The sequence below is a fragment of the Pseudomonas sp. LH1G9 genome, from assembly GCF_002949975.1.
Taxonomy (GTDB): domain Bacteria; phylum Pseudomonadota; class Gammaproteobacteria; order Pseudomonadales; family Pseudomonadaceae; genus Aquipseudomonas; species Aquipseudomonas veronii.
This window is the reverse complement of record NZ_CP026880.1, coordinates 3,201,800-3,257,353: the sequence shown is the minus strand read 5'-3', so window position 1 is coordinate 3,257,353 and position 55,554 is coordinate 3,201,800. Positions and strand designations below refer to the sequence as shown.

Below are 55,554 nucleotides of genomic sequence, written 5' to 3'. Positions count from 1 at the left end.
TGCGCTGGCGCGGTTGGGCGCGGAACTCAAGGGCATGGTGGGGCACTTCCGCCTTTGATCGCCGCCGCCGGGCCGCGATCAAAGGGCCGGGGCGCGATCAGGCGTGGTTGGCGAGGAAGGTCAGCAGCGCTTCATTGACGAAGTCCGGGTTCTCACGGCTGGAGATATGCCCGGCGTCGGGAATCAGGCTCAGGCCGCAGCCGATCAGGCTGGCCATCTGCTCGGACTCGGCGGGTGGGCGAGGCGTGTCCTGTTCGCCGCACAGCACCAGGGTGGTGTCGGCGTCCAGGCGTGACAACTGCTCCAGCACATCTGCGCGGCTGAAGATCAGCCGGCCCAGGGGCACGATGCTGTCCAGCAGGCGCGCCGTGGGGTAGCCCTGCAATACTTTGCGGAAATCCTGGTACAGCGCCGATGCGTGGTCGATGCCCGGGCGGAAAAAGATCGGCGCGACCACATCCAGCAGCGGCTCGGGGATGGCGCCGGCGTCTTCGATCATCTTGAACAGCGAAAAGTAGTGCTGGCGCGTGGCCTCGGGCTCGGCGCCGAGGTAGGTGTCCATCAGCACCAGGCTGTTGACCCGCTCGGGTGCCAGCAGGGCCAGGCGTGCGCCCCACATGCCGCCGACCGACAAACCCACCAGATTGACCTGGGCAATCTGCAACTGGTCGAGCAGTGCCAGGGCCTGGCGCGCCAGGTCGTCCAGGGAGCGCGTGTGCGCCTGCAGCGGCCCGGACTCGCCGTGGCCCCACAGTTCGGGGACGATCACGCGGTATTGCTGCGACAGCGCTTCGATCTGCGGTGCCCACATGGCGCGGTCCCACAGGTAACTCGAACCCAGCAGGACGACCGGGCCGCGGCCCTGGTCAACATAGTGCAGCGGTTGTCCATCAATCACGGCGACAGGCATAGCGGGCCTCTAACTTCACGGAGTGAGGGGGACTTTTGTACGCGAGTCGACGGCGAGGGGATAGATGCTAAATGATGGCATGTGGCGAGGAGCGCTCGCCACATGGGGTGGGGGAGGTCAGTCGTAGATGACTTTTTTCTTCCACTCGGCGTCGGTGTCGGCGACTTTCAGGCCTTCGGTCAGTTCGTTGACTTCATCTTCCGCCGGTTTGCTGTTGGTCAGCACCGTGGAGTTGGCGCGCGCCAATTGACTCTCCAGCAATTGCAGTTGCTCTCTGTAGATCGCCGGCTCAGGCTGTTTGCGCAGGTACTGCACGCCGCGCTCGAAGGCCAGGCGCGCCTGGCCCGGCTGGTCCTGTTGCAGGGCATGCTGGCCGAGGTTGTTAAAGAACTCGATGTGCAGCAGGACCAGGATGTGGCGAATCTCCCTGATCCAGTGCTTGGCTTCATTGGCCGGCAGAAAACCGTCCTGGGCCGCGCGGGTGACCTGGCCGTGCAGGGCTTCGAGCAGGAAGCGCACGTCCTTGGCCTTGGCTTCGGTTTGGATCGGGCCGGGCGGGTTGTTGACCGGGATCGATTCGCCCTGGGCCACCAGCGCATTCAGTTCGGCGATCCGCGCCTTGAGCGGTGCGCTGGACTTGTTGAGGTGCAGCAAGCGCTGGTTGACGTTGAGTTCCAGGCGGGTCAGCAGCAGCTTGAGTGCCGGAGTCATCAACTGGCCGGGGAAGGTCTCGGTGATTTCACCACAGCGACGCAGCCGGTCATTAAGCTCGATCACGGTGCGTTGCTTTTCCAGTTTGTTGTTTTCCACCACATGGTTCATATAGCCAATGGCGATCAGTATTACGATCCCGGCTATTACCAGCAGGGTGATCATGAGTGGTGTCACCGGTGCGACCTCTTTATAGGGTTTGCTGTGGAGTGTAGTGACTGAGACATCTGCCGGATAGGACTGTTCGACCAGTTGCCCAGGTAGTTTCTTCTATATACGTAAGCATTCCCTGCGTAGATGCACAATGCCATCAGTTGCTGAGCGAACTATAGCGTCTTGTCGGGCGCCAGAATATAGGCGTCAAGGCACGGACGCGCAGAATGCCCGCACGGGTCTGGAAACGGGGGCGAAGTCATTGATTTAAATAAATTTATCCTGGGGGGTTGACGACCTTTCAATCCATCCATAGAATGCGCGCCACTTGCAGCGTAAAGCACACAGCGAAACGCGGCAGGGAGTGAATGTTGTACGTGTGTCCCCTTCGTCTAGTGGCCTAGGACACCGCCCTTTCACGGCGGTAACAGGGGTTCGAGTCCCCTAGGGGACGCCAATGCGGGAATAGCTCAGTTGGTAGAGCACGACCTTGCCAAGGTCGGGGTCGCGAGTTCGAGTCTCGTTTCCCGCTCCATTTTTAAGCAGTGTGGCCTTCGGGCGGCATTGAGTGAAACCAGGACCAAGTCTTCGGACGAGGCCTCTGGGCACTGAAATACACACCATGTGTTTCAGTAGCGTGTCCCCTTCGTCTAGTGGCCTAGGACACCGCCCTTTCACGGCGGTAACAGGGGTTCGAGTCCCCTAGGGGACGCCATTTGCGGGAATAGCTCAGTTGGTAGAGCACGACCTTGCCAAGGTCGGGGTCGCGAGTTCGAGTCTCGTTTCCCGCTCCAATTTTTGATTCGCAGTGTCTATCGGACCTGGGAATCAGCGAAAAAAAGACGCTTCGGCGTCTTTTTTCGTTTCCGGTGATCTGTCGAAAACCACCGGTATCCGGACTTTTTTAGTCCAGAAATCACGAGATCCCGGTGGCCTTGGTCAGTAACCAGATGCCCACCACCAGCAAGATCGCACCGACTGCGACGGTCAACCCAAACTGGCCCCAGGTCGCGCGCCCGGTGTGGATCTCCGAATAGCGCGTGTAGGCGTGATAGCAGACCCCGATAAGCATTGAGGCCACCACCAACAGGGCGATCAGCAGGATGATGTCGTCGCTGTAGTTCTGCAGGGTTTGCAGAATGCCGCTGCCGACACCGCGGGACGGATCCTCCAGCGTGGGCAGACGGCCCTGCGCAACGGCCAATGCCGGAGCGCCCATCAGCAGCACCAGCATCCGGCTACGAAGACCATATGAAAAATGATGGTTCATCACGGCAGCTCCCTCGGATCAGGACAGAAGAAAAAACGTCAACACCAGGTACAGCGCGACAAAACGCATGACCACCCCGACAACCTGCCACGAGCCCAGACGCTGTTCGGCCCAACCGGTGTAGGCGGTACGAATTGCCCAGGCGCCCCACAGCAACAGCACGGCAAACACCCCCGACAGCAACAAGGTCGCCATCCGCGCGGGCGTAAATCCGCCGTGGGCCTGGAAGGCGGCCTGTTGGGCGGCAGTCATGGCGAGGGCTCCTGCTCGTCGCGGTAGTCACCGAGCATCGGCGTTGGGGCGCGTGGCTGGGCGCGCTGTGGAGTCAGGTAGTCCTGAACTCCAGCACGTACTCGCTGGAGGTCTTCACGTAGGCGTGGGTAGTCGAAGTGGTAGCGATCCCGAACTTGTGTGGGCTGAGCTGATAGGTCTTCGACATGGCGATTGATTTGGTCCAGTTGACGGGTCAGCAGGGCCAGTTGCTCGCGTTCAAAAGCGTGTTCAGATGCCATGACCGGAGCGGCACTGCTGCTGATGCCGATGATCAGGGCAACCATCCCGGAGCGTAGCAAGCTGAATGTGGGGGCTACCCTATCCATCGAATCAGACCTCGTGAGTACGAATGGCCTGATGGTGCGACGGCTGCTCAATGCTCGCCTCAATCAATGGGGATTGGCTCGTCACCGCTTTACGGCAGGGCATTGGGGAAACATCTGACGGAGTTATCCGAAATTGAGACGAAAGAAGATGTCTAGTTTGAATCTGGTGTATTTTTAATCTGCCCTTCAACCGATTCCCGAATACTTCGCCACTGCCGCTGCCCGTGATGGCACGTTCAAGCAACGTAACAGCGACGCCACATGAATACGCACTGTAAAGGGAGATATCTGTAATTCCGTTGCGATTTCTTTATTGGTCTTGCCTTTTGCGATCAGGTGCAATACTTCATGCTGGCGGGCTGTGAGAGCAGTGGTCTGCAACGGCAGCAGGCCCGATGGCGAAAACTTGACGAGAACATCGCCTTCTCTGATAGCCAGTAGTGCCTGTCCGATCTCGTCCGGGGCGATGTTTTTGCCGATAAATCCGTCGATACCTAACGCCATAATCTGTTCGATCAACGATGGATCATCGACCATTGACACCACGATTAACGTGGTGCGCCGCAACTGCTGTCTCAGCTCACTCAAGTGACTCATGCAGGTCAAGCCTGGAAAACGCAAGTCGAGAATCAGCGTGTCAACTTCCTCGCCTGTTTTGATCAGCGCCTTTACAGTCTCAAAGTCACCGGCTTGCTCCACCGTTGCCTCGGGAAGTAGTCGCTGGACAGTGCGCAACATGCCCTCGCGAAACATAGGATGATCGTCGGCAATAATGATTCTGCATGGCATATCGTGCTCTACCCTGAGTCAGTTTTCTTTTAGGGACCGCTGTAGCGCCGCGCCGGTTGATTGCGTGTAGCACCTATCATTTTTACATCGGTTATACCGTAAGGATGTTTCCCATGACGTTCGAGAAGAACACCGAACTTGACCAGGCCAATTTACGCGTCATTGTGTCTGCCTGCGCCATTGGATATATCAGTATGCTGGGCTTTTTGCCCGGGCATAGGGTGGATGCTTATTTGCCCATAATCCTTTATTACTTAGTGTTTCTGTTGGCTTCCATAGGCTTTCGCTTTGTCATTGCTCATTGGCCTGGGCACTACCCGGCACGGCGAATATTGGGGATGGTTCACGATTACACCGGGACCTCATTCGGTCTGGTAGTCGGCGCAGAAGCTGCGTTACCGCTTTATGCGGTGATGGTCTGGGTCAACCTGGGCAACGGTATGCGCTATGGTTCGCGCTACCTTGCAATTGCGACTGGGTTGGCGTTACTGGCATTGTTGATTGTTTACTGGTTGACTCCTTCGTGGCAGGCGCAGCCATTCATGGTGCTGATGCTGATGATCACCAGCACGGTGATACCGGTTTATGCCCACCTCTTGTTGGAACGTACTCGTAAAGCTTCGGAAGAAGCCGTTGCCGCTAACCTGGAGAAATCGCGGTTCCTGGCCCAGGCCAGCCATGACTTGCGCCAACCGATCCATTCTATTGGTCTATTCACCGCATGCCTGCGCGAAGCATGCTTGGGCGATGAAGAGCGACGTTTGGTGGACAGTATCGACCGCTCGCTACTCAATGTATCGCAACTCTTTCGCTCGATTCTCGATCTCTACACGTTGGACAATAGCCGTGTGCTACCCAAGTATCAGACCTTGCACCTGGGGGACTTCCTGGCCGATCTTGTGCGCCAGAATGTCGAGGCTGCGCGCTGGGCGGGTGTTGAGTTGCATCTGCGGCCTTCCTCCCATTGGGTCCGGGCAGACCCTGCACTTCTCACAACGATGGTTCAAAATATACTTTCCAATTGCTTCAAATACGGTGCCCAGCGGCCTGTACTGATCGGTGTGCGTAAGTGCGGTGATGGGCTTGCGATCGTGGTTCACGATCAGGGGCAGGGGATTGAAAAGGAACACCTGCCAAAAGTATTCGAAGAGTTTTATCGCGTCCGTCGTGAGCGAGACAAGGACGTTGAAGGTGTCGGACTGGGCCTTTCCATCGTCAGGCGTCTGGGGCAGTTGATGGCTCTTGACGTTGCTATCCGCTCGCGGTTGGGTCATGGGACATCAGTCTGCTTGTCTGGTTTCCCCCTCGCGACGCCGCCACGAAACCTCAGTCTTCAGGAAGACGTTCACCAGGCAGGGCTGTTGACAGGATTGAAAGTCTGTCTGGTGGAGGATGATCACAACGTGTTACTGGCCACTCAGGCGCTGCTGCAGCGTTGGGGGTGTACGGTACAAGCGGAATTGACTGGGCTGAACCTCTCCAGTGATTGTGATGTCATCATCGCTGACTATGACTTGGGCAACCACGCCACTGGCATCGAGTGCATAGACCATCTACGCCAACAGCGTGGTTGGGCGGTGCCGGCGTTGATTCTCAGCGGGCATGATATAGAGACGATCCAGCAGCAGTTGCGGGAACGTCAGATCGCCATCCTTTCCAAACCCGTCCGCCCAACTGAGTTGCGGGCTACATTGAGAGAGCTCGGTCAGAAACCACTGAATGCACGAACTACTGAACAGTAGGTCTCGCCAGTCGAGTTCTCTTCTTGTTGGGGGGAGGGGGGCGGCCAAGGAGGGATGTTTACGTAATTATTGTTTGGTGCACTGGGCGCCTAGCCCCATGCCCATGGAGCCGAGGGCAACCCCAGGGCCGCTCGGGAGTTCACATGCGTATTCCCCGGTGGCGGTTTTAGCTGTGAAGTAGGTGGTGTTGAAATCACTTCGTACGTTTGAGATGTTGGTAATTGGCTTGCCGATAGTATTTTGTGCTCGACTCTTAAGGTCGTTCTCTGTTGGCTTGATGACCTGGCAGCCGGTTAGACCGACAACCAAAGTGGCGAGTACAGTGAGGGCAGTAACTGTGTAAGACAACTTCATATGAACCTTCTTATATATATGTTGAGTGTTTCGAGGGTTTCCCGGCAGCGGCCGGTCCTTTATTTGCAGTATTGAAAGCCGCAGGGCAGTCCTGTAGGCCGACTTGCAAAGCGTTTCAATGTTGTTAAGCCGGGCCCACAACACGCGGTTGCTTCCGAGTCGGACCGGTTTGAATGCTGGAAAAGGTTAGTGTTAAGCGAAGGTGGTGGCAATTAGGGCGAATGGGCTAATGGCTATTTGCTATCCGAGTAAACTGCGGCAGCTCTAATTCACTCTGTTGTAGAAGCTCTTGGTTTAGATCTATCTCGCGGACCGCATGCAGCTGCTCTTGATGTCATTGGCGCTGATGCTATAGGATCAAAACAGGAGATGGCATTCCTCCTTTAACCGCCTTCGTGCTAATGATGCCTACGTGAACCCTGGACAGGGGACGTAGGTGCGTCTCCCTGTCCTCCAATCTAGGACAGGCTATGATCTTACCCTTCAAGTTTCCCTTTTCTTTCAGCGCGAGCCGCTTGCCATTTAGTCCACTCAGGTCTGATGAGGAGGACTCTCCATGCTGAAGTCATTAATCGTCATTGCCGTGGGTGCTTCACTTGGAGCCTGGTTGCGTTGGCTATTGGGGATGAAGCTGAATGCCCTATTCCCTACGATTCCTCCAGGCACTGTGGTCGCGAACATGGTTGGGGGTTACATCATCGGTTTGGCCATAGCCTTCTTGGCCGCATCTCCTACCCTTAGTCCAGAGTGGCGTCTTCTGATCATCACGGGTTTCTGTGGCGGGCTTACCACCTTTTCTACATTTTCAGCCGAAACGGTTGCCTTGATTCAGGAAGGCAGGCTGCTCTGGGCGCTCGGCTCAATTTCATTGCACGTCTTAGGTTCGTTGGCGATGACCGCTGCCGGGCTTCTGTCCTACCAAATGATTGGTACTCGCTGAGGAGATAGAAATGAAAGGCTATATGGTCGTTTTCTTCACCCAACAAAACCGTCGTTATCAGGGAAAAATGCTAGGCGAATGGATAGTCGACGTGGCTAAAGAAATGGGGTTACGCGGCGCCACGCTCTGCACTGGAATCGAAGGGTTTGGGCACACCGGGAAACTGCATTCATCACATTTTTTTGAGCTGGCGGATCAACCCACGGAGATTCGCTTGGCAATCACGGAAGATGAGGCCGAACGATTGTTCAAACGACTGGACTCTGAGGAAATATCGGTGTTTTTCACGAAGACGCCAATCGAGATGGGCACTCTTGGAAAAACGCCTTCCCGTTCAGCCCCTTCCACAACTTCGGAGCTATGAACATGAGCTACGCGGACATCCCAGCAGGGAACGCCATTCCCGATGACTTCTTCACCGTTATCGAGATTCCTGCAAACCACTTGCCGATCAAGTATGAGGTGGACAAGCCAAGCGGACAGATCTTCGTTGACCGCTTCCTGAGTACGCCGATGTTCTATCCTGCCAACTATGGGTTCATTCCAAATACGTTGAGCGATGACGGCGATCCTTTGGACGTTCTGGTGATTTGCCCTTACCCGGTATCGCCTGGTGTTGTCATTCGTAGTCGCCCGGTTGGTGTGATGTACATGACGGACGAGGCCGGAGCCGATGCCAAAGTGATCGCTGTGCCTCATGACAAACTGAGTTCTATGTACAGCGACGTGAAAGAGTGTTCAGACCTTCCCGCGCTACTACTCGCACAGATTCAGCATTTCTTCGAAAACTACAAAACATTGGAACCGGGTAAGTGGGTGAAGATGGGCCGTTGGGGAAGCGCAGATGAGGCGCGGGAAGAGATTCGCAAGTCGGTAGCTGCGTATACCCCCAAGTAGGTTTCACTCCAGATTGAATTCATCAGCCGGGAGTAGGAACTGAGGGGCAAGTGATTTGCCTCTCAGTCGTTCGGAACATCAAATGTCGAGGGAACCACACGCATGGAAAAGTGGATGGCTTATGTTGCGCATGACTCAACTCAATCAAAGCCTTTCCAGAGCATCGACCTTTGATCACCCACTTATGGGGTCGTGCTATCAAGCATTTGACGATCTCCTATTTGACTAAGGTGATTGGTATATCTGAGAGCTGAATCACCTTTGCCGCGACAGAGCCCAGAAAAATCCCTGCAAGAAAGCCATTGCCATGTGAGCCTAGGATGATGCTGTCACATCCTAAAGAGTGTGAGCACGCCACGATTTGGCTTGCTGCATCGCCTTGTAACGTATGAAGTGTAAATGCAATCCCTTCCTGCTTCAGAAGCCCCCCAGCTTTTTGTGAGTCCTCAGCACTTTTATCACCGTAGTAACGATCAACCTCATTCTCGCCCATGTCGTGGGCAATTCGAGTTGGTAAAAGTGGCTGCACATTCACCAGATGCACCTCAACACTACCGCCCAGTAATCCGCCATCTTGGATCAGCGCAATAAGGTAACGCACCGCGCGCTCTGAATGCTCGGAACCATCGACAGCTACAAGTATTTTATGCATTTTCTAAATCCTCTTTCAGTGGCATGAAGATGCTTGGCGTTAGGGGATTGCCAGCTTGCAATCAGTTTTACTCGGACAGGCGGATTCGAATCTGTTTTTCAATCTCGATGATCGCAAAGAGCGCAACACCAACGCCGATGATCAGGAGGCCATCAAGGAAGGGGATCGCTTCTGTGGCAAACACCTTTTGCAGAGGTGGCGCGTAGGTAATGGCGAACTGGGCCAAGGTCACCACTGCGACGATCATCCACACGACCTTGGTGCCACGAATGCCCTTCCAGGAAAGCGATGTGCTGTAGAGATTACGAATGAAGAACAGATGGAATATTTCCATCACGACTAGCGTATTCACCGCGATGGTTCGGGCCAACTCCACGGAGTAGCCACGGTCGAGCGCATACGAAAAAATGCCGTAAACACCACAGAGGAACAGAATAGAAACAAGCACCATATGCCAAACCAACGCACCGCTTATGAGTGGCTCCTTGCGCGAACGAGGTGGTCTGCGCATGGTGTTCTCTTCGGTGGGCTCGAATGCCAATGCGATGCCGAGCGTTACTGCGGTTATGAGATTAATCCATAGAATCTGTATCGCCGTGACCGGCAGTGTAAGACCGAGCAGCAGGGCCACAATGATAGTCATGGTCTCCCCCGCGTTGGTCGGCAGCGTCCAGCTCAGCACTTTCTTGATGTTGTCGTAGACTGTCCGCCCTTCGCGCACTGCCGCCACGATGGATGCGAAGTTGTCGTCGGCCAGCACCAGGTCTGCGGCTTCCTTGGCGGCTTCACTGCCTTTTCCTCCCATGGCGATACCCGCATCGGCACGCTTCAGCGCGGGTGCATCGTTCACGCCATCGCCGGTCATGGCCACTGTCATGCCATTGGATTGCAGCAGCATTACCAGCCTGAGCTTATGTTCAGGGCTGGTGCGCGCAAAAATATTGACGTGCTTTACCGCCTCCTTGAGAGCGGCATCGTTCATGGCGTCTAGGTCTACGCCGGTCAACACACTGTCGGGATTTTGCAGGCCAATCTGCCGACCGATAGCGGCTGCGGTACCGCCGTGATCGCCAGTGATCATTTTTACGACAATGCCTGCTGCTTGGCATTGTTGAACTGCTTTTATCGTCTCGGGTCTAGGCGGGTCAATCAGTCCGACCATGCCCAGCAGGGTTAACCTTCCTTGTACGTCGCCAAACTCCAACACGGTGTGCTCGGGAGGAACTGATCTAACTGCAAATGCCAATACACGTTGCCCCTTGGCAGCAATGGCGTTTGCCTGTTCGTGCCAGTAGTCCGCATTGAGCGGTTCAGTCCCGCCAGCGTTTACGAGCTGCTGTGTGCTCATGGCCAGTATTTGCTCTGGCGCGCCCTTCACATAGATAGAGGCATGTCGATCATGGTTGTGATGCAAGGTCGCCATGAAGCGATGTTTCGCGTCAAACGGAATGGCATCGGTGCGGGGCCAGGCCTGATGATCTTCATCGCTATCAATACCGGTCTTTCCGGAAAATGCCAGCAAGGCTCCCTCCATCGGGTCACCCTCTACCTTCCATAAATCGTCATGCAGGCGCAGCACCGCATCGTTGCACAGGCCAGCTGCTCGCCCCAGTTCTGCCAACGCAGGGTGAGTTGATATGTCGACTGGCTGATCTGAAAGACTGATGCTTCCCGCTGGCTGATAACCAGCGCCCTCGACCGTGAAGATGAGATCGCTCGTGACGACCGATGCCACCATCATTTCGTTGCGGGTGAGTGTCCCGGTCTTGTCAGTACAGATGACGGATACCGAGCCGAGCGTCTCGATGGCAGGCAGGCGACGCACGATGGCGTTGCGGCGAGCCATTGCCCGAACGCCGACAGCCAGCGTGATGGTAAGGACGGCGGGCAGCCCTTCAGGTATCGCCGCTACCGACATCCCCACCACGACCATGAAGATCTCGGTGAACTCGTAGTGCCCAACATAATGGCCAAACACGAGCAAAAGGCCGCCGACTAACAAGATCAATATCGTCAGCCAACGGGCAAACACGTTCATTTGCTGCACCAGCGGGGTGGTCAGCGTTTCTACACCTGCAAGTAGAGTGCTGATGCGTCCGATTTCAGCTGCTGCTGCGGTCGCAACGACAACCCCTGTTGCTTGCCCGCAAGTTACGAGGGTGCCGCTGAATGCCATGCATGTACGATCACCCAGGGCGGCTTCAAGCCCCACAGGTTCGGTATGTTTTTCTACTGGTATGGATTCACCGGTAAGAATGGCTTCTTGAATCTGTAGTCTGTTTGCGTGCAGCAGACGTAAATCAGCAGGGACTTTGTCTCCCGCCTCCAGCAATACGATATCGCCCGGTACCAGTTCCTCACCCACAACACTTAAGCGTTCGCCTGCGCGAATCACGGCGGCGTGCGGTGCCAGCATCTGCCGGATAGCATCCATGGCTTTTTCCGCTTTGCCTTCCTGGATGTAGCCAATGATTGCGTTTGCAATGACCACAGCCAGAATCACTACCGTATCCCACAGATGTTGCAGCATCGCGGTAATCGCAGCGGATCCTAGAAGCACATAAATCAGAATGTTGTGAAATTGCAGCATGAATCGCAGCCACGCGGGTCGCCGTGCTATTTCTGGCAAACGATTGAAACCAGTGCGGTCAAGCCGGGCTTGAACTTCGGCGGCCTCCAGCCCGACATGCTCATTAACCTCAAGCAGGTTCGTCACCTCCTTTGCAGGCAAGGAGTGCCAGGCCACAGAATGCGGGGAGATTGGTGTTTGCTCAGCTGCTGCATCGACCACCTGCGTCATCAATAATCATCTCCTGTGCACACAGCTCGACTGAAACGGGCTGAGGTGGTCATGAGCGAGCGTAATAGTTTTCCGCTCTTACATCCTATCTTCCATCTAACTGACAGGAACTATAGATGTAACGCAAACAACAGGTTGGCAATCATTGATATAAATCAAATTATTAGTGCCAAGTAGTGTATCAAAATGTTTTGCTGGAAAATTTAGATTTCCAGATTTTCATATAGTGGTGCAGACACCTAAACATAGCTCGTAGCAAAAACGGATAAATATAAATACTACTGCTGATTTTTGCAAAAACTCAGTTTATTCAGTATATGGCATGCAGCTTCTGCAATATTTATATTTTGCCTTGTTAAACCTCGCATATTGGTGCGCCCAATTTAAGTCCAGCCATCGGCTAGGACTATTTAGTCGCCACTAATGTCAGGCAAATGGCTCGGAGCTGGGACTGGGTGGTCGTTCGCGGAATCACCTCCGCCTTGGCCCTTGATACACCCCAAAAACAATTCCAGAATTGAGTCTTTTACTATTTAAGGGGGGAAATAGAACCCTTAAATTTCAATGGGTCGGACACCAGGTGCGAGTCTCGTTTCCCGCTCCAATTTTTGATTCGCAGTGTCCATCGGGCCTGGGAGTCAGCGAAAAAAAGACGCTTCGGCGTCTTTTTTCGTTTCTGCGATAAATCAAATATTGCATCTGCTGAGGGTGGCTTGAGCGCTTCGGGCTATCCGACACACCTCAACCGCGCCTGCACAAAAAACAATGCCCTCCATAGAGGAGGGCATCGGTTTGAGGTTGGCTGCATCAATCCCGTCAGCTAGCGTCCATGCCGTTCAATCGGACACGAGCGTGTGCGCGCAGCGTTCGGGCTTGATGGAAACGGCCTAGAGCTTTTTCGCCATGTCACGCAGCATGAACTTCTGGATCTTGCCTGTCGACGTCTTCGGCAGCTGTGTGAACACTACCGTGCGTGGCACCTTGAAGCCCGCCAGGTGTTCGCGACAGAAGCTGATGATGTCGGCTTCGCGGACGTTCTGGTGGTCGGCCTTGAGGGTGACGAAGGCGCACGGCGTTTCACCCCATTTTTCATCGGGGCGGGCGACGACCGCGGCTTCGAGGATTGCCGGGTGGCGGTACAGCACACCTTCGAGTTCGATGGTGGAGATGTTCTCGCCGCCGGAGATGATGATGTCCTTGAGCCGGTCGCGGATTTCGACGTAGCCGTCAGGATGGGTCACCGCCAGGTCGCCGGTGTGGAACCAGCCGCCTTCGAACGCTTCGGCGGTTGCCGTCGGGTTCTTCAGATAGCCTTTCATCACCGTGTTGCCCCGCATGAAAATCTCACCGATGGTGTGGCCATCATGGGGGGTGGGTTCGAGGGTTTTCGGGTCGGCGACCATCACGCCTTCCAGGGTCGGGTAGCGCACACCCTGGCGCGCCTTGATCTGGGCGCGTTCTTCCAGGGGCAACTCATCCCATTCCGAGTGCCAGGCGCACAGGGTCACCGGGCCGTACACTTCGGTCAGGCCGTAGACGTGGATTACCTTGATGCCCATTTCTTCCACAGCGCCGATGACCTTGGCGGGTGGCGCCGCGCCGGCGACCATCGCGTTCACCGGGTGGTCGATGGCAGCCTTGGCCGAGTCGGGCATGTTCACCAGGGCGTTGAGCACGATTGGCGCGCCACACAAGTGGGTGACCTGATGCTCGCGGATCAGGTTGAGGATTCTCTGTGGGTCGACGCGGCGCAGGAACACATGGACCCCGGCCAAGGCCGTGATGATCCATGGGTAGCACCAACCGTTGCAGTGGAACATCGGCAGCGTCCACAGGTACACCGGGTGGTTGCCGATCGCCCAGATCATTTGGTTGCCCAGGGAGTTCAGGTAGGCCCCGCGGTGGTGGTAGACCACGCCCTTGGGGTTGCCGGTCGTGCCCGAGGTGTAGTTCAGCGAGATGGCTTGCCATTCGTCTGCAGGCCACTGCCAGGCGAAATCCGGATCGCCTTCGGCGAGAAACGCCTCGTAGTCCAGGTCGCTGACCGGCTGGCCTTCGCCGTATTCCGGGTCGTCGACATCGATGACCAGCGGCGGATGGTCAAGCATGCCGATGGCCGCGTGCACCACATCGTGGAACTCACGGTCGGCGATCAGTACCTTGGCTTCGCCGTGCGCGAGCATGAAGGCGATGGCCTCGGCATCCAGGCGCACGTTGAGGGCATTGAGTACCGCGCCAATCATCGGCACGCCAAAATGCGCTTCGAGCATGGCCGGGATGTTGGGCAGCATGACGGCCACGGTGTCGTTTTTGCCGATCCCGCGACCGGCCAGGGCCGAGGCCAGGCGCCGGCAACGGCTGTAGGTTTGCGCCCAGGTGGCGCGTATTGATCCGTGGATCACGGCAGGGTAATCGGGATAAACGCTGGCAGTGCGTTCAATGAAGCTTAAAGGCGAAAGAGCAATGTGATTAACGCTGGTCGGCTCGAGGCCTTGGTCGAAAATGGACATGGTGCGGATACCCGGTGGCTGATTATTAGCTCTATTGTTCGAGACGCTGGTAACGGCAGTTAAGCTGACGGTGCCGGCCTTGAGGCTTTATCGTTGGCACGCCGGTCCCTGCGGGAAAAGCTCAATGACTTCTCCGGCGGCTTTTATATACTGTCCGCGCAGATATATGGAAGTACTACCTGTGTTGTATAGTATATGTACTATATCTTGATGAAACGCTTCCGCTAACCTCGACGTTCCCCTCCCTGTATAGGCTCTATGATGATCGGCAACTCCGTGCGCTTGACAGGCGGTTCGCCGCTGCTCAGGCATGACCCGCAGCCGAGTCTGCTGCTCGATGCCCAGGCTCGGCCGCTGGAGTTCAACGCCGCGCTGCTGGCGTTGCTTGAGCAGTTGTCCCCGGTCGATTGTATGAGCCTGTTGCCGATCAATTGCTTGCCGCTGGTGCAGGCGTGCCTGGGGCAGCAGCGGGCGATCGAAAACGTCGAGGCACAGTTCGCCGAGCGCATTCTGGTGTGGACGTTCATTCCCGACCCGGGTGAAAACCGTGTGCTGGCGCGCTGCCGGGAAGCCAGCGCGCAGATTGTCGCCGAGCGCGAATCCACCAAGGCGCGGCGCCTGTATCGGCTGATCATCGAAAACACCACCGACCTGATTTCCCGGCACACCCCGGATGGCGCTTTTCTCGACGCTTCACCGGCTTCCTGGGCCTTGTTGGGCTATTGGCCGGGGGAATTGCGCGGGACTCGGGCACAGCGCCTGTTCCATCGGCAGGGCTTGGCGGGGTTGGTGCGGCGCGCCCGGGAGGGCCTGGAGCAGGACGGTTATTACACCATGACCTATCGCATCCGCCATCGCCAGGGCCATTACCTGTGGTTCGAAACCGCCTGCCGGGCGATCCGCGAGACCTACACCGGCGCGGTGGTGGAGGTGGTCAGCGTGTCCCGCGACATCACTGCCAGGGTCCAGGCCGAGGAAACCACCCTGACCGAACGCGAGCTGCGCGAGGCCCAGCAACGCCATCATCAGGACGAACTGGCGCACACCGCGCGCGTGGTGACCCTGGGTGAACTGGCATCGGGTATCGCCCATGAAATGAATCAGCCGCTGGCGGCGGTGGTCAATTACGCCAACGCCAGCCAGCGTTATCTGGCCGCGATGGGCAGCGATTCGCCGGCGGCCGAACGGGTGGCTCAAGGTCTGGAACGGATCTCGGTGCATGCCAATCACGCCGCGCAAGTGATCAAGCGCTTGCGTGCGTTTCTGCGCAAGGGCCGTCGCCGCATGGAGGCGCTGAACCCCGGCGAGGTCGCCCGCGAAGCAGTGCGCCTGTGTGCCTGGGAGGCCAGCGATTGTCAGGTGACGATCGAGGATCGCCTGCCGGATAATCTGCCGCTGATTTACGCCGACCGGGTGTTGCTGGAACAGGTGCTGCTGAACCTGCTGCGCAATGCCATCGAGGCGAATCGCGAAGCCCATCCCGGCCAACCCTCGCTCATCGTCATGAGTGCCTTGGCGCAGCGTGACGGGTGGGTGCAGATCGACGTGAGCGATCAGGGCCCCGGTGTCTCGCCGGCGCAGTTGGAACAGATATTCACGCCGTTCTATACCAGCAAGGTCAATGGCCTGGGCCTGGGCTTGTCCATGAGCCGCAGCATTATCGAAGGCTTCGGTGGCGAGTTGCAGGCCGAACCGATGCCGGTCGGGCTGCAAATGTGCTGCCGCTTGCCCACGCTCGCGCAGAGCGGCGCTCCACAATAAGAAGAGGAATCAAGCGATGGTGAGCGTGACGGAACAGGTGGTGTATGTGGTGGATGACGACCAGGGGATGCTCGACTCGACCGTCTGGTTGCTGGAGTCGGTGGGCCTCAAGGCGCTGCCGTTTACCAGTGGCCGCGAGTTTCTCGACGCCTGCGACAGCCGCCTCAACGCCTGTGTGCTGCTGGATGTGCGCATGCCGGGCATGGGCGGCCTGAATGTTCAGGAGCACATGCGCAGCCGTGATTTGCACCTGCCGGTGATTTTCGTCAGCGGCCACGCCGATGTGCCGATTGTGGTCCGCGCGTTCAAGGCCGGGGCGCATGACTTTATCGAGAAGCCCTACAACGAACAGTTGCTGCTGGACAGTGTCCTGCAGGCCCTGAGCAAGGCCGATCATCGCCAGAGCCTCGGTGAAGGGCCGGCGCGGGTACAGGCGCGGCTGCAGCAACTCACGCCACGCGAGCGCGATGTATTGCTGCCGTTGGTGCAGGGTTATACCAACCGCGAAATCGCCGAGCAGTTGGGCGTCAGCGTCAAGACCATCGATCTGTATCGCGCGCGGGTCATGAAGCGCATGGCGGCCAGCCATTTGCCGGAGCTGGTGGGGATGGCGATTGCCGCCGGTCTGGTGGACCCCCTGCAATTGCGCTGATAGGCCTCAGGCCACGGCAATCTGCAGACTCGGCCGGTCGCTGGCCCTTGTTGCCAGCACGCGCTCGATGGCGCCGGTCAGCAGGTTTTCCAGTAACTCGGTGCGTTCGGCATCATCCAGCGCCTGCCCGGCCAGCCAGCTCGGCGCATTGTTCAGCAGCGTGGCGATCGCGTGGCCGGCCGCTTGCAGGGCGTGGACACTCAGCCGCCGCGGTCGCCCGAGCATTTGCAGCAGTCGGCGCTCGTATTGTTCGCGCAACTGCCGGACCCGCAGTTGCTGGTCTTCCGTGAGGCAGCCGCAATCACGCTCCACCAGGCGGAAGTGCCATGGCATCTCTCGATGCAAATTCAGGTGGGCGTGGATCAGCCGTTGCAGGTTGTCCTGGCGTGAGCGCGGCCGTTGCTCGACGCGCCCCAGGGTGGTCAGCAGTTCTTCGTAGAACTCTTCGATCCAATCCAGCAGCAGGTGCTGCTTGCTGGGGTAGTGGTGGTACAGCGAGCCCGGGGTCAACCCCAGGCTGCTGGCCAGCTCGCGCATGCCGACTTGACCGAAGCCTTTACTGGCGAGCAACTCCAGGGCCTTGTTGCGGTGTTCGCACAAGCGCGAGCGATACTCAGCCATAGGTATGGAAGCCGCGCCCGGTCTTGCGCCCCAGGTAACCGGCGGCCACCATTTCCTTGAGCAGCGGCGCGCTGCGGTATTTGCTGTCCTGGAAGCCCTCGTAGAACGCTTCGAGGATCGCCAGCAAGGTGTCCAGGCCGATCAGGTCGGCCAGGGCCAGCGGGCCGATCGGCTGGTTGCAGCCCAGGCACATGCCGGCGTCGATGTCTTCGGCGCTGGCCAGGCCTTCCTGGAACACCAGGATCGCTTCGTTGATCATCGGCACCAGAATCCGGTTGACCACGAAACCCGGGCGGTTGCCGGCGGTGATCGCAGTCTTGCCCAGGTGCTGCGCCAGCTCGATGGCCTGGGCGTGGGTCGTGTCGCTGGTCTGCAGGCCACGGATCACTTCGATCAGGCCCATCACCGGCACCGGGTTGAAAAAATGCAGGCCGATAAAGCGCTCGGGGGCGTTAACGCCGGCCGCCAGTTCGGTGATGGACAGCGAAGACGTATTGGAGGCAATCACGCATTGCTCATCGACGTGAGCGGCGATCTGTTGCAGCACGCGTCGCTTCAGTTCGAGGTTTTCCGTGGCGGCCTCGATGACCCATTGGGCATTCGCCAGGCTGGCGTAGTCGGTGCTGGTGCGGATCTTGCCCAGCGCCGTATGCTTCTGGGGTTCGCTGAGGATGCCCTTGCTGACTTGGCGATCGAGGTTCTTGCCCACGGTGGCCAGGGCTTTTTCCAGGGCGCCGGCGGAAATGTCCAGCAAGGTCACGTTGATGCCGGCCACGGCGCAGATCTGGGCGATGCCGTTACCCATGGTGCCCGCGCCGATCACGCCGATATTCTGCAGATTCATCGTCAGTCTCTCTTCAATTGTGCGCTGCCGTCGCACGGCAGACATGCCTTGCAATACGGTCCATTGGGCGAGAGTCTAGGGCCCGACAATGTGGCGGCCTATGCCGAAACCTGTCAGTTGTATTGGCGTTTCTTACCATGTGTCCGCTACAGGAACTCAGAATGATGCCCACCCGGGAAAAGGATTCGGTTGCCGTCTACTTCGTGCAGGTCATGATCCATGCACTGCGCGATCAGCCCGAGCGGCTCGCCGCGGTGCTGTGCGAAGCGGGCATCGCGCCAGCGTTGCTGACCCAGCCCGAGGCCCGGGTGCCGGCCAGCGCGTTTGCGGCGTTATGGCTGATTCAGATTCGGGAGTTGAACGACGAGTTCTTCCGCCTGGACTCCCACGGCATGCCGCCGGGCAGTTTCGCCCTGATCTGCCGTGGCCTGATCCAGGAGCCGAACCTGGGCAAGGCGCTCACCCAGTGCCTGGCCAGTTTCGCCCTGTTCCTGCGCGATTTTCGCGGCAGCCTCAGCGTGCATGGCAAGCGCGCGGTACTCAGCCTGGAAGTCGGCGGCGGTGATGAGGACACCCGGCGTTACGGTGAGGAAACCTTCCTGGTGCTGATGATCAGCCTGCTGTGCTGGCTGGGCGGACGCCGCGTGCCCATCGATCGCGCCGACTTTCGCCATGTGCGTGCGCCGCTCAGCGACGATCAATTGCTGTGGGGCTACAACCTGACGTTTGGCGCGGCCCGCACCGAAATCGAGTTCGCCAGCAGCTACCTGCGTCTGGCCGTGGTGCAGGACCTGGCGTCGCTCAAGGTGTTTCTGCGCAGCGCGCCGCAATGGCTGGTGATCCGCTTTCGCAACCAGGACGGCATGGCGACCCAGGTCTACCAACGCCTGCGTGGCAGCCACTACAGCCAGTGGCCGGCGCTGGAGGATCTGGCCGTGGATTTGCACATGAGCCCCAGCACCTTGCGCCGGCGATTGGAGCGCGAAGGTTGCTCGTTTCAGGAGATCAAGGACGAAGTGCGCCGCAGCCTGGCGCTGGAACTGCTCTGCCAGACGCGCGCCAGCATCGGTGAAATCGCCGCGCAATGCGGTTTTCAGGAACCCAGCGCATTCCATCGTGCGTTCAAGAAGTGGACCGGCGAAAGCCCGGGGCGTTACCGCGAGCGGGTCCAGGGCAAAGTGTCGCGGCCTGCGCGCCTGGGCGCCTGAGTCATTTTCGGTTGAGCGCCGCGTCGCGGTAAGTCCTGGGTAACTCGCCGGTCCATTGGCGAAAGGCCCGGGTGAACGCCGATGGGTCCGAGAACCCCAGCTGTTGCGAGGTCTGGTTGATCGACATCGACGTCTGGCTCAAGTAATGAATGGCCATGTCGCGGCGTACCCCGTCCTTGAGTTTCTGGAACTTGCTGCCTTCGGCCAGCAGCTTGCGCCGCAGTGTTCTTTCCGTCAGGTGCAGCTCACTGGCGGTGCTTTGGATGGTGGCCTTGGCGAGATCGCCGACGTTCTCCAGGTGGTCCAGCACCCGTCGCGTGTAAACCGGGTAATAGGCGGGGCGGGTGAACCAGTCCACCGGTGCGCGCTGCAGGTGGTAGGCCAGGGTTTCCGCGGTTTGTACCAGCGGCGCGGTGAGCATTCGGGCGTCGAACACCAGGCAGGTCTCGGGTTGGTCAAAATGCGTGGGGCACGGAAACATCAAGCGGTATTCCGCTGAATGGGCAGGCTCGGGATGGTCGAACGTCACCCGCTTGAGCGTGATCCGCTGGCCGATCAGCCAACTGGGGAAACGATGCCAGAGCAAGAGTAAAAAACCCCTCAACAGGTAACCGGGGTCCAGGCTCGGGTCGCTCAAGGTCATGGAAAACATGGCCTCATCACCGACGACTTTCAGTTCCAGGTGCAGGGAGTCGTTCATCACGTTGTAGAAATGGCTGAGCTTGTAATACACCGAATGCAGGTTGTGCGAGTGGATCACTTGCTTGGCCATTATCGCGAAGCAGCCCTTCGGGCAGCGCTGTGAACCTGCGCCGAAAAACTCATCATCACTCAAGCGCCACACGGCCTGCATCAAGCGACTGAACTGGTCGGGGGTGATGCGCAGGTGCAGGTTGTCCAGGCGCTTGCGGCTGATGCCGGCTTCCTTGAGCAGTACCTCTTCGTCCAGCGCGAGGCGGCGCGCAGCCGTCATCAGGATGTGGGCGAAGTACATGGAGATGGAATAACGCTCGATGCCCATCGTTCAGGAGTCCGGCAGCAGGGGAGGTTAGTTTAGCCAAAAGTGACTGTCCGTTTATGTCTGTTTTTCGACTGATTTGGTAATTGCCACGCGGGGCTGGATCGGAGGAAGCTGAATAGAGCTTTGCGCTGCTGGCTTCGTCCCTGCTTGCTACCGACCCGGGTTTTTAAGGTAATGGCCGTTTTGGTCAATTACTCGGCATGGGGTAGCGGGCGAAGGGTGTAGCGGCCTGTCTAACGAGTGAATGAGGAAAGTAACAATGAGTGGTTATGCCCATCCGTACCGCGACACCGAATTCGTGCTGGAGGAACTGGTCGGATTTGAGCAGTTGTGCGCGAGCGCCCAGCTTCAGGATGTCAACAGCGAGTTGGTCAGCGCCATCTTGAGCGAGGCAGGCCGCTTGGGCTCCGGCGTGCTGGCGCCGCTCAACCGGGTCGGTGATACCCAAGGTACGCACCTGGGGGAACAGGGTGTGCAAGAGGCACCGGGTTTTGCCGAGGCGTATCGGCAATTCCAGGAAGGCGGCTGGCCCTCGTTGACCGCTGCGGAGCAACACGGCGGGCAGAACCTGCCGAACGTGATCGGCACGGCCGTCAATGAGATCTGGCACTCAGCCAATATGGCGTTCGCCTTGTGCCCCATGTTGACCCAGGGCGCCATCGAAGCCATCGCCCATCACGGCTCGGCCGAACTGCAAGGCGCCTACCTGGAAAAACTGGTGAGCGGCGAGTGGACCGGGACGATGAACCTGACCGAGCCGGATGCCGGCTCCGATCTGGCGGCCATCAAGAGCCGCGCCGTGCCCGAGGGCGACCACTATCTGATCACCGGGCAGAAGATTTTCATCACCTGGGGCGATCACCAGATGACCGACAACGTCGTGCATTTGGTCCTGGCACGCTTGCCGGATGCGCCGGCGGGCGTCAAAGGCATTTCTCTGTTCGTGGTGCCCAAGTTCCTGCTCGATGCCCAGGGCCAGCCGGGTGTGCGCAACCGCGTGCAGTGCATCTCCCTGGAACACAAACTGGGCATTCATGGCAGCCCGACCTGCGTGATGAATTTCGGCGATCCCGAAGGGGCCGTCGGTTATCTGCTTGGCGAGCCGCACATGGGCCTGGCCTGCATGTTCACCATGATGAACCACGCCCGCCAGAGTGTCGGCCTGCAGGGGCTGTCGATTGCCGAGCGCGCTTACCAGCAGGCCCGTCAATACGCCAAGGACCGTCTGCAGGGCACGCGCAAGGATGGCAGCCGTTTCTCGATCATCCACTTTCCCGATGTGCGCCGGATGCTGTTGCAGATGAAAGCGTCCATCGAAGCGATGCGCGCGTTGTCGCTGGTGGCCGCCGCTGAAGTCGACCGTGCCGCGCATGCGCCCACGCCGGAACTGGCGCGCCATCACCAGGGGCGGGTCGATGTGTTTACCCCGATCGTCAAAGGCTGGCTGACCGAACTGGCCCAGGAAGTCACCTCCCTCGGCGTGCAAATCCACGGCGGCATGGGCTTCATCGAAGAGACCGGCGCGGCGCAGCATTATCGCGATGCGCGCATCCTGACCATTTATGAAGGCACCACCGGCATTCAGGCGCTCGACCTGGTGGGGCGCAAGACCCTGCTGAACCAAGGCGCGTTACTGAACAGCCTGCTCGAGGAAATGGATGAAACCGTCGAGCAACTGCGTCACATCGATGCCCTCGACTATCAGGCCGTGGCACTGGCCGCTGCGCTCGGCGCCGGGCGCGAGGCCTTGTCGCGGTTACTCGACAACGCCAAGCACGATGCGGATTGGGCCGGCAGTGTCAGCGTCAACTTCCTGATGCTCTTCGGCTACCTGTCGGGCGGCTGGCTCATGGCGCGTTCTGCCCTGCAGGCGCATGCGCAGTTGGAAGCCGGCACGGGCGATGCGGCCTTCCTCAAGGCCAAGGGCGTCAGCGCACGCTTCTACGCGGAGCAATTGTTGCCGCGGGTACACGCATTGTTGGCGGCGGTCAGCGCTGGGAGCGCGAGCATCATGGCGTTGGATGAAGAACAGTTCTGACAGCGCGTTGGTTTTTGTGCCTAACTTTTTTGAGGTTCACCCCATGCATCACCAGCGCATCCGCCTGGATTCCTTGCACGAAAAAATCATGAGCGCGGCGCAGGCCGCCGCGTTCATTCAAGACGGCATGACCGTGGGCATGAGTGGTTTCGGTGGCGCAGGGGACGCCAAGGCCGTGCCGCTGGCGCTCATCGAACGAGCGCGGCAGGATCCGCTCAAGATCAACCTGATCACCGGCGCGAGCCTCGGTCGTGGCCTGGATGGGCAGATGGCCGAGGCCGGGCTGCTGGCGCGGCGCATGCCGTTTCAAGGCGACCCGGTGCTGCGCAAGGCGATCAACGAAGGCCGTGTGGTGTTTATCGACCAGCACCTGAGCGAAGTGGTCGAACAACTGCGTGACGGCAGCCTGCCCAATCCGGATATTGCGGTGATTGAAGCGGTGGCGATCACTGAGCAGGGCCATATCGTGCCGACGTCTTCGGTCGGCAATTCGGCCAGTTTCGCCCAGACGGCACGGCAGGTCATCGTTGAGCTGAACCTGGCCAGCAGCCCCTATTTCGAAGGGATGCACGATATTTTCCTGCCCCACGGGCGCCCTGGCCGCGGGCCGATTCCGGTCATCCGCGCGGATGATCGCATCGGCACCCAGGCCATCGAAATTGACCCTGCCAAGATCGTCGCCATCGTGCTCTGCGACACGCCGGAATCTGCGATTCCGATGCTGCCGCCCGATCATGAAACCCAGGCGATTGCCGACCATCTGGTGGCTTTTTTCGAACAGGAAGTGGAGCACAAACGCTTGGGCAGAAGCCTGGCGCCGTTGCAGGTCGGCGTCGGCTCCATTGCCAACGCCGTCATGTGCGGGCTGATCGATGCGCCGTTCACCGACCTGGTGCAGTACTCGGAGGTGTTGCAGGATTCGACCTTCGAGTTGCTCGACGCGGGCAAGCTGAAGTTTGCCTCCGGCTGTTCGATTACCTTGTCCGGCCCCTGCGGCCAGCGGGTGTTCGGCAACCTGGGAAAATACGCCGACCGCCTGGTGTTGCGGCCCCAGGAAATCTCCAATCACCCGGAAGTGATTCGACGCTTAGGCGTGATTGCCATCAACACCGCGCTGGAGTTCGACCTGTACGGAAACGTCAATTCCACCCACGTTTGTGGCACGCAGATCATGAATGGCATCGGCGGTTCGGGAGACTTCGCCCGCAATGCGCTGCTGTCGATTTTCGTGACCAAGTCGATCGCCAAGGACGGTGCGATTTCCCGCGTGGTGCCGATGGTCAGCCATGTCGACCACACCGAGCACGACGTCGATATCCTGGTGACTGAGCAAGGGCTGGCCGACCTGCGCGGCCTGGCGCCGAAAGAACGGGCCGAGTTGATCATCAACCACTGCGTACACCCGGATTATCGCGAGGCGTTGCGCAGCTACTTCAAGGCCGCGTGCGCCAAAGGTGGGCATACGCCGCATGTGTTGAGCAAGGCCTTGAGCTGGCACATCAACCTGCAGGAAACCGGTTCGATGCAGGCGGCCGCCGTCAGCGTCTAGGGTGTCTGCGCCAACTGAAAAAAGCCCGCCATTGCGGCGGGCTCCTGCCGCATTCAGAGCTGCGGTAACTGACCGACCCGCGCCATCATTTCGGTGACGATCTGCAGGTCGAGGAGGAACTGTTCGACCGTCTTGAACTCATTGTCGGTGTGCCCGGTGTACTTCTCTTCCGGGCGTGCCAGGCCGAACTGCACGCCGTTGGGCAGTTCATGCACGGAGGTGGCGCCGGCCGAGGTGCCGAACGCGTGTTTCATGCCCAGGTTTTCCGTGGCCACCGCCAACAAGGCCTTGACCCACTCACCTTCCGGGTTGCGGTACATCGGTTCGGCGATCGAGTAGGTGAAGTTCACGTTGACCTTGGTTTTCTTGTCCCAGGCGCTGAGCTTGTCGGCAATTTGCGCTTTGAGTTTCTCCGGCGACTGACCCTTGGGCACGCGCAGGTTCACCGCCAGCTTGAAGCTCTTGTCATCGAGGTCGACAAACGTCAGCGAGGTGGTCAGCGGGCCCATGAAGTCATCGGCGAAGCCCACGCCCAATTTGCCGCCCAGGTAATCCAGGCCCCAATTGTCGGCGGCATAACGCGCCGCGTCGGTGATGTGGTTGTGCTTGAGGGCGATCTTGCCATCGACGCTGTGGATCAGCTCCAGCATGCGCGCGACCGGGTTCACCCCGGATTCCGGTTCGGACGAATGCGCCGAGACCCCGGTGACCGTCAACTGCACCTGTTTGCCGACCACCTTGGCGCTCACCTGGAAGTCACCGCCATTGCGCTCGGCGTATTGCGTACCGGCCTCTTGCAGGCTGGCCGCCAACTCGGCGGGTTTGTCGCTGAGCAACGTGGCGACCGACGCCGAGGGAATCTGGTTGGTGGCCTTGCCGCCGGTCATGGCGATGATCTCTGCGCCTTTGCCTTCGCCTGTGCGGCGTGGGAAGGTGGCCATGATCGTGCCGTAGCCTTTTTCGGCAATGACCACCGGGTAGCCGCCATCCAGCGCCAGGTTGTACGGCGGCGTCGGGTTGCGTTCGAAGTAATAGGGGATCGCGTCGCCGGAGGTTTCCTCGGTGGTGTCCACCAGCAGCTTGAACGTGCGCGCCAGCGGCAGCTTTTCTTCCTTGATCACCTTCATGGCGTACATCGCCACCACGATGCCATTTTTGTCGTCTTCAGTCCCGCGACCGTACATGCGGTCGCCAATCAGCGTGACCTTGAACGGATCGAGCCGGGTGCCATCTTTCAACACCCAGTTTTCCGGCGTCACCGGCACCACATCCGCATGCGCATGGATGCCCACCACTTCATCGCCGCTGCCTTCCAGGGAGATTTCGTACACGCGGTTATCGATGTTACGGAAGTTCAGGTTGAAGGATTTCGCCAGGCCCTGCAGCTTGTCGGCGATCTTGAGGAATTGCGGGTTTTTGTACTGCGGCACGCCGTCGACGTTGAACGTCGGAATTTCCACCAGCTCGCGCAGGGTCTCGGTGGCGGCCTTGGCGTATTTCAGCCGCGCATAAATGCCCAGCAGGCGATTGATTTTGTTCTGTTGCTCGGCGCTCAGGGGTTTGTGCTCGAGAAAGGCGCTGATCGCCGGCCCCGTATCGCTGGTTTTGCCCAGCTCGCCCTGGGCCAGGGTGCCGAGGAAACCGTTGAAGTCAGTGATCGAGGTTGCGCTGAAGTCCTTCAGAATCGCCGTGCTCTGCTGTGGGGTGATATTGGCGAAAGCCGGGCTGACGAGGGTCGAAAGGCTCGCGGCGAACACGCTGGCGACAGCCAATTGCTTGAGTGGAAAGTACATGGCGGGACGCATTCCTTTGCTGGTAGTGAGTGGGAGATTTCTGATCATTAAGTCAGAAATATTTCCACACACTACCACCACAGGGAATGAGAATGGCAGACCTTGGCGTAGGAAATTTCTCAGTCAAACGCCCCCGCGTCGGAGTGTACATCCCTGTGTGCGCGGGCGTTGAATCGTGTTCAGGTCAAGGTTGGCCAGGGTGCGGCGCAGGGTAATCGGCCGTTACGTCCAGTGCTTTGGCGTAGGGCCCATCCCACAACTGCTCGTGCAATTGGCCTATACGCTTGGCCATCGCTTCGCTGCGCATGACCACCTCCAGGTTGCGCGAATTATCCAGATAACCGCCCAGCCAATTGCTGGTGCCGACCCAGGCCACTTGCCCGTCGATCTCCAGGGTCTTGCTGTGGATCACCCGTGCGTAGGGGATAAACCCTTGCTTGGCCTGGGGCAGGGTGACGATCTTGATCTGCACGTTGGGCAGCACTGCGAGGCTTTTCAAATAGGGCAGTTCCAGCGCATCGGTGTTCCAGTTGGACACCATCAGCTTGATCGACACCCCGCGTGCGGCGGCGGCACGCACGGCGTTGTCGATCACCGCATAGTAGGGCCGGGTTTTATCCGGGCCGTAGGACAGCGGCGCGTAGTCCAGCAGTTGCACGCGCACTTCGTGCTTGGCTTCGCCGAGCAGGCGCGGCAGTTCGAGTTGGGAGTCGCCCACCCCGGGCGGGTTGTAGCGTTGCGGGCTGGCCACCAGGTAATTGCCGCTGCGCGCAGGCGCCTGGCCGGCCATCGGCAGCGGCACCGGGCTGTGTGCGCTCAGCGCCGCCTGGGCTTGCCAGTCCTGATCGAAAATCGCCTGGACCTGGCCGACCACCGTAGCGTCGGTGATGCGCAGCCCGGTTTCGTGGATATGTTCCAGGGACCGCCAGTCGAAATTCTGGCTGCCGACAAACGCCTGCTGCCCATCCACCACCATGTATTTGGCGTGGATGATGCCGCCACTCAGTTGCGCGTAGGGCAGCACGCGCAAGGTCAGGTTGGGAATCGCGCGCAGGCGTTCCAGGGTGGAGGCTTCTGATAGGCGAATGCCTTTTTCCTCCAGCAGGAAACGAATTTTCACGCCGCGTTTACCGGCGGCTTCCAGGCGCTCGATCACCCGCTCCAGCACCGAGCCTGGATGGTCGGCGGCATAAAACTGGCCGATGTCGATCGTGCTTTTGGCGCCGTCGAACAGCTCGATCCATACCGGGCCCGGCTGGCGTAGATCGGCGCTCGTCAGGTCGGTGTCCAGCGGCACGGTGTGTACCAGTTCAAACCCCGGAATTGAAAAGTCCGCCTGGGCCAGCGGACTGAGCAGCAAGCCGGCGAGGCCGGCGATACGGCATTTCATCGATAGGGACATAGGCATCTCGTCAGGGAAAAAGACAGGGCGGGCGCCTCACGCGCCCGCCCTGACAGTCATGCCGTGCGGCTTTGCAACGAGGCGGGCACCAGGTGCGGCACTTCGCCCTGCACGCGGGCCCCGGTGGCAGCGCGGATCAGCAGGATCTTCAACTGATCGTTGATGCGTTCCAGGCTGTCCTGGAAGAAGTTGTGGAACACCACGCAGAACAGCGCGATGGCGATCCCCAGGCCCGTCGCGAACAACGCGGTGCCGATACCGCCGGAAATCTGCCCAGGGTCGGACACCCCCGCGCTGGCCAACGCCTTGAAGGTGTCGATGATGCCGAGGATGGTGCCGAGCAAGCCCAGCAACGGCGCGGCGGTGGTGATGGTTTCGATGATCCACAGGCTGCGGGCCAGCGGGGCGCGGGTGGTCAGGTACTGGGTTTCGATCACATCGTCCAGGTCCTTGCGCGAACCCTGCGAGGCTTTCTGTGCCAGCACCGGCATCACCATGTTCAGCGGCAGGCTGTCGCGGCGGCTCAGGCTTTCCGGCAGGTCACGTTCGCTGTGTACGTGGGCGCCCAGCACCTCGGTCAAGGCACGGGCCTGGCGGCGCACATAGGCGAAGTAAATACCGCGCTCGATGGCGATGAAGATGGCGATGGCCATCGCGGCGTACATCACATAGAAGGTGATGTCGTGGAGCAGGTTCATGTCCATGTTCGATTACCTCGCAGTTAGAAATTGGCTTCCAGGGACACCGTCACGGTGCGTTCCAGGCCAACGATGTAGGCCGGGTCGCCGTCGCGGAAACCGCTGTAGCTGGCCGCGTTGGTCTTGGTGGTGTACACGCCGTCCAGGTACTTCTTGTCGAACAGGTTGTCGACGTTCAGGCGCAGGGTTGCGTCCTTCACCACTTTCTTGTCCACCGGCAGGTAGATACCGGCGCCGGCGTTGAACACGGTGCGGCCGGAGATGGCTTCGTCGTTGGTCAGGTCGCCATAGAGCTTGCTGGTGTATTTGCCGCCGAAGGTGCCGTAGAAGCGCCCGTCGTCATACCCGATGTTGGCGGCCAGCATGTTTTTCGGCACGTTGGCGAACTGCTTGCCGCTGGTGGGCAACAGGATGGCTTTGCCCGCGTTGTACACGGTCAAGTCGTCCTGTTGCTCGGCCTTGGTATAGGTGTAGGAGGTGTAGTAGTTGAAGTGGTGGGGCAGCAGGCCGCTCCATTCCAGCTCCAGGCCGCTGTTGTTGACCGACCCGGCGTTGATGTCGGCGAAGTCGCCGTTGATGTCCTTGGACGAAACCTGGCGATCCTTGAACTGCATGTAGAACAAGGTGGCGGCCACGGTCATGTCGTCGCCGGTGAAGCGCCAGCCCAACTCATGGTTCCAGCTGGTTTCCGGCTTGGAGTTGATCGAGTCCACGCCCTTGTCGTACAGCACGTAGTTCTGCGGGATACGCATGTTGCGCGACAGGCTGTAGAACAACTGGTCGCGTTCGTCGAGCTGGTACTTGAGGCCGGCGTTGGGCAGCAGCTTGTTGTAGGTCTGGTGACGTTTTTCCGGCTGCTCGGTGAGGCTGCCGTTGTTGGTGCCGTCGCGCTTGACGTTCATGTAGGCCAGGCCGGCCACCAGGGTCCAGTCCGGGTTGATGTACCAGGTGTCCTGAGCCCAGACTTTCTGCGCCGGTGTGACGGTGAAACGGTCGCGACCCTGCACGGTGTTGCCGTTCGCATCGACCACGGAAGTGCCGTCCGGCCAGGTGTCGGTAGGCTTGCCGTTGCTCTTGAGTGCGATGAACGGTTGGGTCTGGCTTTGGCGCGCGCGCTCGTACCAGTAGCCGAATTGCAGGCTGTGATCGCCCAGGTCCCAGTTCAGTTTGGTGGTAATGCCGGGGCGCCAGGTCTGGGTGCGGGAGGGGCGGTAGTACACGCCGGTGGTCGAGGAACCGTCGGCATTGTATTGCGCGGCGGTGGGCAAGTTGCCCAGGTCGAAGACGCCGCCTGCGTTTGAGCCGCGGTTCAGCGCGTAGCTCGACGAACCGACGCCGCTGCCGTTACCCCAGTAGTAATACGGGATCACCGACAGGGCCAGGTTGTCGGCCAGTTTGAACTGGGTATTGAGTACGCCGGTAAAGGTCTGGAACGGGTTCTGCGCGAGGGCGTAGTAGCTGTTGAGCTTGCCGTTGCTGCCGACCGTCGGTGTGGCGGGGTAGGGGTCGAACTTGCGGCCCTTCTGCTGGAACTGCGATTTGGTCAGTTGGCTGTAACTGTTGTTGTCCTGCTCGTGGTACTTGAGGATCAGGTTGGCGGTGTTGCCGTTGCCGGCGTCGAAGAAGCTGTTCCACTCGACCTTGTCCGCACGCACGGCGCCCGAGCCGCGCCACATCTGCCCTTCGGTATGGGACGCCGACAGCCAGTTGCTCAAGCCGTTGACCTCGCCGGTGTTGAGCCGGGCAAAGGTCTTGCGGGTGGCGTTGCTGCCGACCGTCTGTTTGACGAAGGCCCCGGTTTCCTTGGTGGGGCGAATGGTCACGATACCGATGTTGCCGCCGCTGGAGCCGATGTGCGGGCCGTCGGCCTCCGACGAGCCTTGGGTGACGAAAATCTGGTCGATGTTTTCCGGGTCGCCCAACAGGTTGGAGTACAGCGCGTAGTTGCCGGAGTCGTTGATCGGCATGCCGTCCACCGACATCCCCACCTGGTCGGAGTTAAGCCCGCGCATGGTGAAGCGAAAGCCCGACAGGCCGGTGGCATCTTCGCTGGAGATGTTCAGGCCCGGGGTGTACTTGAGCTTGTCGATGGCGTTGCCGGTGGCGGTTTGTTTATCCAGCGCTTCCTTGGTTATCGTGGAGCGCCCCTTGATGCTTTCTTCCTGCACCATGTAGCCGCCACCGGCAGTGGCCTTGCCCTGTACGCCGATGGTGCCGACGTCGCTGTCGCCGGTGTCGGCCATGACCATGCCATGCCCCATGCTCGCGGCAACGAGTGCCAGATGAATCCGTGTGAACCTCATCAGTGTCATCCTAGTGTCGGGTGCTTATTGCACGCTGTAGTTGAAGGTGGCGGTGAAGCGCTGCTCGTTGCGCCCCCCGAAGGCTTGCTCGGGGAACGGCTTGACCTGCTTGATACGCCGCAGGCTGTTGGCGGCGGCCCGGTTGAGCAACATGCTCGAGGCCGGGGTCTGCACGCCGGAGTCGAGTACCCGACCCTGGCGGTCCACCAGCAGCCAGACCACCACGTCGCCACTTGGGCGTTCGAGGGAGGCCTGGCGTCCTGTGGGGTATTGCTTGTAAGTGTCCAGCTCGTTACGCAAACCCTTGAGGTAACCGCCCTCCAGGGCCTGGCCGTCGACCTTGGGCGGTGCGGGCGGGGCCGGAGTCGGCGCAGCCTGGGCGACCGCCGCAGGCGCGGGTTTGGCCGCCACCGGGGGCGGCGTCGGCGTGGGTTTGGCGACCACGGGCTTGGGCACCGGCTTGGGCTTGGGTTCAGGTTTCGGCAACGGCTTGGGCGGTGGCGGGGGCGGTGGTGGAGGGGCCGGCTCGGCCTCTTCATCCTCGATCACCGGCGGTGGCGGTGCTTGTTCCACCACGGGTGGCGGCACCACCTCGGGCTCCGGCTCGACCAATGCCAACTCGACCGCCGACTCGTCGTACACCGGCTCGACCTTCAACGTCTGGGACTGGATACCCAGTGCAATCAGCACCAGGGCGATCAGGGCCGGGACACTGCCCAGCAGCCGACGCGCACGAAACAGGACGTACATGATCAGGACTTACGCGTGGCGATGGACACGGAGGTAAAGCCACCCAGACGCAGGGTGTCCATCACCTCCACCAGGCGCGAAACCTCCACGCCCTTGTCGCTGTTGACGATGATCGTCGACTTGGTATCCGGCTTTTCCGCCGCCTTCAGCGCCGGTACCAGAGCGTCGACCGTGAGGTCCTTGCCATCCAGTTGCAACTGGCCTTCCAGGCCCAGGGTGAGGATGAATTTGTTCTGCGGCTTGAGCTGCTGCGAACTGCTGGCGCTGGGCAGTTGAGTCTTCATGCCGAGTGCCGGAATCACGTTCAGACTCACGAGTACGAAAAACACCAGGAGGAACATCATCACGTCGATCATCGGGATCAGTTCGATGTGTGCCTTGCGTTTTTTCGGTTCATCCCAGGTTCTCATTCCGCTACCCCGTTATTGAATTAGGGGCGACACGCTAACAACGGAAAATGACCGAACGGTTAACTTTAATTTACGTTTTGACGTGTCTAGGACGTGTCTTACAGATTGGTTTCCGGTCACTTCCACGAAGTAATGAAACTGAAACGCCGGGGGTACATTCTCGAAAAATTTACACCGAGAGCCGTCTTGTATGAGTCAGTCATTGCCGCATTTGTTGACTTCGCGTTTGCTGTTGCGGGCGCTGGAAAGCGACCAGGCCGCGGTACTTTCCAGCCTCGCCAACGGGCCGAAGATTGCTGACAACACGGCCAACATTCCATCGCCCTATACCCTGGAAACGGCCCGGACGTTTATTGACGGGATGCAAGACAAATACCGCGCCGGCAACCTGTTGAGCCTGGGCATGCACCTGCGCGAAACCGGCGAATTGATCGGCATCGTCAGTCTGCGTCTCAATGCGCGTCACCACTACGGGCACCTGGGTGGATGGGTGGCGGCGCACTGTCGCAACCAGGGCTATGCGGCCGAGGCGGCGCGTGCGGTGATGGACTTCGGGTTCACCGAACTGGGCCTGTACCGAGTGGGCAGCCAATGCTTTGCCCGCAACAAGGAGTCGGCGCGGGTCATGGAGAAAATCGGCCTGCTGTACGAAGGCTGTATGCGCGCCGCGTTTCTCAAGAATGGGGTGTATGAGGACTTGCTCGGGTTTGCGACCGTGCGCAATGACTGGGAGCGCCGGGCGTGAGTCGCGCGGTTGACCATGATCGGCGCCGGGTACTGGCCGGGCTGGCGCTGGCCACCACCTTTTCGATCCTCAGCCCGTTTGCCCGCAGTGCGGGGATCGATTATCCGTTCACGTTGGGCGTGGCCTCGGGTGATCCGTTGCCGGATGGTTTCGTGATCTGGACGCGCCTGGCGCCGTTGTTCAATGCGGCGGACGGTCGCGGCGGGTTGGCGCGTGCGGTGCCGGTGCGTTGGCGGGTCGCCAGCGATGCGGGGATGACGCGCATTGTGAGGCAGGGTGAGGTGATGGCGAGTGAGCGCTTTGCCCACTCCGTGCATGTGGAGGTCGCGGGGCTGGAAGCCGGCAGGCCGTATTGGTATCAGTTCGAAGGGCTGGGGGCGCAGAGCGCGGTCGGGCAGTCGCGTACCGCGCCGGCTTTGCATGCCCTGGCGACGGCGCGTTTGGGGTTCGTGTCGTGCTCCCACTGGGAACGCGGGTACTTCAGTGCCTATCGTCACCTGGCGGCGGAGCAGCCGGACCTGGTGTTTTTCCTCGGTGACTATATCTACGACAGTTCCTACGCGGCCGACTCGGGAAAAGTCATTCGTTCCCACGGCAGCGGCAATGCGCTGACCCTGAGCGACTATCGCAACCGCTATGCGCTGTACAAGACCGATCCGGATCTCCAGGCCTTGCACGCGGCGGCGCCCAGCGTGGCGACCTGGGACGATCACGAGGTGCAGAACGACTATGCCAGCCGCTGGTCCCAGGACCCGAAGGTTGCCGTGGCGCAGTTTCTCAAGCAGCGGGCGGCGGCGTATCAGGCCTATTACGAGCATATGCCGCTGCGCGTGAGCAGCCTGCCCAACGGGCCGGATATGCGCGTTTATCGGCGCCTGGACTACGGCCGCCTGGCGCGTTTCCATGTGCTCGACGGTCGACAGTATCGCTCCGAGCAACCGTGCATTCAGGCCAACGGCAGCCATCAGGGCCACATCGCCGCCAACACCTGCAGCGACTTGCGCGACCCCGCTCGCACCATGCTCGGTTGGCAGCAGGAGGCCTGGCTGGACCAAGGGTTTGCCCAGTCGAAAGCGCAATGGAACGTGATCGCCCAGGACTTGCTGGTGGCGCCGCTGCTGCAGCGCGACCTGACCCAGCACACGCTGGGCCATTGGACCGATGGTTGGGATGGCTACATGGCGAACCGTTCACGGATGCTCGCGTCCATCGCGCGCCACCAGCTCAACAACCCGGTGTTCTGGGGCGGTGATATACATTCATTCTGGGCCACCGATTTGCATGCCGATGCCAACAACCCGGACTCGCCCGTGCTCGCCACCGAGTTCGTCGGCACCTCGGTGACCTCCGATGGGCCGCCTTACGACGCCTTCACCCAGATGCTGCCGCAGAATCCCCATGTGAAGTTTTTCGACAGCCGCCAGCGCGGGTATGTATCGGTGACGCTGGATGCCCAGCGCATGCTCACGCACTTTCGTGTGATTACCGATCCGCGTGACCCGGCCGCCACGGTGTCGACGCTCAAGTCGTTCGTGGTGGAACCGGGACGGGCCGGGGCGATCGCGGTTTAATCCAGGCTGTAGCGCACCGACAGCGTGCCCTTTTTCTCCGACACGGCCAGGATCGTCACCTGGCCCAATTCGCCTAACGCCTGGACATGCGTGCCACCACAGGCATACGCGGGCAACTCGCCGAAGCCGACTTCGCGGATGCCGTCTTCCAGGCGCATCTGGCGCGGGTAGTCGGCGGCGATCCAGTGGTCGAGTTGTTGTTGAAGCGTGTCGGCCTCCATGGCTTGTGCGCTTTCGCCGCGGATAAAGGTGATCTTGCCTTCACCCGGCCAGTGGTGAGCCTTGATCGGCATCCAGCCCAACGCCTCGCCGGCGTTGCCGATCAAGTGTCCGGCGGAATGCAGGCGGGTGTGCAAGGCTCGGCGTGGTGCATCGACCCGTGCGTTGATCGGGCCCGGTTCTACGGGCTGGTCGAGGTAATGCACCACGCGCTCTGCCTCCTGGGTCACCCGCAGCACCCGGCTGTCGCCCAGCCAGCCGGTGTCGAATGGCTGGCCGCCGCCCTGGGGGTGGAAAATCGTCGACTGCAGCGTGACCGCAAACTGCTCTTCGTGGGCGGTGCAGCTCAGCACTTCAAGCTCGGCGGTCAGGTGGTCGTGGGTGAAAAACAGGCGCTCGGTCATCGTCTACATCCGCATCAAGGTTCTGCGGGCAGTATAAATAGTGCGCAGATGGGTGATAATCCGTTCAATTATCAATGGACTTGTGCGTCATGAGCATCAATCTTCCTTTGCCGCTGCTGGGTGAAATGGCGATTTTCGTCAAAGTGGTGGAAGCCGGCAGTTTTTCTGCGGCAGCGCGACAACTGAGCGTGTCGCCTTCGGCGGTGAGCCGCAGCATCTCGCGTCTCGAACAGGCGTTGGCCACGCGCCTGCTGCAACGCACCACGCGCAAACTGCGTTTGAGCGAGGGCGGCGAAGAGGTGTTCAAGCGTTGCCAGGAGATGGTCAACGCGGCGCGCTCGGTGATGGAAATCAGCGGCCAGTTCACCCACGAGGCCGAGGGCTTGGTGCGGGTCAGCGTGCCCAAGGCGGTGGGGCGGTTCGTGGTGCATCCGCATATGCCGGAATTCTTGCGGCGCTATCCCAAGGTCGATGTGCAGTTGATCCTTGAGGACCGGCAGGTGGACCTGATCGATGACAACGTCGACCTGAGTATCCGTATCACCGACAGCCCGCCGCCGGGCCTGGTGGGGCGGCAATTACTGCCCATCGAACACGTGTTGTGCGCGACGCCGCAGTACCTGGCCGAGCACGGCACGCCGAGTCATCCCCATGATCTGCTGGCGCACAGCTGCATCTACCTGGGCGAAACCCCGGGGGACTCGCGCTGGAAGTTTCGCCGGGCGGGCAAGGCGGTCACGGTGGGCGTGCGGGGGCGGTATGCGGCGAACCACACCGGCGTGCGCCTGGATGCGGTGTTGCAGCATGTGGGGATTGGCAGCTTGCCGTATTTCACGGCGCGGCATGCGTTGGATGAGGGGCGCCTGGTGCAGGTGTTGCCGGCGTGGGACTTTATTGCGTCCTACCATGGCGAGGCCTGGCTACTGCACTCGCCGACGCGGTACCTGCCGCCGAAGGTGCGGGTGTTCATTGATTATCTGGTGGCGTGTATGGCCACCGAGCCGACGCTGCGCCGAGGGTAGTGTGGGAGGGGGCTTGCCCCCGATAGCGGTGGATCAGTCATGCATGTATTGGCTGACACGCCGCCATCGGGGGCAAGCCCCCTCCCACATTGAATGATCAGTGCTTGCTCTGGTCCTGCGGCATCGCCAGCAGCTGTTTTTCCTGGTTCCAGTCGAACGGTTCGTCGTTCTGTTCGGCTTCAAAGCGACGCTCTTCCAGGGCCTGGTACAGGTCCAGTTCTTCGTCTGGCATGAAGTGCAGGCAATCGCCGCCGAAGAACCACAGTAGGTCGCGTGGCACCAGATGGGCAATTTGCGGGTAACGCAGGATGACCTGGCTCATCATGTCCTGGCCCAGGTACTGGCTCTCGGTAGTGTGGGAGGGGCTTGCCCCCGATAGCGGTGGATCAGTCATGCATGTATTGGCTGACACACCGCCATCGGGGTAAGCCCCCTCCCACATTGAATGATCAGTGCTTGCTCTGGTCCTGCGGCATCGCCAGCAGCTGTTTTTCCTGGTTCCAGTCGAACGGTTCATCGTTCTGTTCGGCTTCAAAGCGACGCTCTTCCAGGGCCTGGTACAGGTCCAGTTCTTCGTCGGGCATGAAGTGCAGGCAATCGCCGCCGAAGAACCACAGCAGGTCGCGTGGCACCAGATGGGCGATTTGCGGGTAACGCAGGATGACCTGGCTCATCATGTCCTGGCCCAGGTACTGGCTCTCGGTAGTGTGGGAGGGGGCTTGCCCCCGATAGCGGTGGATCAGTCATGCATGTATTGGCTGACACACCGCCATCGGGGCAAGCCCCCTCCCACATTGAATGATCAGTGCTTGCTCTGGTCCTGCGGCATCGCCAGCAGCTGTTTTTCCTGGTTCCAGTCGAACGGTTCATCGTTCTGTTCGGCTTCAAAGCGACGCTCTTCCAGGGCCTGGTACAGGTCCAGTTCTTCGTCGGGCATGAAGTGCAGGCAATCGCCGCCGAAGAACCACAGCAGGTCGCGTGGCACCAGATGGGCAATTTGCGGGTAACGCAGGATGACCTGGCTCATCATGTCCTGGCCCAGGTACTGGCTCTCGGTAGTGTGGGAGGGGGCTTGCCCCCGATAGCGGTGGATCAGTCATGCATGTATTGGCTGACACACCGCCATCGGGGGCAAGCCCCCTCCCACATTGAATGATCAGTGCTTGCTCTGGTCCTGCGGCATCGCCAGCAGCTGTTTTTCCTGGTTCCAGTCGAACGGTTCGTCGTTCTGTTCGGCTTCAAAGCGACGCTCTTCCAGGGCCTGGTACAGGTCCAGTTCTTCATCGGGCATGAAGTGCAGGCAATCGCCGCCGAAGAACCACAGTAGGTCGCGTGGCACCAGATGGGCGATTTGCGGGTAACGCAGGATGACCTGGCTCATCATGTCCTGGCCCAGGTACTGGCTCTCGATCGGATCGATTGGCAGCAGGGCGCGCAGTTCATCGAAACGCTCCAGGAACAGCAGGTGGCTTTCCTCGGGCACCTGTTCGGCTTCGCCGACGGCAACCAGGATGCTGCGCAGGTGGTCGAGCAAGACGAGATGATCAGCAACGACGTTGGACACGAGATAAGTCCTCAAAGCAAAAACGGGCGCGAGAGTATATAGCTCAAGCGCCCGTAATTATATGGCCTGGGGGATCAGCGGACTTTACCCGCGGCCTGGGCCAGTTCTTCCTTGCTGAAATCATCCACGTCGATCACCTTGCGCCGTGCCGCTTCGGCTTCACGCAGGGTTTGCGCCTCGGCCGGTTGCAGCACCCCGGCGTGCAGTGCGGCGTCGATGGCCGGTTCGCCGGCAGCCGGTTTGACCTGGCCGCTTTTGAGCGCCGCATGCAGTTTTTTCTGCAGCGGATGGCTGGCGGCGAGCAGGTCGCAGGCATGTTGCAGGGCGCCCACCGGGTCTTGCGCCGATTGCGGGCGGTAGCAGCCAGCCAGCAGTTCTTCGAGGGTCGGATCACCCTTGGCGCGACCGATCACCGCGGCCACTTCGGCATCCAGCGCATCGGACGGGCCGGTATGGCGACGGCCGAACGGGAACACGATGACCCGCAGCAGGCAACCGAGCAGCTTGTTCGGGAAGTTGCTCAGTAGTTCATCCAGTGCGCGTTCGGCTTCGCCCAGGCTTTCTTCCATGGCCCAGGTGAACAGCGGTTCCAGGTGGTCCGGCGAATCCAGGTCGTGATAACGCTTGAGCGCCGCCGAAGCCAGGTACATATGGCTCAGCACATCGCCCAGGCGTGCCGACAGGCGTTCGCGGCGTTTCAACTCGCCGCCCAGCAGCATCATGCTCAGGTCGGCGAGCAGGGCGAACGCCGCAGCCTGGCGATTCAGCGCACGGAAGTAAGCCTGGCTCAAGCGGTTGCCGGGGGCTTTTTCGAAGTGGCCGAGACCCAGGTTGAGCACCAGGGTGCTGGCGGCGTTGCTCACGGCAAAGCCGATGTGCTGCATCAGCAGGCCATCGAATTCCTTGAGCGCCTGGTCGTGGTCTTCGCGACCGGCCAGGGCCATTTCCTTGAGTACGAAGGGGTGGCAACGGATCGCGCCCTGGCCAAAGATCATCAGGTTGCGCGACAGGATATTCGCGCCCTCCACCGTGATGAAGATCGGCGCGCCTTGCCAGCTGCGGCCCAGGTAGTTGTTCGGGCCCATGATGATGCCCTTGCCGCCGTGGACATCCATGGCGTGGCTGATGCATTCGCGGCCGCGCTCGGTCAGGTGGTACTTGAGGATCGCCGACAGCACCGAGGGTTTTTCACCGAGGTCCACCGCGTTGGCGGTGAGCATGCGCGCGCTGTCCATCAGCCAGGCGTTGCCGCCGATGCGGGCGAGGGCTTCCTGGATACCTTCGAAGGCCGCCAGCGGCACGTTGAACTGCTCGCGTACCTGGGCGTATTGGCCGGTCACCAGGCTGGTGAACTTGGCTGCGCCGGTGCCGACCGCCGGCAGGGAAATCGAGCGGCCCACCGACAGGCAGTTCATCAGCATCATCCAGCCCTTGCCGAGCATGTCCTGGCCACCGATCAGGTAGTCCAGGGGGATGAACACGTCCTTGCCGGAGTTGGGCCCGTTCATGAATGCGGCGCCCAGCGGCAGGTGACGACGACCGATGTCAACGCCTGGCGTATCGGTGGGAATCAACGCGAGGCTGATGCCCAGGTCTTCTTCTTCGCCCAGCAAGTGGTCCGGGTCATGTGCCTTGAACGCCAGGCCGAGCAGGGTCGCGACCGGGCCCAGGGTGATGTAGCGTTTTTCCCAGTTCAGGCGCAGGCCGAGGGTTTCCTCGCCTTGCCATTGACCTTTGCAGATCACTCCGGTGTCGGGCATGGCGCCAGCGTCGGAGCCGGCCAGCGGGCCGGTCAGGGCGAAGCAGGGAATATCGTCGCCACGGGCCAGGCGCGGCAGGTAGTGGTTGCGTTGTTCATCGGTGCCGTAATGCAGCAGCAGCTCGGCCGGGCCGAGGGAGTTGGGGACCATCACGGTGGACGCTAGGTCGCCGCTGCGGGTCGCGAGTTTCATCGCCACCTGGGAGTGGGCATAGGCGGAGAAGCCTTTGCCGCCGTACTCCTTGGGAATGATCAGGGCGAAGAAACCATGGGTCTTGATGTGTTCCCAGGCGGCGGGCGGCAGGTCCATGGCCTGGCCGATTTGCCAGTCGCTGACCATCGCGCACAGTTCTTCGGTCGGCCCATCGATGAACGCCTGCTCTTCTTCGGTCAGGCGTGCCTTGGGGTAGGCCAGCAACGTGTTCCAGTCGGGGCGGCCGCTGAACAGCTCGCCGTCCCACCAGACGGTGCCGGCGTCGATGGCATCGCGCTCGGTCTCGGACATTGGCGGCAAGACCTTCTGAAACCAACTGAACAGCGGCTTGGTGAAGTATTCGCGGCGCAGGTCGGGCAGCAGCAGCGGCGCGGCCACGATGGCAATCAACACCCAGCAGATCAGCAGCAGCCAACCCGGTGCGTGGCTCCAGGCGCCCATCGCCAGCAGGTAAACGGCGACCACGCCCAGGGCGGGCAGGGGCGCGGTGCGGCGGTGTGCCAGGTAGGCAATGCCGACCACCAGAACCAGTATCCACAACAACAACATATTCAATCCTCCGTGAAACCAGGGGCGAAACCACCGTTGAGCTTAGTCGGCATCCGAGAAAGCGCGGTGATCAGGGTGTGGCGAGTTGTACTGGAAGCACCTTGGGATCACCGATCACCAGGCGCCGACATTTGGCCGAATCGTCGTTATCGCTGTGGCGGACCTGTCGTTAGACTCCAGGCTTCCCCCGGAGATCAAACCCATGGAAACGTACCTGAATCCCAGCCGCTTCATCGATAGTGACCACCCTGCGGTGGTGGAGTTCGCCGAAAAACATCGCGGTTCCAGCGCGGATTCAGGTGACCAGGCAGTCAGTCTTTATTACGCCGTGCGTGAGGCGGTGCGCTACAACCCCTATACCTTCAGCCGCGACCCCAACACCCTGAACGCCAGCTTCGCCCTGGCTGCCGGCCAGAGCTACTGCGTGCCCAAGGCCACCTTGCTCGCCGCCTGCGCGCGGCACTGCGGGATTGCGGCGCGCATCGGCCTGGCGGATGTGCGCAATCACCTGTCGACGCCACGCCTGATCGCGCTGCTCAAAAGCGATGTGTTCGCCATGCACGGTTATACCGAGTTGTACCTGAACGGGCGCTGGGTCAAAGCCACGCCGGCGTTCAACCAGCAATTGTGCGAGCTGTTCGATGTGCCGCCGCTGGCGTTCGATGGGATCAACGACAGTGTGTTCCACGCCTTCAATCGCCAGGGCAAGCGCTCGATGGAGTACCTGGTGGACCATGGGCAATTTGCGGATGTGCCCGAAGATTTCTTCTTTGCCCACCTGGAGAAATGTTACCCGCACCTGTTTGGCGAGCAGATGCCGAGCGTGCTGGGTGACATGCAGGACGATTTAAGCCGCCCGTGAACCGGCGTATGCTGCTGCGTTCATCAAGCCATGTTCATCAACAATAAGGCGCGGTCATGCTGAAGATCTGGGGGCGTAAAAATTCATCGAACGTCAGGAAAGTCCTGTGGTGCGCCGAGGAGCTCGGCCTGGACTATGAGGCCATCGATGCGGGCGGGGCGTTTGGCGTGGTGGACACGCCGCAATACCGCGCATTGAACCCGAATGGCCGGGTGCCGATGATCGAAGACGGCGACTTCGTGCTGTGGGAATCCAACACCATCGTGCGTTACCTCTGCGCCAAGCAGGCGTCGAACTGGTACCCGAGCGACGTGAAGGCGCGGGCCAGTGCCGAAAAATGGATGGACTGGACCACCTCGACCCTCGCCGAGCCGTTCAAGGCGGTGTTCTGGGGCGTGGTACGCACCCCGGCGGAAAAACAGAACTGGGACAGCATCAACGCCGGGCGCCAGGCCTGCATCGATGCACTCGGCACCGTGGAGAAGGCGCTCACCGAACAGCCCTACCTGTCGGGCGACGCCATCGGCATGGGCGATATCCCCTTGGGCTGCTTTGTTTACGCCTGGTTTGAAATGCCCATAGAACGCCCGGCCATGCCCCACCTGGATGCTTGGTACCAACGCCTGCAACAGCGCCCGGCGTACCGCAAAGCGGTGATGACCGCGTTGACCTGATACTGACTATTAATACAGGTGACTGTACTTGTGCGGCGCGGGCAAGCACCATGTTTGTCATGCGCCGCCGTTGAACGATGCGCGGTGTGCCCTCATCTATTGTCCCTATTCCCTTCTTTGGTGCGTATTCCGCTATGAGTTCCGCTCTGTCCATCCGGCAGCTAACCAAAACCTACGGCAACGGTTTCCAGGCCCTGAGTGGTATCGATCTGGACGTTGCCGAAGGTGATTTCTTCGCCTTGCTCGGCCCCAACGGCGCCGGCAAATCCACCACCATCGGCATTCTCTCGACCCTGGTCAACAAGACCAGCGGCACGGTGAATATCTTCGGCCATGACCTGGACAAATCCCCGGCGGCGCTCAAGCGTTGCATCGGCGTGGTGCCCCAGGAATTCAACTTCAACCAGTTCGAAAAGACCTTCGACATCGTCGTGACCCAGGCCGGCTACTACGGCATCCCGTCGAAAGTCGCCAAGGAACGCGCCGAGCAGTACCTGACCCAACTGGGCCTGTGGGACAAGCGCGACGTGCCTTCACGTTCGCTCTCCGGCGGCATGAAGCGACGCTTGATGATCGCCCGCGCGCTGGTCCACGAACCGCGCCTGCTGATCCTCGATGAGCCCACCGCGGGGGTGGACATTGAACTGCGTCGCTCGATGTGGACCTTCCTCACCGAGCTGAACCAGAAAGGCATCACCATCATCCTCACCACCCATTACCTGGAAGAGGCTGAGCAACTGTGCCGCAACATCGGCATCATCGACCACGGCACCATTGTCGAGAACACCAGCATGCGCAACCTGCTGGGCCAGTTGCATGTGGAAACCTTCCTGCTCGACCTGAAGACCGAACGGTCGGCGCCGCCGCAATTGCTCGGCTACCCATGCCGCCTGGTGGACAGCCGTACCCTGGAAGTCCAGGTGGATAAAGCCATGGGCATCACCGCGCTGTTTGGCCAATTGGCGACCCAGCACATCGAAGTGCTGAGCCTGCGTAACAAAACCAATCGCCTTGAGGAGTTGTTCGTGTCCCTGGTGGAAAAAAACCTGGCGAAGGTGGCGGTATGAATTCTGAACTGCAACCCAACCTCATCGCCCTGCAAACCATCGTCTACCGCGAAGTGAAACGCTTTACCCGGATCTGGCCGCAGACTCTGCTGCCGCCGGCGATCACCATGGTCCTGTACTTCGTGATCTTCGGTAACCTGATCGGCCGGCAGATCGGTGGCATGGGCGGTTTCACCTACATGGAGTACATCGTGCCGGGCCTGATCATGATGTCGGTGATCACCAACTCCTACGGCAACGTGGTGTCGAGTTTCTTCGGCAGTAAGTTCCAGCGCTCCATCGAAGAACTGATGGTTTCGCCGGTGTCGCCGCACACCATTCTGATCGGCTACACCTTGGGCGGCGTGCTGCGTGGCTTGATGGTCGGCGTGATCGTGACCTTGTTGTCGCTGTTCTTCACCCAACTGCAAGTGCATCACCTCGGCATCACCCTGGTGGTGGTGGTGCTGACGGCGACGATCTTCTCGCTGCTGGGCTTCATCAACGCGGTGTTTGCCCGCAACTTCGATGACATTTCGATCATCCCGACCTTCGTGCTGACGCCGCTGACCTACCTGGGCGGGGTGTTCTACTCCATCACCTTGCTGCCGCCGTTCTGGCAGACCGTGTCGCTGGCCAACCCGGTGCTGCACATGGTCAACGCCTTCCGCTACGGCATCCTGGGCGTGTCGGATATCCGGATCAGCGTGGCGATCACCTTCATGGTCGTGGCCACGGCGGTGTTGTACATCGGTTGCGCGCGGTTGCTGGTGAGCGGGCGTGGGATGCGGACGTAACGCCGGATTACACGCCGTAAAAAATGTGGGAGCGGGCTTGCTTGCGATAGCCGTGGATCAGTCAGCGATACAGTGACTGACCTAGTGCAATCGCGAGCAAGCCCGTTCCCACATTGGTTTCTGAATAGCGTCTTTACCCTTGCAGCGCCAACTCGATCAGCGCGTGCAGCTCATCCACCGCCAGCGGCGCGGTGGAGAACAGAATGCGAAACACCGTCGGCGCCGCCAGCAGGTTGATCAGGCGGTCCGCGCTCGGCGGTGGCGGCGTGGCGTTCGGGTAGCGCTCGACGATCGTTTGAAGCTGCCCGCTCAGGATGCTCACGCAATACCCTGGCGTCTGGCTGGATTGCACATCGCGCATCATGTTGCGCCCCGGCTCCGAACTCATCTCATCCAGGTATTGCTCGGCCCACGCCCGCAGGTCGCCGCGCAGGCTGCCGGTGTTGGCCGGCTCGCTGTCCGGGCGCATGCGCGCCAGGGCCACATCGGCGAGCAACACCGAGAGGTCGCCCCAGCGGCGGTAGATGGTCGACGGCGTGACGCCCGCGCGCGCCGCGATCATCGGTACGGTGACGCTGGACCGCTCATGGGTTTCCAGCAGTTCGCGCACCGCCGAATGGACGGATTCTTGTACCCGGGCACTACGGCCCCCCGGGCGGAGGCCTTCTTTTATCGCCATGCCTGTGACCTTAACACAAAGAATTTGCTTTAAGCGGCGAGCAGTAGCACACTCGACAAAAGCAAAATATTAGCTTTAGCGGAGCGTGCCCATGTCCAGCCTCACTTCTCATCGTTCCAGCCTGGTGTTCCTGGCGATCACCTTGCTGACGTTCCTGGCGGCCTCCAGCGCGCCGACGCCGTTGTATCACCTGTACCAGGAGGGCCTGCATTTTTCCTCGGGCATGCTCACACTGGTCTTCGGGGTCTACGCCTTGAGCTTGCTGGCGGCGCTGTTGACCGTGGGTTCGCTGTCGGATCACCTGGGGCGCAAGCCGGTGATTTTTGCCGCACTGGCCCTGAATATGCTGGCGATGCTGCTGTTTATCAATGAGAGCGGCGTGGCCTGGTTGATCGCCGCACGGACGCTGCAGGGTTTCGCCACCGGCATGGCCACCGCGGTATTGGGCGCGGCCCTGCTCGACACCGACCGCCAACAGGGGCCGTTGGTCAATAGCGTCGCGCCCTTGCTGGGCATGGCTTGTGGCGCGATGGGCAGCAGCCTGCTGGTGGAATTCGCGCCGCTGCCCACCCAGTTGATCTACTGGACACTGCTCGCACTGATGCTCGGGCAGGCCATGTATGTGTGGCGTTTACCGGAAACCGTCAGCCGCATCCCCGGCGCGCTGGCGTCATTGCGCCCGACTTTGCACGTGCCGCCGCAAGCGCGCCGGGCGTTGTGGCTGTCGTTGCCGGTGGACGTGGCGGTGTGGGCCATGGGCGGCTTCTATCTGTCCCTGGCGCCGTCGCTGGTGCGGGCGGCGACCGGCTCGACCTCCAACCTGATCGGTGGCGGCCTGGTCGCGGTGTTGACCTTGAGCGGCGCGCTGATGATTTTCAGCCTGCGCAATCGCCCGGCCCACAAGGTCCTGCGGTTGGGCGCCAGCCTGCTGGCCGTTGGCGTGGCGCTGATCCTCGTGGCGGTCCACAGCGCCAGCCTGCCGCTGTTTTTCGTCGCCACGTTGATCGCCGGCAGTGGTTTTGGCGCGGGCTTTCTCGGGGCCTTGCGCAGTGTGGTGCCGCTGGCCTTGCCCCATGAGCGGGCGGGGTTGATGTCGGCGTTTTACGTGCTGAGCTACCTGGCGTTCTGCCTGCCGTCTTTGCTGGCGGGCAATCTGATCCGCAGTTTTGGCCTCATCGCCACCACCGACGGCTATGGTGTCGTGCTGATCATGCTGACCCTCGGCGCCCTGGCCGGGTTGCTGCGCCAGGATGCATTGCGGGTCGGGTGCAAGGGCAGCGCCTGACGCTATATTGGTAAAATAGATAACAGTTAGAGATATTACCCGTTATATAGATATGCGCTCAGGTTCTACCATGGCCCCAACCTCCTACGAGGAAGAGGATTGCCATCATGACCTGCTCGACCACCCTGAACTACAAACCCTTCAGCCACCTGGCCCGTCCGCGGGAAGTGATCCGCCAGTTCACCCCGAACTGGTTCGCCGCCACCATGGGCACCGGGGTGTTGGCGCTGGCGCTGGCGCAACTGCCGGTCAATCTGCCCGGCATGTACGCCATCGCCGAAGGGTTGTGGCTGTTCACCATCGGCCTGTTCATCCTGTTCAGCGTCTTGTATGCGGCGCGCTGGGTGATGTTTTTCGACGAAGCGCGACGGATCTTCGGGCACTCCACGGTGTCGATGTTCTTCGGCACCATTCCCATGGGCCTGGCTACGCTGCTCAACGGTTTGCTGCTGTTCGGCCTGCCGCGCTGGGGCGCTGGCGTGGTGCCGCTGGCCGAAGCGCTGTGGTGGCTGGACGTGGCGATGGCAGTGGCCTGCGGTGTGCTGATTCCGTTCATGATGTTCACGCGCCAGGAACACAGCATCGACCAGATGACCGCCGTCTGGCTGTTGCCGGTGGTCGCCGCCGAAGTCGCCGCCGCCAGCGGTGGCTTGTTGGCGACGCACCTGGCGGATGCCCACGGGCAACTGGTGATGCTGGTGACCAGCTACGTGCTGTGGGCATTTTCCCTGCCGGTGGCGTTCAGCATTCTGACCATCCTGATGCTGCGCATGGCCCTGCATAAGCTGCCCCACGCCAACATGGCCGCGTCGAGCTGGCTGGCACTTGGCCCGATCGGCACCGGCGCCCTCGGTATGCTGCTACTGGGCGGCGATGCACCGGCGATCTTCGCCGCCAATGGCTTGCCCACTGTCGGTGAAATCGCCTACGGCCTGGGCCTGATAGCCGGGATTACCCTGTGGGGCTTCGGTTTGTGGTGGATGCTGATCGCGGTGCTGATCACCCTGCGTTACCTGCGCGCGGGCATCCCGTTCAACCTGGGCTGGTGGGGCTTCACCTTTCCGTTGGGGGTCTACGCCCTGGCCACGTTGAAGCTGGCGAATGTGTTGCACCTGGGGTTCTTCAGCGTAGTGGGCGGCGTGCTGGTGCTGGCGTTGGCGCTGATGTGGCTGGTCGTCGCCAAGCGCACCGTGCAGGGGGCCTATAAAGGTGAGCTTTTTGTTTCGCCGTGTATTGCAGGATTAGGGAATAAGTAAGCGGGATTAGGTAAAGTCGTGGCCTGAAAAAAAAACAGGCCACGCAGGAACACGGACGATGAGCCACCCCTCACAATTCACCTTGCTGCGCACACGGCGCTTTCTGCCGTTCTTCATTACCCAGTTACTGGGTGCCTTCAACGACAACATCTTCAAGCAATCGCTGATCCTGGCGATTCTCTACAAGTTGACCATCGACGGTGACCGCGCCATCTGGGTCAACCTGTGCGCCTTGTTGTTTATCCTGCCGTTCTTCCTGTTCTCGGCGCTGGCCGGGCAGTTTGGCGAGAAATTCAACAAGGACGCGTTGATCCGCGCGATCAAGGTCGGCGAGATCGTGATCATGGCCGTCGGCGCCACCGGCTTTTTGTTCAATCATCTGGAACTGATGCTGCTGGCGTTGTTTGCCATGGGCACCCATTCCGCGCTGTTCGGCCCGGTGAAGTACTCGATCATGCCTCAGGCCCTGCGCGAGGATGAGCTGGTGGGCGGCAACGGCCTGGTGGAAATGGGCACGTTCCTGGCGATCCTGGCCGGCACCATCGGCGCCGGGATCATGATGTCGTCCGCCCATTACGCGCCGGTGGTGGCGGTGGCGATTGTCGGTGTAGCGCTGCTGGGTTACCTGGCCAGCCGCGGCATTCCGCGGGCGGCGGCGTCTTCGCCGCAACTGCGGCTGGACTGGAACATCTTCAGCCAGTCCTGGGCCACCTTGCGCCTGGGCCTGGGGCAGACCCCGGCGGTGTCGCGCTCGATCGTCGGCAACTCGTGGTTCTGGTTTGTCGGCGCGATCTACCTGACGCAGATCCCGGCCTACGCCAAGGAGTGGTTGTACGGCGACGAAACCGTGGTGACCCTGATCCTCACGGTGTTCTCGGTGGGCATCGCGCTGGGCTCGATGCTCTGCGAAAAACTCTCCGGGCGTAAAGTGGAAATCGGCCTGGTGCCGTTTGGCTCCTTCGGCCTGACGGTGTTCGGCCTGCTGCTGTGGTGGCATTCCGGCGGCATGCCGCAGAACGTGCAGGCCAACGACTGGCTGGCGGTGCTCGGGTACGGCCAGGCCTGGTGGGTGTTGTTCGATATCCTCGGCCTGGGTGTGTTCGGCGGTTTCTATATCGTGCCGTTGTATGCACTGATCCAGTCGCGCACCGCCGAGAACGAACGGGCGCGGGTGATCGCCGCCAACAACATCCTCAACGCGCTGTTCATGGTGGTCTCGGCGATTGTGTCGATCCTGCTGCTGAGCGTGGCCAAGCTGTCGATCCCCGAGCTGTTCCTGGTGGTGTCGCTGCTCAACGTGGCGGTCAACGCCTACATCTTCAAGATCGTCCCCGAGTTCACCATGCGTTTCATGATCTGGCTGCTCAGCCATTCCATGTACCGCGTCGAGCATCGCAACCTGGAACTGATCCCGGACGAAGGCGCGGCCTTGCTGGTGTGCAACCACGTCTCGTTCGTCGATGCGCTGTTGATTGGTGGCGCGGTGCGTCGGCCGATTCGCTTTGTCATGTACTACAAGATCTACCGCTTGCCGGTGCTCAACTTCATCTTTCGCACCGCCGGGACGATTCCGATTGCCGGGCGTAATGAAGACATCCAGATCTACGAAAAAGCCTTCACACGAATTGCGCAGTACCTGAAGAACGGCGAGTTGGTGTGCATCTTCCCGGAAGGCAAGTTGACCAGTGACGGCGAGATGAACGAGTTCCGCGGTGGTGTGACGCGCATTCTGGAAGAGACGCCGGTGCCGGTGATTCCATTGGCGTTGCAGGGCTTGTGGGGGAGTTTTTTCAGCCGCGACCCTAACAAGGGCTTCTTTCATCGCATTTGGTCGCGCGTGACACTGGTGGTCGGCCAGCCGGTAACGGCGCAGGCAGCGACACCGTCGCACTTGCAGGGTTTGGTCGGGGCGCTGCGGGGGGCGGTGAAGTAGCGAGCCTGGTTTACTCGGCATGCGTGCTGCTGGCGAGCGGTGTGGCGCCAGGATGTTCCGGCGTGACGCGGCTCCTTCATGCCCAGTCCGGTAATTTTTCACTCTATTGGAGGAACGTTTTCGGTCAGCACGCCACAGAGTTATCGTCTTCCTCTGCGTATGACGGGAGCTAACGATGGACTCTACTTCTACTTCTACTTCTTCACCGCAGCCGCAGCCGCAGCCGCAGCTGGCTTACTCCGGCGAAGATCAAAAAGCCAACTCGGCCTATCGCGCGGCGAGTGATCCCGTCAGACAGGCCGCGCATGCGGCTCCGATCACTGCCAATGTGCCGTTTATGTACAACAATACTCATGGGCCATCCAGGGTGGAGATCGGTTCAGTCGAGGCTGGCCCGGTGACTTATGGCAGTGACTCCGATCTCCAGCGGCGTGCAAGGCAATCTGATGCTGCGCCGGCCGATTCATACTTCCAGAGCGCGCCCAGTCGTGAACAGGTTCGCGCCAAGGCCGAGGGCCAGCAAGGCAGTATTGATTTTGGCAGCCCTTCATCACCGTCTGCGCCGACCAAGGTCGACCCGAGTCGGGGATACCATGATGGCAATGTCAGCATTACTCGCGAACGTGGCACCTCGTCTCGAGCACAACGGAATCATGAGACCCTTCGCATCAAAACCGGCAATGGTGATGATTCTATCCATATCGAAGAAAGCCGGGACGGTGGGCTCCTCGCGCAGATCAATGGGAAATCCTACGACATTCAACATCATGAAAATCCCGCAATCAAACAGGGCGTTGTGGTCGAAACCGGCGGGGGGAATGATGGCGTCAGCATCGGTTACGGGGGCAGTCGGGAAACGTTTATCTATGCCGGCGCGGGTAACGATACGGTTTACGCCGGGTCGGGCAAGACGAATGTGTTTGGCGGGGAGGGTTCTGACGTGATTAACCTGGGCAGCGGTGAAAGCTACGCCGAAGGTAATGATGGAAATGACTTTATCACCGGGGGCAGTGGCAATGCTGTGATTTACGGTGGCAAAGGCAGCGATGAATTGCGTGCAGGCGGAGGGCCAGATACCAAAACCAACTACGTGGATGGCGGGGAGGATAACGATCTGATTTATGGCGGAAGGGGGCACAACATTCTGCATGGCGGACCGGGCGATGACCATATCGTCGGGGGAGACAGCAACGCTATTTATACCGGGAGGGGGCGGGATACTGTCCAGACAACCAATGAAAATGATCGTGTCTTCGGACGGCGAGGGGTCGACGATCTGAGCCAGCTCCGTTCCCAGTCAGGCTTTCGGGAAGTCGCCCCCCTTGACGTCGGTCATCGCGGGATCAAAGTCGAAGGCAGCCCGGAGTTCCGCCAGCGTGTAAATGATGACCTTGAGTTTCTCAGAGGTTCGCCGGTGGGGCAGAGGGTGCTTGCAAAAATCGATTCGCTTGAAGCGCCTGTCAAGATCCGACAAGGGGCCGATGGTAGTTTCTATGACTACAGTGATCCAGGTCTCGGGGTTACGCGCAGCGATGAAGGCCGCCGTGCTGATTATGGCGACGGTTTTGTCAAAGACGGCGTTGCGGGCATACCTGCAACAGATCCGGTCCTGACGTATCAACCTAACTTCATTGTTCCGGGGGACCAACGGCCTCCGATCGTTGTTCTGCAACATGAGCTCGCCCATGCGATCAATTTTGGTGAAGGCTCTGCGCTGACAGGTACGACTTTTTCAGGCACCAAAATGGTGGGCTACGACTCAAATGGCCGACCCCGGTTCATGCCGGTGTACGAGGATAATTTTGAGCGCCAGGCGGTCGGACTCTTCACCAGCCACGCCCCCTATAAATTCGACCCGAATCTGCCGGCCTCCACCTACAACGTCTGGCCCTTCACCGAAAACGCGCTGCTCTACGAGTTTGGTCTGCCATTACGCCAGCGCTATACGTAACCGTGCGTCGATCATTGCTGCGGAGTAATTATGTAGGTGGGGCGCGAGACTGCGTGCCGGTAGAGGCTACGCGCTGATCTTGAGCCCCACCAACCCGGCGATGATCAACGCCACACTGGCCAACCGGAACAGCGCCATGGATTCCCCGAACAGGATAATCCCGGCGATCACCGTGCCCACTGCACCTACACCGGTCCAGATGGCGTAGGCGGTGCCCAGCGGCAATTCCTTCATGGCCAGCCCCAACAGGCCGAGGCTGATGGCCATGGCGGCAATCGTCAGGGCGGTGGGCAGCGGCTTGCTGAAGCCGTCGGTGTATTTCAAGCCGACGGCCCAGCCGACTTCGAACAGCCCGGCGAAAACCAGAATGATCCAGGACATGATGACCTCCCTCTATAAAAGCGGGGTCGTCCCCTGATGTGTACGCGATAGCGTCGCGGGGTCGTCCCCGCGGCGTTCGGTAGAGTGCCGAAGATTGATCGAACGATCAAGTTTTTGCAGTGGCTTCCAGGGTGCGGCGGTCTTCCTTTTCGCTCATGCGGCGGAAGTACGTCGACAGCAGCGCTCCGGAAATATTGTGCCAGACGCTGAACAGCGCACTCGGCACCGCGGCCAGCGGCGAAAAATGCGCGCTGGCCAGCGCGGCACCCAGCCCGGAATTCTGCATGCCCACTTCCAACGCCAGCGACTTGCGTTGCGCCAACGGCAGCTTGAACAGGCGGCCGGTGAAATAGCCCAGCACGTAACCGAAGCTGTTGTGCAGCATCACCACGGCCATGATCAGCAGGCCCGACTCGGCGATCCTGGCCTGGCTGGCGGCCACCACGGCGGCGACGATGATCACGATGCTCACCACCGATACCAGCGGCAGCACCTCCACCGCATGGCGGACCCGCTCGCCGAGCACACGTTGCGCCACCACGCCAAGCACGATCGGCAACAGCACCACTTGCAGGATCGACCAGAATAATTCCATGAACGACACCGGCAGCCAGGCCGAAGCCAGCAGCCAGATCAGCGCCGGGGTCAGCAGTGGCGCGAGGAGGGTGGTGACGGCGGCGATCGCCACCGACAACGCCAGGTCGCCACGGGCCAGCCAGGTCATCACGTTGGACGAGGTGCCGCTTGGGCAGCAGCCGACGAGGATCACGCCGACGGCGATTTCGGGCGGCAGGTTGAAGGCCCGGCACAGCAACCAGGCCACGCCCGGCATGATCACAAAGTGCGCGACCACGCCCAGGGCCACGCGCCACGGATGGCGGGCGACTTCGGCGAAGTCTTCGAGTTTGAGGGTCAGCCCCATGCCGAACATCACCAGGCCCAGCAGCGGGACGATGGCGCTTTTCAAGCCGATGAACCAGCCGGGTTCGACGAAGGCCAGCACGGCAAAGATCAACACCCAGTAGGCGAAGGTATTGCCGACGAAGCGACTCAAGGCGGCGAGTGCGCGCATGGGGAGGTCCTTATTATTAGGTGTACGGAAAAACCATTGTAGGAGCGAGCTTGCTCGCGAAAATCGTCAACGATGACGCGGGCATTTTGAATGCACGCGGCGCGCTCAGGTTTTTCGCGAGCAAGCTCGCTCCTACAGTAAGGCGATAGTGCGCTTAGATACCCTGTGGGGTCTCTTCGCCGCCCAGTGCTTCGATCAGCGCCGGCAGGAATTCGCCGAAGGTCAGCATCATCAGGGTAAAGCTGGCGTCCAGTTGGCCCAGGGCTTCGTCGCCACCGTCCTGTTCGGCCTGGTCCTGCAGCAGGTCTTCGAACTTCAGGCGCTTGACGGTCATCTTGTCGTCGAGCATGAAGGACAGCTTGTCCTGCCAGGCCAGCGACAGTTGGGTCACCACTTTACCGGTGCTCAGGTGCAGCTGGATTTCTTCGCTGGTCAGGTCCTGGCGCTTGCAGCGCACGATGCCGCCGTCTTCGTGGGTGTCGCGCAGTTCGCATTCGTCGAGGACGAAGAAGTCATCGGCCGGTTTCTGGGTGGTGACCCAGTCGGTCATGACCGCGGTTGGCGCGGTTTTCACGGTGAGTGGGCGCACCGGCAGGGTGCCGATCACTTCACGCAGGGTCGACAGCAGGTCTTCGGCGCGTTTCGGGCTGGCCGAGTTGACCAGGATCAGGCCCTGTTTCGGCGCGATCGCGGCGAAGGTCGACGAACGACGGATAAACGCGCGCGGCAGGAAGGCCTGGATGATTTCATCCTTGATCTGGTCCCGCTCCTTTTTATAGACCTTGCGCATTTGCTCGGCTTCGATCTCTTCGACCTTCTCTTTCACGGCGTCACGCACCACGCTACCCGGCAGGATGCGTTCTTCCTTGCGCGCAGCGATCAGCAGGAAATCACCGCTGACGTGAACCAGGGGAGCGTCTTCGCCTTTACCGAAAGGTGCGACGAAACCGTAAGTGGTCAACTCCTGGCTTGCACAAGGGCGCGCCAGTTTGGTGGCCATTGCAGTTTCCAACGCCTCGGCATCAACAGGCAGATCTTGGGTCAGGCGATAGATAAGCAGGTTCTTGAACCACATGGGGTGAGTCTCTCCTTTATACAAAGGGGGGCATTATTGTCTTGATAGCGGCTGAGGCCAACCCTGCCTAAGCCATTGGAAGGGCTGAAAAAAAAGATTTAAGAAAGTGCTTGCCAGACCTTGGGTCGCTCCGTAGAATGCGCGCCACACCGAAACGAAGGGTGATTAGCTCAGCTGGGAGAGCATCTGCCTTACAAGCAGAGGGTCGGCGGTTCGATCCCGTCATCACCCACCATTCGCTTCAAGTGTTACGCGCAGCGGTAGTTCAGTCGGTTAGAATACCGGCCTGTCACGCCGGGGGTCGCGGGTTCGAGTCCCGTCCGCTGCGCCATATTCGGTAACCTGGAACGCTGAACGCCAGGTCACCACAGAAAGCCCGCTCATCGAGCGGGCTTTTTTGTGCCCGGGATTCGGCGCCCTGGCGACGCCGCCCAACCTGCGTTCGCTGTGTGGTGAGATCGATCGGCGGTACACTTTCGCGGGTAATCTTCCGAACCAGCTTACTTCTCGCGCTTTTTCACGCGCGGCAGGGGACACCTCGAAGGCGGCAACATACGGTGAATATCGATACCCGCATCAAATTCCGCCATCTGGTGTGCTTTCTCGAAGTGGCGCGCCAGGGCAGCCTGGCGCGCGCCTCGGAAAAACTGGCGATCAGCCAACCGGCGCTGTCCAAGACCCTCAAAGAGCTCGAAACCCTGCTGACCGCCACTTTATTCGTGCGCAGCAAAAGTGGCGCGGCGTTGACTGAAGCCGGAGTGGCTTTTTTGCGTTATGCCGGGCCGAGCGTACAAGCGCTGCGAGAAGGGGTGAATAGCCTGCGTGCCGGCGAGCACGCGCCCTTCACCGCCAGGCTCGGTGTGCTGTCCACCGTGGAAAGTTTGCTGGTGCCCGAGGTCGTCTGTCGTTTGCATGCCCGACATCCCGCGTTGGTCGTGAGCGTGGTGACCGGGCCGAGCGCGTACCTGTTGTCGCAATTGCGTGTAGGGGAGTTGGACCTGGTGGTCGGACGCATGACCGATAGTCCGCAGATCCTGGGGCTGATGTTCGAGCATCTGTACAGCGAATCCATGACCCTGGTGGTGCGTAACGGCCATCCGCTATTGGCTGACCCGCAGGCGCATGAACATATCGAAAATTATCCGCTGGTGTTGCCGCTGGCGGGGACGACGATCCGCAAATACGCCGACAGCCTGTTTGTGCAGCACGGCATCAGCCCGCCGCGCCAGCGTCTGGAAACCCTGTCGTTGATCTTGAGTCGGCGTTATGTGCAGGGCAGTCAGGCGATCTGGGTCGCGCCTTTTGATGCGGTCAGGCAGGACCTGAATCGAGGTGATCTGTTTGAGTTGGAGCTGGGTATTCGTGAACCCGGTGGTTCTGTGGGGCTGTGCAGCAATCCCGCGCTGACGATGTCCATGGCGGCTCAATGGTGCGTGGAGGTGTTGCGCGAGGTGGGCGAGGAATATCGCGAAGGCTGCTATCCATAACCATTTGGATATGGATAGGGTCGGTTTTTTCAGTGTTGGAGGGCGCCTCATCAGGCGAGACTGGGGCGGTGATTGCCGGTTACCCAGCGTTCACCCCTGATTTTCATCCATAACAAAAAGGAAACCGACATGTCTGATGCGGACAACAGCCGTTTCGTCATTCGTGATCGTAATTGGCACCCCAAAGCCCTGACGCCTGACTACAAAACCTCGATCCTGCGTTCCCCGCGTCAAGCCTTGGTGAGCATTCCCCTATCCCGCTCGGAAACCAGCGGCCCGGACTTTTCCCACCTGAAGATGGGGCAGCACGATAACGATCTGCTGCTGAACTTCAACCACGGGGGCTTGCCCATCGGTGAGCGCATCATCGTCGCCGGTCGGGTCTGTGACCAGTACGGCAAGCCGATTCCCCATACCCTGGTGGAGATGTGGCAAGCCAATGCCGGTGGTCGCTATCGACACAAGAAAGACAGCTATCTGGCCCCCATCGACCCTAACTTCGGCGGCGTCGGCCGTGCCTTGACCGACCGCGACGGCAACTACAGTTTCCGCACGGTCAAGCCCGGCCCGTATCCGTGGCGCAATGGTCCCAACGACTGGCGTCCGGCGCATATTCACTTCTCCATCAGTGGCCCGTCGATTGCCACGCGATTGATCACCCAGCTGTATTTCGAAGGTGACCCGCTCATCCCGATGTGCCCGATCGTCAAGTCGATCGCCAATCCGGATGCGGTGCAGAGCCTGATCGCAAGGCTTGATATGAGCATGGCCAATCCCATGGATTGCCTGGCTTATCGCTTTGATATCGTTCTGCGCGGTCAGCGCAAGACCCACTTCGAAAACCGTTGAGGAGGCACGTCCATGCCCGTTGAACTTCTGCCTGAAACCCCGTCGCAAACCGCCGGTCCTTACGTGCATATCGGCCTGGCGCTGGAGGCGGCAGGCAACCCGCCCCGCGAGCAGGAAATCTGGAACGAAATGGCCAAGCCCGGTGCGCCGGGGGAGCACATCCTGTTGCTGGGCCATGTCTATGACGGCAACGGTCACCTGATCCGCGATGCGTTCCTGGAATGTTGGCAGGCTGACCACGAAGGCGTTTACGACAGCGACTACAACCTGGAAAAGCCCTTCAACGGTTTTGGCCGCACGGCGACCACGGATACTGGCGAGTGGCAGATCCATACCGTCAAGCCGGGCACCGTGAAGAACGCTGCAGGTGTGCCGATGGCGCCGCACGTCAATGTTTCGCTGTTCGCGCGGGGCATCAATATTCACTTGCAGACCCGGGTGTACTTCGACGATGAAGCCCAGGCCAATGCGGTCGATCCGGTGTTGAATCTGATCGAGCAGCCTCAACGTCGGGAGACGCTGGTCGCCAAGCGTTGCACGGTTGATGGCAAGTTGGCTTACCGTTTCGATATCCGCATACAGGGCGAAGAAGAAACGGTGTTCTTCGACTTCTGACGGAGGGGGGGGGCACGGCAAGCCCGCTCATTGAGCGGGCTTTTTGCGGTCTGGGCTTTGGAAAACCCAGTGCGGGGTGACCTGATAACGGGCCATCGGGTAAACGCAATAGCGCCGCGTTTGGCCCAGAAGAAGCCCGTTTTTACCGGGGCGCGCCGCTCATTGAAA

The 55,554-nt window shown here is 60.2% G+C and carries 50 protein-coding genes, 6 tRNA genes, 3 pseudogenes and 1 riboswitch (1 of these 60 running past the window's edge); of the genes and pseudogenes, 30 read left to right on the top strand and 29 right to left on the bottom strand.

From position 1 onward, the window contains the following. Positions 1 to 58, top strand: partial view of a methyl-accepting chemotaxis protein gene (locus C5F70_RS31555; protein ID WP_371920075.1) — the end only. Its footprint begins 860 nt before the window's first position; only the last 58 of its 918 coding nucleotides appear in the window; its start codon lies beyond the left edge, outside the window; the stop codon is at positions 56 to 58. Between the two features lie 39 nt (positions 59 to 97). Here the strand turns inward: C5F70_RS31555 and C5F70_RS14960 are convergent, their stop codons facing one another. Both C5F70_RS14960 and C5F70_RS14955 read right to left on the bottom strand, forming a co-directional pair. Further along, complete coding sequence (locus C5F70_RS14960; RefSeq protein WP_104903615.1) at positions 98 to 910, bottom strand: alpha/beta fold hydrolase; 813 nt, start codon at positions 908 to 910, stop codon at positions 98 to 100. 117 nt (positions 911 to 1,027) lie between these two features. Next, complete coding sequence (locus tag C5F70_RS14955; protein WP_026139998.1) at positions 1,028 to 1,798, bottom strand: hypothetical protein; 771 nt, start codon at positions 1,796 to 1,798, stop codon at positions 1,028 to 1,030. A 357-nt stretch (positions 1,799 to 2,155) separates the two neighbouring features. Here C5F70_RS14955 and C5F70_RS14950 point away from each other — a divergent pair. From C5F70_RS14950 to C5F70_RS14935, 4 genes are all read left to right on the top strand, one after another. Continuing rightward, positions 2,156 to 2,231 (top strand) — tRNA-Glu (locus tag C5F70_RS14950). A gap of 2 nt (positions 2,232 to 2,233) precedes the next feature. Then, a tRNA-Gly gene (locus C5F70_RS14945) sits at positions 2,234 to 2,309 on the top strand. 104 nt (positions 2,310 to 2,413) lie between these two features. Then, positions 2,414 to 2,489 (top strand) — tRNA-Glu (locus tag C5F70_RS14940). A 3-nt stretch (positions 2,490 to 2,492) separates the two neighbouring features. Next, positions 2,493 to 2,568: transfer RNA gene (locus C5F70_RS14935), tRNA-Gly, on the top strand. 122 nt (positions 2,569 to 2,690) lie between these two features. Here the strand turns inward: C5F70_RS14935 and C5F70_RS14930 are convergent. The 4 genes from C5F70_RS14930 to C5F70_RS14915 all read right to left on the bottom strand — a co-directional run bounded on the left by C5F70_RS14930 (position 2,691) and on the right by C5F70_RS14915 (position 4,432). Beyond that, a complete protein-coding gene (locus tag C5F70_RS14930; RefSeq protein WP_232925703.1) occupies positions 2,691 to 3,008 on the bottom strand; it encodes a TIGR03745 family integrating conjugative element membrane protein in 318 nt (105 codons plus the stop codon). A gap of 54 nt (positions 3,009 to 3,062) precedes the next feature. Then, the gene (locus C5F70_RS14925) at positions 3,063 to 3,296 is read right to left on the bottom strand and encodes a TIGR03758 family integrating conjugative element protein (protein WP_104903613.1); all 234 of its coding nucleotides are present in this window, start codon (positions 3,294 to 3,296) and stop codon (positions 3,063 to 3,065) included. Then, on the bottom strand, positions 3,293 to 3,643 hold the full coding sequence (locus C5F70_RS14920; RefSeq protein ID WP_104903612.1) for an RAQPRD family integrative conjugative element protein: 351 nt from the start codon (positions 3,641 to 3,643) through the stop codon (positions 3,293 to 3,295). The genes C5F70_RS14925 and C5F70_RS14920 overlap by 4 nt, the downstream gene beginning before the upstream one ends. Positions 3,644 to 3,829: 186 nt before the next feature. Further along, positions 3,830 to 4,432: a response regulator transcription factor gene (locus C5F70_RS14915; protein WP_046482598.1), complete on the bottom strand. Its 603-nt coding sequence runs from the start codon at positions 4,430 to 4,432 to the stop codon at positions 3,830 to 3,832. 113 nt (positions 4,433 to 4,545) lie between these two features. On the opposite strand from C5F70_RS14915, the gene C5F70_RS14910 reads away from it, so the two are divergent. Continuing rightward, positions 4,546 to 6,174 carry a hybrid sensor histidine kinase/response regulator gene (locus C5F70_RS14910; protein WP_017846807.1) on the top strand — a complete coding sequence of 543 codons (1,629 nt, stop codon included), beginning with the start codon at positions 4,546 to 4,548 and terminating at the stop codon, positions 6,172 to 6,174. Positions 6,175 to 6,240: 66 nt separating this feature from the next. Here the strand turns inward: C5F70_RS14910 and C5F70_RS14905 are convergent, their stop codons facing one another. Further along, on the bottom strand, positions 6,241 to 6,528 hold the full coding sequence (locus C5F70_RS14905) for a hypothetical protein (protein WP_017846808.1): 288 nt from the start codon (positions 6,526 to 6,528) through the stop codon (positions 6,241 to 6,243). 356 nt (positions 6,529 to 6,884) lie between these two features. Further along, a riboswitch (Fluoride riboswitch) is annotated at positions 6,885 to 6,946 on the top strand. Positions 6,947 to 7,084: 138 nt separating this feature from the next. On the opposite strand from C5F70_RS14905, the gene crcB reads away from it, so the two are divergent. From crcB to ppa, 3 genes are read left to right on the top strand one after another with little or no spacing between them, the layout of a single operon-like run. Beyond that, positions 7,085 to 7,468: a fluoride efflux transporter CrcB gene (gene crcB, locus C5F70_RS14900; protein WP_017846809.1), complete on the top strand. Its 384-nt coding sequence runs from the start codon at positions 7,085 to 7,087 to the stop codon at positions 7,466 to 7,468. A 10-nt stretch (positions 7,469 to 7,478) separates the two neighbouring features. Then, on the top strand, positions 7,479 to 7,832 hold the full coding sequence (locus C5F70_RS14895; RefSeq protein WP_017846810.1) for a DUF190 domain-containing protein: 354 nt from the start codon (positions 7,479 to 7,481) through the stop codon (positions 7,830 to 7,832). 2 nt (positions 7,833 to 7,834) lie between these two features. Beyond that, a complete protein-coding gene (gene ppa, locus C5F70_RS14890) occupies positions 7,835 to 8,365 on the top strand; it encodes an inorganic diphosphatase (protein ID WP_017846811.1) in 531 nt (176 codons plus the stop codon). 217 nt (positions 8,366 to 8,582) lie between these two features. Here ppa and C5F70_RS14885 read toward each other — a convergent pair whose 3' ends face one another. The 3 genes from C5F70_RS14885 to C5F70_RS14875 all read right to left on the bottom strand — a co-directional run bounded on the left by C5F70_RS14885 (position 8,583) and on the right by C5F70_RS14875 (position 14,327). Beyond that, positions 8,583 to 9,017 carry a universal stress protein gene (locus tag C5F70_RS14885; protein WP_104903611.1) on the bottom strand — a complete coding sequence of 145 codons (435 nt, stop codon included), beginning with the start codon at positions 9,015 to 9,017 and terminating at the stop codon, positions 8,583 to 8,585. Between the two features lie 67 nt (positions 9,018 to 9,084). Beyond that, on the bottom strand, positions 9,085 to 11,817 hold the full coding sequence (locus tag C5F70_RS14880) for a cation-transporting P-type ATPase (protein WP_017846812.1): 2,733 nt from the start codon (positions 11,815 to 11,817) through the stop codon (positions 9,085 to 9,087). 887 nt (positions 11,818 to 12,704) lie between these two features. After that, entirely contained in the window at positions 12,705 to 14,327 is a 1,623-nt protein-coding gene (locus C5F70_RS14875) for an acyl-CoA synthetase (protein ID WP_017846813.1), read from the bottom strand. A 261-nt stretch (positions 14,328 to 14,588) separates the two neighbouring features. Here C5F70_RS14875 and C5F70_RS14870 point away from each other — a divergent pair, with 261 nt between their 5' ends. Further along, positions 14,589 to 16,088 carry an ATP-binding protein gene (locus tag C5F70_RS14870; RefSeq protein WP_104903610.1) on the top strand — a complete coding sequence of 500 codons (1,500 nt, stop codon included), beginning with the start codon at positions 14,589 to 14,591 and terminating at the stop codon, positions 16,086 to 16,088. 16 nt (positions 16,089 to 16,104) lie between these two features. Continuing rightward, on the top strand, positions 16,105 to 16,740 hold the full coding sequence (locus C5F70_RS14865; protein ID WP_017846815.1) for a response regulator transcription factor: 636 nt from the start codon (positions 16,105 to 16,107) through the stop codon (positions 16,738 to 16,740). Between the two features lie 6 nt (positions 16,741 to 16,746). On the opposite strand, the gene C5F70_RS14860 is transcribed toward C5F70_RS14865, so the two are convergent. Next, positions 16,747 to 17,361: a TetR/AcrR family transcriptional regulator gene (locus C5F70_RS14860; RefSeq protein ID WP_017846816.1), complete on the bottom strand. Its 615-nt coding sequence runs from the start codon at positions 17,359 to 17,361 to the stop codon at positions 16,747 to 16,749. Then, positions 17,354 to 18,205: a 3-hydroxybutyryl-CoA dehydrogenase gene (locus C5F70_RS14855; RefSeq protein ID WP_017846817.1), complete on the bottom strand. Its 852-nt coding sequence runs from the start codon at positions 18,203 to 18,205 to the stop codon at positions 17,354 to 17,356. Before C5F70_RS14855 ends, C5F70_RS14860 begins: the two co-directional genes overlap by 8 nt. A gap of 161 nt (positions 18,206 to 18,366) precedes the next feature. On the opposite strand from C5F70_RS14855, the gene C5F70_RS14850 reads away from it, so the two are divergent. Beyond that, positions 18,367 to 19,413, top strand: a complete 1,047-nt coding sequence (locus tag C5F70_RS14850; RefSeq protein ID WP_017846818.1) for an AraC family transcriptional regulator — start codon at positions 18,367 to 18,369, stop codon at positions 19,411 to 19,413. A gap of 1 nt (position 19,414) precedes the next feature. Here the strand turns inward: C5F70_RS14850 and C5F70_RS14845 are convergent, their stop codons facing one another. After that, positions 19,415 to 20,434, bottom strand: a complete 1,020-nt coding sequence (locus tag C5F70_RS14845; RefSeq protein ID WP_104903609.1) for an AraC family transcriptional regulator — start codon at positions 20,432 to 20,434, stop codon at positions 19,415 to 19,417. Positions 20,435 to 20,693: 259 nt separating this feature from the next. Here C5F70_RS14845 and C5F70_RS14840 point away from each other — a divergent pair, with 259 nt between their 5' ends. Both C5F70_RS14840 and C5F70_RS14835 read left to right on the top strand, forming a co-directional pair. After that, the gene (locus tag C5F70_RS14840) at positions 20,694 to 22,472 is read left to right on the top strand and encodes an acyl-CoA dehydrogenase (RefSeq protein WP_046491118.1); all 1,779 of its coding nucleotides are present in this window, start codon (positions 20,694 to 20,696) and stop codon (positions 22,470 to 22,472) included. A gap of 43 nt (positions 22,473 to 22,515) precedes the next feature. Beyond that, a complete protein-coding gene (locus C5F70_RS14835; protein WP_017846821.1) occupies positions 22,516 to 24,021 on the top strand; it encodes an acetyl-CoA hydrolase/transferase family protein in 1,506 nt (501 codons plus the stop codon). 53 nt (positions 24,022 to 24,074) lie between these two features. On the opposite strand, the gene C5F70_RS14830 is transcribed toward C5F70_RS14835, so the two are convergent. The 6 genes from C5F70_RS14830 to C5F70_RS14805 all read right to left on the bottom strand — a co-directional run bounded on the left by C5F70_RS14830 (position 24,075) and on the right by C5F70_RS14805 (position 31,377). After that, the gene (locus C5F70_RS14830) at positions 24,075 to 25,814 is read right to left on the bottom strand and encodes a dipeptidase (RefSeq protein ID WP_104903607.1); all 1,740 of its coding nucleotides are present in this window, start codon (positions 25,812 to 25,814) and stop codon (positions 24,075 to 24,077) included. 184 nt (positions 25,815 to 25,998) lie between these two features. Next, positions 25,999 to 27,216: a phospholipase D-like domain-containing protein gene (locus tag C5F70_RS14825; RefSeq protein WP_104903606.1), complete on the bottom strand. Its 1,218-nt coding sequence runs from the start codon at positions 27,214 to 27,216 to the stop codon at positions 25,999 to 26,001. Between the two features lie 56 nt (positions 27,217 to 27,272). Continuing rightward, the gene (locus C5F70_RS14820; RefSeq protein WP_102618137.1) at positions 27,273 to 27,920 is read right to left on the bottom strand and encodes a MotA/TolQ/ExbB proton channel family protein; all 648 of its coding nucleotides are present in this window, start codon (positions 27,918 to 27,920) and stop codon (positions 27,273 to 27,275) included. A gap of 17 nt (positions 27,921 to 27,937) precedes the next feature. Next, positions 27,938 to 30,217: a TonB-dependent receptor gene (locus C5F70_RS14815; protein WP_104903605.1), complete on the bottom strand. Its 2,280-nt coding sequence runs from the start codon at positions 30,215 to 30,217 to the stop codon at positions 27,938 to 27,940. 24 nt (positions 30,218 to 30,241) lie between these two features. Beyond that, a complete protein-coding gene (locus C5F70_RS14810; protein WP_104903604.1) occupies positions 30,242 to 30,967 on the bottom strand; it encodes an energy transducer TonB in 726 nt (241 codons plus the stop codon). Positions 30,968 to 30,969: 2 nt separating this feature from the next. Beyond that, on the bottom strand, positions 30,970 to 31,377 hold the full coding sequence (locus C5F70_RS14805; RefSeq protein WP_005786670.1) for a biopolymer transporter ExbD: 408 nt from the start codon (positions 31,375 to 31,377) through the stop codon (positions 30,970 to 30,972). A 190-nt stretch (positions 31,378 to 31,567) separates the two neighbouring features. On the opposite strand from C5F70_RS14805, the gene C5F70_RS14800 reads away from it, so the two are divergent. Then, positions 31,568 to 32,122 carry a GNAT family N-acetyltransferase gene (locus C5F70_RS14800; RefSeq protein ID WP_104903603.1) on the top strand — a complete coding sequence of 185 codons (555 nt, stop codon included), beginning with the start codon at positions 31,568 to 31,570 and terminating at the stop codon, positions 32,120 to 32,122. Then, the gene (locus C5F70_RS14795) at positions 32,119 to 33,693 is read left to right on the top strand and encodes an alkaline phosphatase (protein WP_104903602.1); all 1,575 of its coding nucleotides are present in this window, start codon (positions 32,119 to 32,121) and stop codon (positions 33,691 to 33,693) included. The genes C5F70_RS14800 and C5F70_RS14795 overlap by 4 nt, the downstream gene beginning before the upstream one ends. Here the strand turns inward: C5F70_RS14795 and C5F70_RS14790 are convergent. Then, a complete protein-coding gene (locus C5F70_RS14790) occupies positions 33,690 to 34,316 on the bottom strand; it encodes a hypothetical protein (RefSeq protein ID WP_017846825.1) in 627 nt (208 codons plus the stop codon). The genes C5F70_RS14795 and C5F70_RS14790 overlap by 4 nt on opposite strands. An 89-nt stretch (positions 34,317 to 34,405) precedes the next feature. Between C5F70_RS14790 and C5F70_RS14785 the strand changes: the two genes are divergently transcribed. Beyond that, positions 34,406 to 35,338, top strand: a complete 933-nt coding sequence (locus C5F70_RS14785) for a LysR family transcriptional regulator (RefSeq protein WP_017846826.1) — start codon at positions 34,406 to 34,408, stop codon at positions 35,336 to 35,338. A gap of 97 nt (positions 35,339 to 35,435) precedes the next feature. Here the strand turns inward: C5F70_RS14785 and C5F70_RS14780 are convergent. The 5 genes and pseudogenes from C5F70_RS14780 to C5F70_RS14760 all read right to left on the bottom strand — a co-directional run. After that, positions 35,436 to 35,684 (bottom strand): annotated as a pseudogene (locus C5F70_RS14780) (PA2817 family protein); the annotation flags it as partial. Between the two features lie 103 nt (positions 35,685 to 35,787). Continuing rightward, positions 35,788 to 36,036 (bottom strand): annotated as a pseudogene (locus C5F70_RS14775) (PA2817 family protein); the annotation flags it as partial. 104 nt (positions 36,037 to 36,140) lie between these two features. Continuing rightward, positions 36,141 to 36,389 (bottom strand): annotated as a pseudogene (locus tag C5F70_RS14770) (PA2817 family protein); the annotation flags it as partial. A 105-nt stretch (positions 36,390 to 36,494) separates the two neighbouring features. Beyond that, positions 36,495 to 36,902 (bottom strand): PA2817 family protein, encoded by a 408-nt coding sequence (locus tag C5F70_RS14765; protein ID WP_017846829.1) that lies wholly within the window; start codon positions 36,900 to 36,902, stop codon positions 36,495 to 36,497. A gap of 74 nt (positions 36,903 to 36,976) precedes the next feature. Beyond that, positions 36,977 to 39,424: an acyl-CoA dehydrogenase gene (locus C5F70_RS14760; protein ID WP_017846830.1), complete on the bottom strand. Its 2,448-nt coding sequence runs from the start codon at positions 39,422 to 39,424 to the stop codon at positions 36,977 to 36,979. A gap of 202 nt (positions 39,425 to 39,626) precedes the next feature. Here C5F70_RS14760 and C5F70_RS14755 point away from each other — a divergent pair, with 202 nt between their 5' ends. From C5F70_RS14755 to C5F70_RS14740, 4 genes are all read left to right on the top strand, one after another. Further along, positions 39,627 to 40,286, top strand: a complete 660-nt coding sequence (locus C5F70_RS14755) for a transglutaminase family protein (protein ID WP_079443197.1) — start codon at positions 39,627 to 39,629, stop codon at positions 40,284 to 40,286. A 56-nt stretch (positions 40,287 to 40,342) separates the two neighbouring features. Then, complete coding sequence (locus tag C5F70_RS14750) at positions 40,343 to 40,960, top strand: glutathione S-transferase family protein (protein WP_104903601.1); 618 nt, start codon at positions 40,343 to 40,345, stop codon at positions 40,958 to 40,960. A gap of 134 nt (positions 40,961 to 41,094) precedes the next feature. Continuing rightward, positions 41,095 to 42,027 (top strand): ABC transporter ATP-binding protein, encoded by a 933-nt coding sequence (locus C5F70_RS14745; RefSeq protein ID WP_017846833.1) that lies wholly within the window; start codon positions 41,095 to 41,097, stop codon positions 42,025 to 42,027. Next, positions 42,024 to 42,803 carry an ABC transporter permease gene (locus C5F70_RS14740; protein ID WP_017846834.1) on the top strand — a complete coding sequence of 260 codons (780 nt, stop codon included), beginning with the start codon at positions 42,024 to 42,026 and terminating at the stop codon, positions 42,801 to 42,803. Before C5F70_RS14745 ends, C5F70_RS14740 begins: the two co-directional genes overlap by 4 nt. A 133-nt stretch (positions 42,804 to 42,936) precedes the next feature. On the opposite strand, the gene C5F70_RS14735 is transcribed toward C5F70_RS14740, so the two are convergent. Next, entirely contained in the window at positions 42,937 to 43,482 is a 546-nt protein-coding gene (locus C5F70_RS14735) for a TetR/AcrR family transcriptional regulator (RefSeq protein WP_026140003.1), read from the bottom strand. Positions 43,483 to 43,573: 91 nt separating this feature from the next. On the opposite strand from C5F70_RS14735, the gene C5F70_RS14730 reads away from it, so the two are divergent. The 4 genes from C5F70_RS14730 (at position 43,574) to C5F70_RS14715 (ending at position 49,907) form a co-directional block, all read left to right on the top strand. Then, positions 43,574 to 44,767, top strand: coding sequence for an MFS transporter (locus C5F70_RS14730; RefSeq protein ID WP_104903600.1), 1,194 nt, complete (start codon positions 43,574 to 43,576; stop codon positions 44,765 to 44,767). A gap of 107 nt (positions 44,768 to 44,874) precedes the next feature. Continuing rightward, entirely contained in the window at positions 44,875 to 46,023 is a 1,149-nt protein-coding gene (locus C5F70_RS14725) for a TDT family transporter (protein ID WP_104903599.1), read from the top strand. A gap of 58 nt (positions 46,024 to 46,081) precedes the next feature. Then, the gene (locus C5F70_RS14720) at positions 46,082 to 47,956 is read left to right on the top strand and encodes an MFS transporter (protein WP_104903598.1); all 1,875 of its coding nucleotides are present in this window, start codon (positions 46,082 to 46,084) and stop codon (positions 47,954 to 47,956) included. A gap of 175 nt (positions 47,957 to 48,131) precedes the next feature. Next, positions 48,132 to 49,907, top strand: coding sequence for a M91 family zinc metallopeptidase (locus C5F70_RS14715; protein ID WP_104903597.1), 1,776 nt, complete (start codon positions 48,132 to 48,134; stop codon positions 49,905 to 49,907). A gap of 66 nt (positions 49,908 to 49,973) precedes the next feature. Here the strand turns inward: C5F70_RS14715 and sugE are convergent, their stop codons facing one another. From sugE to rdgC, 3 genes are all read right to left on the bottom strand, one after another. Then, positions 49,974 to 50,288 (bottom strand): quaternary ammonium compound efflux SMR transporter SugE, encoded by a 315-nt coding sequence (gene sugE, locus C5F70_RS14710; protein ID WP_017846842.1) that lies wholly within the window; start codon positions 50,286 to 50,288, stop codon positions 49,974 to 49,976. Positions 50,289 to 50,394: 106 nt separating this feature from the next. Continuing rightward, a complete protein-coding gene (locus C5F70_RS14705; RefSeq protein ID WP_104903596.1) occupies positions 50,395 to 51,360 on the bottom strand; it encodes a bile acid:sodium symporter family protein in 966 nt (321 codons plus the stop codon). 154 nt (positions 51,361 to 51,514) lie between these two features. Further along, positions 51,515 to 52,435 carry a recombination-associated protein RdgC gene (gene rdgC, locus C5F70_RS14700; protein WP_017846844.1) on the bottom strand — a complete coding sequence of 307 codons (921 nt, stop codon included), beginning with the start codon at positions 52,433 to 52,435 and terminating at the stop codon, positions 51,515 to 51,517. 159 nt (positions 52,436 to 52,594) lie between these two features. On the opposite strand from rdgC, the gene C5F70_RS14695 reads away from it, so the two are divergent. The 5 genes from C5F70_RS14695 (at position 52,595) to pcaG (ending at position 55,386) form a co-directional block, all read left to right on the top strand. After that, a tRNA-Val gene (locus C5F70_RS14695) sits at positions 52,595 to 52,670 on the top strand. Positions 52,671 to 52,689: 19 nt separating this feature from the next. Continuing rightward, a tRNA-Asp gene (locus C5F70_RS14690) sits at positions 52,690 to 52,766 on the top strand. Positions 52,767 to 52,992: 226 nt separating this feature from the next. Beyond that, positions 52,993 to 53,922: a pca operon transcription factor PcaQ gene (gene pcaQ, locus C5F70_RS14685; protein WP_104903595.1), complete on the top strand. Its 930-nt coding sequence runs from the start codon at positions 52,993 to 52,995 to the stop codon at positions 53,920 to 53,922. Between the two features lie 129 nt (positions 53,923 to 54,051). Beyond that, positions 54,052 to 54,771, top strand: a complete 720-nt coding sequence (pcaH, locus tag C5F70_RS14680) for a protocatechuate 3,4-dioxygenase subunit beta (RefSeq protein ID WP_017846846.1) — start codon at positions 54,052 to 54,054, stop codon at positions 54,769 to 54,771. Positions 54,772 to 54,783: 12 nt separating this feature from the next. Further along, entirely contained in the window at positions 54,784 to 55,386 is a 603-nt protein-coding gene (pcaG, locus tag C5F70_RS14675) for a protocatechuate 3,4-dioxygenase subunit alpha (RefSeq protein WP_057005844.1), read from the top strand. The last annotated feature ends 168 nt before the right edge of the window (positions 55,387 to 55,554 follow it).

Coding starts and splice junctions, on each gene's coding strand:
- C5F70_RS14730 (WP_104903600.1), top strand. CDS start 43,574: ATGTCCAGCCTCACTTCTCATCGTTCCAGCCTGGTGTTCCTGGCGATC.
- C5F70_RS14720 (WP_104903598.1), top strand. CDS start 46,082: ATGAGCCACCCCTCACAATTCACCTTGCTGCGCACACGGCGCTTTCTG.
- rdgC (WP_017846844.1), bottom strand. CDS start 52,435: ATGTGGTTCAAGAACCTGCTTATCTATCGCCTGACCCAAGATCTGCCT.
- C5F70_RS14905 (WP_017846808.1), bottom strand. CDS start 6,528: ATGAAGTTGTCTTACACAGTTACTGCCCTCACTGTACTCGCCACTTTG.
- pcaH (WP_017846846.1), top strand. CDS start 54,052: ATGTCTGATGCGGACAACAGCCGTTTCGTCATTCGTGATCGTAATTGG.
- C5F70_RS14865 (WP_017846815.1), top strand. CDS start 16,105: ATGGTGAGCGTGACGGAACAGGTGGTGTATGTGGTGGATGACGACCAG.
- C5F70_RS14790 (WP_017846825.1), bottom strand. CDS start 34,316: ATGACCGAGCGCCTGTTTTTCACCCACGACCACCTGACCGCCGAGCTT.
- C5F70_RS14880 (WP_017846812.1), bottom strand. CDS start 11,817: ATGACGCAGGTGGTCGATGCAGCAGCTGAGCAAACACCAATCTCCCCG.
- C5F70_RS14725 (WP_104903599.1), top strand. CDS start 44,875: ATGACCTGCTCGACCACCCTGAACTACAAACCCTTCAGCCACCTGGCC.
- C5F70_RS14885 (WP_104903611.1), bottom strand. CDS start 9,017: ATGCATAAAATACTTGTAGCTGTCGATGGTTCCGAGCATTCAGAGCGC.
- C5F70_RS14810 (WP_104903604.1), bottom strand. CDS start 30,967: ATGTACGTCCTGTTTCGTGCGCGTCGGCTGCTGGGCAGTGTCCCGGCC.
- C5F70_RS14830 (WP_104903607.1), bottom strand. CDS start 25,814: ATGTACTTTCCACTCAAGCAATTGGCTGTCGCCAGCGTGTTCGCCGCG.
- C5F70_RS14835 (WP_017846821.1), top strand. CDS start 22,516: ATGCATCACCAGCGCATCCGCCTGGATTCCTTGCACGAAAAAATCATG.
- C5F70_RS14825 (WP_104903606.1), bottom strand. CDS start 27,216: ATGTCCCTATCGATGAAATGCCGTATCGCCGGCCTCGCCGGCTTGCTG.
- C5F70_RS14915 (WP_046482598.1), bottom strand. CDS start 4,432: ATGCCATGCAGAATCATTATTGCCGACGATCATCCTATGTTTCGCGAG.
- C5F70_RS14740 (WP_017846834.1), top strand. CDS start 42,024: ATGAATTCTGAACTGCAACCCAACCTCATCGCCCTGCAAACCATCGTC.
- ppa (WP_017846811.1), top strand. CDS start 7,835: ATGAGCTACGCGGACATCCCAGCAGGGAACGCCATTCCCGATGACTTC.
- C5F70_RS14735 (WP_026140003.1), bottom strand. CDS start 43,482: ATGGCGATAAAAGAAGGCCTCCGCCCGGGGGGCCGTAGTGCCCGGGTA.
- C5F70_RS14760 (WP_017846830.1), bottom strand. CDS start 39,424: ATGTTGTTGTTGTGGATACTGGTTCTGGTGGTCGGCATTGCCTACCTG.
- C5F70_RS14960 (WP_104903615.1), bottom strand. CDS start 910: ATGCCTGTCGCCGTGATTGATGGACAACCGCTGCACTATGTTGACCAG.
- C5F70_RS14930 (WP_232925703.1), bottom strand. CDS start 3,008: ATGCTGGTGCTGCTGATGGGCGCTCCGGCATTGGCCGTTGCGCAGGGC.
- crcB (WP_017846809.1), top strand. CDS start 7,085: ATGCTGAAGTCATTAATCGTCATTGCCGTGGGTGCTTCACTTGGAGCC.
- C5F70_RS14755 (WP_079443197.1), top strand. CDS start 39,627: ATGGAAACGTACCTGAATCCCAGCCGCTTCATCGATAGTGACCACCCT.
- C5F70_RS14820 (WP_102618137.1), bottom strand. CDS start 27,920: ATGGACATGAACCTGCTCCACGACATCACCTTCTATGTGATGTACGCC.
- pcaG (WP_057005844.1), top strand. CDS start 54,784: ATGCCCGTTGAACTTCTGCCTGAAACCCCGTCGCAAACCGCCGGTCCT.
- C5F70_RS14870 (WP_104903610.1), top strand. CDS start 14,589: ATGATCGGCAACTCCGTGCGCTTGACAGGCGGTTCGCCGCTGCTCAGG.
- C5F70_RS14800 (WP_104903603.1), top strand. CDS start 31,568: ATGAGTCAGTCATTGCCGCATTTGTTGACTTCGCGTTTGCTGTTGCGG.
- C5F70_RS14805 (WP_005786670.1), bottom strand. CDS start 31,377: ATGAGAACCTGGGATGAACCGAAAAAACGCAAGGCACACATCGAACTG.
- C5F70_RS14845 (WP_104903609.1), bottom strand. CDS start 20,434: ATGGGCATCGAGCGTTATTCCATCTCCATGTACTTCGCCCACATCCTG.
- C5F70_RS14910 (WP_017846807.1), top strand. CDS start 4,546: ATGACGTTCGAGAAGAACACCGAACTTGACCAGGCCAATTTACGCGTC.
- C5F70_RS14750 (WP_104903601.1), top strand. CDS start 40,343: ATGCTGAAGATCTGGGGGCGTAAAAATTCATCGAACGTCAGGAAAGTC.
- C5F70_RS14715 (WP_104903597.1), top strand. CDS start 48,132: ATGGACTCTACTTCTACTTCTACTTCTTCACCGCAGCCGCAGCCGCAG.
- C5F70_RS14785 (WP_017846826.1), top strand. CDS start 34,406: ATGAGCATCAATCTTCCTTTGCCGCTGCTGGGTGAAATGGCGATTTTC.
- sugE (WP_017846842.1), bottom strand. CDS start 50,288: ATGTCCTGGATCATTCTGGTTTTCGCCGGGCTGTTCGAAGTCGGCTGG.
- C5F70_RS14860 (WP_017846816.1), bottom strand. CDS start 17,361: ATGGCTGAGTATCGCTCGCGCTTGTGCGAACACCGCAACAAGGCCCTG.
- C5F70_RS14875 (WP_017846813.1), bottom strand. CDS start 14,327: ATGTCCATTTTCGACCAAGGCCTCGAGCCGACCAGCGTTAATCACATT.
- C5F70_RS14745 (WP_017846833.1), top strand. CDS start 41,095: ATGAGTTCCGCTCTGTCCATCCGGCAGCTAACCAAAACCTACGGCAAC.
- C5F70_RS14705 (WP_104903596.1), bottom strand. CDS start 51,360: ATGCGCGCACTCGCCGCCTTGAGTCGCTTCGTCGGCAATACCTTCGCC.
- C5F70_RS14815 (WP_104903605.1), bottom strand. CDS start 30,217: ATGAGGTTCACACGGATTCATCTGGCACTCGTTGCCGCGAGCATGGGG.
- C5F70_RS14895 (WP_017846810.1), top strand. CDS start 7,479: ATGAAAGGCTATATGGTCGTTTTCTTCACCCAACAAAACCGTCGTTAT.
- C5F70_RS14850 (WP_017846818.1), top strand. CDS start 18,367: ATGATGCCCACCCGGGAAAAGGATTCGGTTGCCGTCTACTTCGTGCAG.
- C5F70_RS14925 (WP_104903613.1), bottom strand. CDS start 3,296: ATGACTGCCGCCCAACAGGCCGCCTTCCAGGCCCACGGCGGATTTACG.
- C5F70_RS14840 (WP_046491118.1), top strand. CDS start 20,694: ATGAGTGGTTATGCCCATCCGTACCGCGACACCGAATTCGTGCTGGAG.
- C5F70_RS14920 (WP_104903612.1), bottom strand. CDS start 3,643: ATGGATAGGGTAGCCCCCACATTCAGCTTGCTACGCTCCGGGATGGTT.
- C5F70_RS14855 (WP_017846817.1), bottom strand. CDS start 18,205: ATGAATCTGCAGAATATCGGCGTGATCGGCGCGGGCACCATGGGTAAC.